Consider the following 51,382-nt stretch of genomic DNA (forward strand, 5'->3'; position numbering starts at 1 on the left):
CTCCGGGCCCGTCCGCGACCTCGCCCGAATATCTGCGGAACTACGCCGTCGGTAACATCAACGCGATCAGCGCCTGGGATACGGGCGCGACCGGCCTGGGCGTCAACGTCGCGGTCATCGACTCGGGCATCGACTTCAGCCAGGCCGACCTCACGGGACGCATCTCGAACCTGTCGACAGACATCGTCGTCGGTCGCAACACCCCCACGGGGACCGTCGGACCCAACGGAGAGCCGGCTCACGGCACGCTGGTCTCCGGCGTGGTCGCGGCGAACTTCAACGGCTTCGGCACCATCGGGGTCGCCTATGAAGCGACCGTCATCTCCATTCGGGCGGACATCAGCGACTGCACCGATCCGGACGACACCGTCTGCTTCCGGTCGTCCGATCTGGCGCGCGCCATCGACTATGCGATCGCCAACAACGTCCGCATCGTCAACATGTCGCTTGGCGGTGCGGACCCGCTCACCTCCGCATTCGAGGCGGCGCTGCAGCGGGGGGTGAACGCGGGACTGGTCTTCGCCATCGCGGCCGGCAACGAAGCCGGCGCCAGCCCCGAATGGCCGGGCCGCTACGCCACGGACCTCCGTTTCATCGGCAGCATCATCGTCGTCGGCGCGCATGACAGCGCCAACCAGATCGCCAGCTTCTCGAACCGCGCCGGCGTCTCGGCCAACGAGTTCATCAGCGCGCCGGGCGTTGACGTGGTCACCAGCTGCGACGGCACCGTCTGTTACCGGGTCAACGGCACCTCGTTTTCCGCGCCGGCGGTGGCCGGGGCCCTGGCCCTGCTGCTCGACGCCTTTCCCAATCTGACGGGCCGTGAGGCCGTCCAGATCCTGCTGACCACGGCGCGCGACACCGGCGATCCGGGCGTCGACGGCGTCTATGGACGCGGCCTGCTGGACCTGGCCCGCGCCTTCCAGCCGGTCGGAGCCGCGCGGGTGGCGATGCAGAGCGGCCAGGCGGTCGCCGTCACCGAGCAGCGCTACGCCTACACGGGCGGGGCGTTCGGTGATGCGATCCGCTCCGCTCCGGGCCTGCAGACCGTGGGTCACGACGACTTCAACCGCCTGTTCCGGGTCAATCTGGCGTCAAGCTATGGCCTCGCCCCCCGCGGGGTCGCCAACATGCTGCCCCAGGCGCCGCGCCAGCAGGCGCGCCTGACCACGGCCGGGCCCCTCGGGTCGACCCTGTCGCTGACGACCAGCGCCGCCGTCGAGGACAGCGCCTGGGACCTTGCAGCCTCGACCAGCGTCATCACGCCCTGGCTGGACGAGCGTCGGCGCGAAGACGTGATGATGGAGTTCTCGGCGGGCAGGGGCGTGGTCGCCTTCTGGCAGGGCCGCAACGGCGCGCGCTCGCCCTTCTCGCTGGGGGCCGCCGACAATTTCGCCTCCCTGGCCCAGGTCGACCGGGCCTGGCTGGGCGCGGTGCGGTTCGGCGCCCTGACCCTCACGGCCGACACAGGCGTGGGCGACCGCGCCATGCCCTTCCAGACCCGGGAGGAAGACGTCTCCAGCTATGCCCGGTTCGTCGCCGACTGGCAGACCTCGCCGACCAGCCGCCTGCGCTTCGCGGTCGGCGGGCTGGACGAGAAGATGGGCCCGCTGGGCTCGTACGCGCCGCTGGATTCCGGCTTCGCCCTGCCCAGCGCCACCACCTTCGGCTCGGTGTCGGGTCAGTTCGCCCTGCGCTCCGATCTGTTCCTCAACGCCGAGATGGGCTGGGCGCGCACCGATCTGGAGGGACGTTTCCTGAGTCTGTCCGAGACGGCGCTGAGTTCGACCTGGGCGCTGGGTCTGACCACCTTCTGTCACAGGCTCGGCTTCGCGTGCGAGACCCTGACCTGGTCCATCGCCCAGCCGTTGCGGACCGAGAGCGGCGTCTTCAGCGCCCTCCTGGCCGATGCGCCCGCGAACTATTTCGACGCCCCCGTCTTCTCGGAACGGACCTTCTCGGCCGCGCCGAGCGGGCGCCAGATCGACATGTCGCTGGGCAGCGTGCATCGGCTCGGCGACGGCTCGGCGCTGAGTTTGCGCGGGCTGGTCACCCGGGACGATCGGAACGTGCGGTCGTCGCCGACGGCCTGGACGCTGATGGGAAGCTGGGGGAAGACGTTCTAGGCCGCGTGTCAACGGGCCCGGGCGGGTTTGCCGCCGGCCCTTCCCCCGTCTATGGCTCCTGAGAACGAGGGGCGAGCGTGGCGATATTTCCGGTGATTCTGTGTGGCGGCGCGGGAACGCGGCTTTGGCCCGCCTCGCGGCCGGCCCGCCCTAAGCAGTTCATCGACTTCGTCAGCGACCTGTCGCTGTTCCAGGAGACGGCCCGCCGGGTGGCGCCGCTCGCTGCGGACGGCGGACGGTTGATGGTCGTGGCTGGGCAGGCACACCGCGCGTTCATCGTCGAACAGTTGTCAGCCCTGGATCTGGAGGCTGTGATTCTGCTCGAACCCGAGGGTCGGGATTCGGCGCCGGCCATGGCGGCCGCCGCGGCGTGGGTGGCCCGCATCGCACCGGACGGTGTGGCGTTGTTCGTCGCTTCGGATCACCATATTCCGGACGACGCCGCCTTCCGTGACGCGGTGCTCGAGGCGGCGGAGGCCGCCCGGCAGGGCCGGATCGTGACCTTCGGCGTGCGGCCGACGGATCCGTCCTCGGCCTATGGCTACATCCACCCCGAGATGGCTGGACTGTCTCCCGTCCGGGCGTTCGTGGAGAAGCCGGATCGGGCCCAGGCAGAGATCTACGTCCGTGACGGCTATTTGTGGAATAGCGGAAACTTCATGGTCCGCGCCGACCTGCTGCTGGCCCAGCTTGATGCGTTCGCGCCCGAAGTCGCGGCGACCGCGCGCGCGGCTCTGCCGACCGAATCCGCGGCCGTGATGATGCTGACCGACGCATTCCGGCACGCTCCCAAAATTTCGATCGACTATGCGGTCATGGAACGGAGCGACCGGATTTCGGTGATGCCCGTGGACTATCGCTGGTCCGATCTCGGCGCGTGGGATGCGGTTGAAGCCCTGGGGTCGGGCGATCGGGGCGATTGGTTCGCGACCGAGGGGGATACGGGTCTGGTCCGCGCCGCCAAGGGCATGATCGTCGCCACCGCGGGCGTGTCGAACATCGCGATCATCGCCGAGCGGGATGCTGTTCTGGTGTGCAGCCTGGACCGGGCCCAGGAGGTGAAGGGCCTGGTCGAGCGTATCAGGACGGCGTCGCCCGCCCACGCGCAGGGCGCCGCCGTCGGACGCGATACGCTGGCGGACAGGGCGCGAAGCTTCGACCGCTGGATGCGGCTGAACGCCTTGCCGGTCTGGGCCACGATCGGCGTGGACGACGACGGCGGATTTCGCGAGACGATAGAGCTGTCCGGCTCCGTCTCGGGCGACTTCCGCCGCGCGCGGGTGCAGGCGCGCCAAGCCTATGTCTATTGCGCCGCGGGCGCGGCGGGCTGGGCCGGGCCGTGGCGGTCGCTGGTCAGCCGGAGTCTGGAGCGGTTCGAGGCGACCAACCGGCGCGCTGACGATCTGTACCGGACCCGGGTGTCGGCGGACGGCGCTGTGCTCGACGACGCCGCCTCCCTCTATGATCAGGCCTTCGCCCTGTTCGCCTTCGCCGCCGCCGCCCGGGTCGGGATCGCACCCGGCATGATGACGGAGCGGGCCCATACCGTGCGCGACGCCCTGTCGGCCCTGCGCGCGCCGACCGGCGGATGGCGCGAGACGGGCGATCATCCGTATCAGGCCAATGCGCATATGCATCTGCTCGAGGCCTGTCTGGCTTGGGAAGCGATCGAGCCCGAGGGCGTTTGGCGCGAGATGGCGGATGAGATCGTCGCCCTGGCCCGGCGCGCCTTCATCGACCCGGAGCGCGGCTTCCTGCGTGAATTCTTCGACGCCGAATGGCGGCCGGCGACCGGAGAGGACGGCCGCCTGGTTGAGCCCGGGCACCAGTTCGAATGGGCTTGGCTGCTGACGCGCTGGGGCCGCCTGCGCAGCGAAACCTGGGCTCTGGATGCGGCGGCCCGGCTGTACGACATGGGCGCCCGGGGCGTGGATCAGGGGCGGGGCGTAGCCATGGACGCCCTGAACGACGATCTGTCGGTGCGCTCGACTCAAGCGAGGCTGTGGCCGCAGACCGAGCGTCTGAAGGCAGCGCTGATCCTGGCGGAGGGCGGCGAGGGCGGACGCCGGAGCCTGTTGCTGCACGACGGGCGCAAGGCGCTGGCGGGCCTGCAGCGCTATCTCGAGCCTTCGGGCCTGTGGCGCGACAAGATGCAGGCCGACGGAGGCTTCGCCGAGGAGCCCGCGCCGGCCAGTTCGCTGTACCACATCATGGTCGCGTACGAGCAGTTGAGAGCGACGGCGGCGGTCTTGCCGGAGCTCGGCTGGTCTCCGGGGGCCGGATCGTGATCGGGGGCCGATCGGTTCTGGCCGTCATCACCGCGCGGGGAGGGTCCAAGGGTCTGCCACGCAAGAACCTGGCGCAGTTTCGAGGCGAGCCGCTGATCGCCTGGACGATACAGGCTGCCCAGGCGGCGAATAGCATCGACCGACTGATCCTGTCTTCCGATGATCCCGAGATTATCGAGACAGCCCGGGCGCTGGGCTGCGAGGCGCCGTTCCAGCGCGCGCCCGAACTGGCCAGCGACACAGCCGCCTCGGTCGATGTGGTGCTGGACGCCGCGGACCGCGTGCCGGGCTATGACATTGTGGTGCTGCTTCAGCCCACTTCGCCCCTCAGGACCGCGGGGGACATCGAGGCGACGCTGACGCTGATGGCTGAAAAAGGGGCTCCCGGCGCCGTGTCCGTCAGCGAGGCGCCCTGTCATCCTTATCTGATCTTCCGGCGTGACGCGGCGGGGCGGTTGTCGCCCTTCGTCGAGAAGCCGGCGGATATCGGCTGGCGGCGTCAGGATCTGCCGCCGGCGTATCGCGTCAACGGCGCCGTCTATGCGGCGGACCTGGCGTGGCTGAGAGCAGGGCGCGCGATGTGTAAAGCGGGCGAGACGGCCGCGTATGAAATGCCGGTCGAGCGGTCTGTCGACATCGACACTCTCGAGGACCTGCGGGCGGCCGAACGCTCGCCGATCTGACCTTCAGGGCAGCAGGGGGCCGCCCTGGGCCCGTTTCGCATCGATCTCGAGCTGCACCTGTTCCAGCGCCCGGGCGCGGGCTTCGGCCGAGGCGTGGCGCAGTTGCGGATACCGGACGCGCCAGTTGGCGGCCCCGAAGCGGCGCCAGAAGGCGGGCGCGATCCGGGTGTCGTATCCGGCGCGGGCGACCAGGAACAGGCCGACCCGGTCCGCCTGCTGCTCCTTGCTTCCGGACCCGCTGACGGCCGCAGCGTCATTGGCCTCGCGCCCCGCGCCGCCCACGTCGCTCCATGTGCGGTGCCGCAGCACATGGTGGGCCAGTTCATGGCCGAGGATCAGCGCCAGTTCGTCGTCCGACTGGGTGAATCCGGCCAAGGCCGTGCTGATGAACAGGCGCCGTCCGTCGGCGCGCGCATTCAGTTCATCCGAGGGGTTCAGCTGGACATCATAGCCGCACGCGCGATGAGGCTCGACCGTCACGCTCAGGGGTTCGCCGCCCCGGCGAATATCGAGGCGTGTCGCCCCGCCGGCGAGGGCGCGATCTACAACGGCCAGGTTGGCGGCCAGACCCTCGAAGGCGGGCGCGGTCCGGGCCGGGCCAAGGTTCAGCGCCGTTCCGTTGACGGCGAGGATCAGGTCGCCCTCGCGCAGGCCCGCAGCGGCGGCGGCCGAGGTCGGCGGCGCGGAGAGGACCCCCGGCAGGTCGCCCTCCAGGCCGAACCGGGCCTGCACGAGCGGCCGCAGTTCGTTGCTGTACTGGCTGGCGGAATGCAGGGCCCAGCCGGCGGATCGCCGGACCGCGGGACACAGGTCGACATTGTCCTCGGACAGTCGCTGCGCCACCCGGGCCACACGCTGGTCCAGGGCGGTCAAGGCCGTAAGCCGGTCGGCTGCACCTGCGCTGTTCGGTGAGGAGGGCGCCGAGGCGGTCGTGGGGCCGCTGCCGCAGCCGGCGATGGCCGCGCAAACTGCAAGGGTCCACAATGGGACGGCCATGGTCAGAAGCCGTGGCAAAGCCGGATCAATTTCTCAAGGGTCGAGCCAGGGGCCGACGCAGGAAGACATGGTTCAAGGCGATGGAAACGCTGAAAAGACCAGCCGGTAATCCGACTGGCCTCGACAACATACCAAAACGACAGCCAGCAATCGCCGACCGTCGCCTCAGCTCTTGTTTAGTCGCTCTCGCTGTCGTCGTCGGTCGCAACCACGACAGTGGCGACGATAACGGCGGCGCCGATCAGGAGAACGGGAAGCGGAATGCCGGCGAATTCCGAAGATTCACCGGAGGTGGCGCCGACGCGATCGCCAACGCGAGTCACGGCGGAGTTCGAGCCAGCAGCGGCCGCTTGGCCAGCAACCAGCAGCAGGCCGGCCGTAACGGCGGCGATGGTCTTACGCATGCTAATCCCCTTGATTTAATTCATCCACCGAGGCGCTCGCACCTCAGCAGCCTGTCTTCTACAATCACACTTCAGCGGCAAGCAAGAGAAAAGTGGGACCGCGGGTTGTCCAGATCCTTTGCGATCAGAGCGCAGGCGGCCCGAAAATGTCTCCGGGGCGGGCTCGATTTTCCAAAATGGAGCGAAGTCGCACAATTTCTGGAATAGTTAGGCAAGTTTTTCAGAAGTTGTTGCTCCTGCTAGGAATCCGGATTTGCAACATCGCAGGAACAATGATGCACCTGGACGGCAAGCGCATACTGGTCACCGGCGCGGACGGCTTCATCGGCTCGCACCTGACCGAGCGGCTGGTGCGGCGCGGTTGCGACGTGCGCGCCTTCGTCCAGTACAACAGTCTCGGCGGCTGGGGCTGGCTGGATGACAGCCCGGCGGACGTCCGCAAGGATCTGGACGTCTTCGCCGGCGACATCCGCGATCCGCACGGGGTGCGTACGGCCATGACCGGGTGCGACGTGGTCCTGCACCTCGCGGCCCTGATCGCCATCCCCTACAGCTACCACTCGCCCCAGACCTATGTTGAGACCAACGTCCTGGGCACGCTGAACATCGTCCAGGCGGCGCGCGACCTCGGGGTCGAGCGGGTGGTCCACACCTCGACCAGCGAGGTCTATGGCACGGCGCGGTTCGTTCCGATCACCGAGGCCCATCCGCTGCAGGGCCAGTCGCCCTATTCGGCCAGCAAGATCGGCGCGGACCAGATCGCGCTGAGCTTCCATGCGGCTTTCGGCACGCCCGTGACGGTGATCCGCCCCTTCAACACCTACGGACCCCGCCAGTCGGCGCGGGCGGTGATCCCGGCGGTCATCACCCAGATCGCGGCGGGCGCGAGCGAGATCAAGCTGGGCGCGGTGCATCCGACGCGGGACTTCACCTTCGTGGCCGACACCGCGCGCGGCTTCGAGGCGCTGGCGGAATGCGACGCCGCCGTGGGCCAGACGGTCAATGTCGGCAGCGGCTTCGAGGTCTCGATCGGCGACACGGCGCGTCAGATCATCGCCCTGATGGACCGCGACGTCGCTATCGTCACCGACGACCAGCGCCTGCGCCCGGAGGCCAGCGAGGTCGAACGCCTGTGGGCCGACAGCGCCCTGATGCAGTCCCTGACCGGCTGGTCGCCCGAATACGGGGACGGCGAGGGCTTCGCGCGCGGTCTGCGGCAGACCATCGACTGGTTCAGCGATCCCGCCAACCTGGCCCGCTACAAGGCGGATCGGTACGTGCTGTGAGCCTGCCCGGTCGGGTCCTCGCGGCGGTGCGCGCCGCCCTGCCGGCGTCCGAGGGCGGCGTCGCCCTGCACGAACCCGAGTTCCGGGGGCGGGAGTGGACCTATCTGAAGGACTGCCTCGACACCGGCTGGGTGTCGTCCGTCGGCGCCTATGTCGACCGCATCGAACGCGATCTGGAAACTATCACGGGCGCCGCCCATGCGGTGGCGACATCCAACGGCACCGCGGCGCTCGACATCTGCCTGCGTCTGGCGGGGGTGAAGGCGCGCGACGAGGTGCTGGTCCCGGCCCTGACCTTCGTCGCCACCGCCAACGCCGTGGCCTATCAGGGCGCGACGCCGCATTTCGTGGACTCCGAGGCGACGACGCTGGGCGTCGATCCCGTCCGGCTGGACGCATATCTGCACGAGACCGCGCGCCTCAACGGCGACGTCTGCGTCAACAGCCGCACCGGCGCGCCGATCCGGGCCTTGATGGTCATGCACGTCTTCGGCCATCCGTGCGATCTGGACGGTCTGGCGGAGGTCGCGGCCCGCTGGAAGCTGACGCTGGTCGAGGACGCCGCCGAGGGCCTCGGCTCGCGCTGGAACGGGCGGCATGTCGGCAATGTCGGGCTGGTCTCGGCGCTCAGTTTCAATGGCAACAAGATCGTCACCACCGGCGGAGGCGGCGCGATCCTGACCAACGATCCCGAGCTGGGTCGACGGGCCAAGCACCTGACGACCACGGCGCGGGTCCCGCACAAATGGTCGTTCGTCCACGACGAGGTCGGCTGGAACTACCGCATGCCGAACCTGAACGCGGCCTTGGGGTGCGCCCAGCTGGAACGGCTGCCCGACATGATGGCGCGCAAGGCGATGCTGACGCAGCGCTATGCGGAGGCGTTCCGCGGCGTGGAAGGGGCGCGGCTGCTGACCGCCCGGCCCGGGGCGGAGGTCAATCACTGGCTCAACGCCGTGATCCTCGACCGGCCGGACATGGCGATGCGCGACGCCCTGCTCGAGGCTCTGAACGACGCCGGCTTCATGGCCCGGCCGCTGTGGACGCTGATGCACCGTCTGCCGATGTACGCAGCCTGCCCGCGCGACGCCCTGCCGGTCGCCGAGGCGCTGGAGGCCAGCGTGATCAACCTCCCCAGCAGCGCCCGGCTGGCCGACGCCTAGCGGTCCAGCGGCCGGGCCGGATTGCCGACCACGACCGCGCCGGCCGGCACGTCCTTCGTCACCACCGCCCCCATGCCGATGACCGCGCCGCGGCCGATACGCAACGGCCTGTCCGGCGTGCCCTGTTTCAGCACGGCGCCGGTTCCGACATAGACGTCGTCCTCGATCACCGTATTGCCGTTGACGCAGACGCGGGGAGCCAGGGTGACGAAGTCGCCGACGACGCAGTCGTGCGCGACGTAGCAGAACAGATTGGCCTGGAAATGCCGGCCGATGACGACATTGGCGGTGATCACCACATGGTCGCACAGGATGGCGCCCTCGCCGATCTGCGAGGGTCCGCGGAAGATGCAGGTCGGGGCCACGATGGAGACGAAGGCCCGGCCCGCGGCCCTCATCTCGGCATCGATCCGGCGGCGCAGGGCCGCGTCGGCGACGGGGATGGACACGGCCATATCCGGGGTCGCCTCGGCTTGCAGGATGATGGGCACGCCGTTGACCGCGTCCTGTCCCGGCTCGAGCGCCAGATGGGAGACATTGTCCGCGCCCGCCTGGGCCACGGCCAAGGGAGCCACCTCCCGGGCGAAGCCGCCGGTTCCGCACAATCCGATTCGCATGCGATCCTCCCCGGACATGGTAGCAGGTTGCTAAGGCGCGCGGCCTACAGCTTCATCATGGAGGCGTGGTTGGGGAAACGGCGGATCTGCGTGGCGACCAGCGGGCGGGCCGACTACGGCCTGCTGGCCTGGCCCATGCGCGACATCGCCGCTTCGGACGACCTGTCGCTGCAGCTGCTCGTCACCGGAACCCATCTCGAAGAGCGCCACGGCATGACGATCGGACAGATCGAGGCCGACGGCTTCGCCATCGACGCGCGCGTGCCCATGGCCCTGACCTCGGACGATCCCGCTGGCCTCGCCCGGTCCATGGCGGCGGGTCTGACCGGAGCGGTTGAGGCGCTGGAGCAGTTGCGGCCGGACATGCTGATGCTGCTCGGCGACCGGTTCGAGACCCTGGCCCTGGCCCAGGCCGCCATGCTGACCCGCGTCCCCATCGCCCACATCGGCGGCGGCGACGTGACCGAGGGCGCGATCGACGAGGGTATCAGGCACGCCATCACCAAACTGTCCCACCTGCATCTGGTCACCCACCCGGACGCCGCCCGCCGCGTGATCCGCATGGGCGAGGCGCCGGACCGGGTCCATGTCGTCGGCAACCCCGGACTGGACATGCTGAGCCGCGCGCCGGCGATGGCTCGTGAGGCGCTGGAAACCCGGCTGGGGCGACCGCTCGGCGCGCGGAACCTGCTGGTCACCTTCCACCCTGTGACGACCCTGCCGGACAAGGGGCTCGCCGAACTGGACGCCTTGCTGAAAGCGCTGGAGCAGCTGACGGACGTGGCGCTGTGGATCACCCGCGCCAACGCCGATCCGGGCGGGCTGGCGTTCAACGCCGCGCTTGAGGCCTTCGCCGCGGGCCGGAGCAACGTCAGCCTGCATGACGCTCTCGGGCCCGCCTATCTGCCGCTGCTGGCCGCCTGCGACGCCGTGGTCGGCAACTCCTCCAGCGGACTGGCCGAGGCGCCCTCGGTGCGGACCCCGACGGTGAATGTCGGGCTGAGACAGGCCGGCCGTCTGGCCGGGCCGTCGATCCTGCACGCCGAGGCCGAGCCGGCCGCCATCTCCGCCGCGATCGCCCGGGCCATGGCCGGCGACATGCCGGGCTTCGACAATCCCTATGGCGACGGCCAGAGCTCGGCGCGCATTGTCGGGGCCCTGGTCGCCGCCCCGCCCCGCGACATCCTGCTGCGCAAGCGATTCTACGACGGCGAACCGCCTCATGCATGATCCCGTCCTCATCATCGCCGAAGCCGGGGTGAACCACGACGGTTCGCTGGACGACGCCTGCCGCATGATCGACGTCGCCGCCGAGGCCGGCGCCGATGTCGTCAAATTCCAGACCTTCGTCCCCGAGGCCGTCCTGACGGCGCGGGCCATGAAGGCCGCCTATCAGGAGACCAACACCGGCGAGGGCGGAACCCAACTGGACATGGTGCGCAAGCTGGCGCTGAGCCGCGCCGACCACCGCGTCCTGGCCGACCGCTGCGCCCGGCGCGGGGTGCGCTTCATGTCGACCGCCTTCGACATGGAGAGCCTGGACTTCCTGTCCGGTCTCGACATGCCGGCGATCAAGATCCCGTCCGGCGACCTGACCTGGGGCGCCATGCTGCTGGCCGCCGCCCGTGTCGGACCGCCGCTGATCGTCTCGACCGGCATGGCGACGCTGGACGAGGTGCGTCAGACCCTGACCGTCATCGCCTTCGGCCTGACGCGCCACGGCGATCCTTCAGGCCCGGACGATCTCGAGCGCGCCTTCGCCGCGGGTCAGGCGGCTTTGCGCGAGCGGGTGACCCTGCTGCACTGCACGACCGAATATCCGGCCCCGCTGGAAGCCATCAACCTGCGCGCCATGGACACGATGGCGCAAACCTTCGGTCTGAAGGTCGGCTATTCCGACCACAGCCTGGGCCTGACCGTGGCGGTCGCCGCCGTCGCGCGGGGCGCCTGCGTGATCGAGAAGCATTTCACCCTCAGCCGCACCCGCCCCGGCCCCGACCATCCGGCCTCGCTGGAGCCCGACGAACTGGCGGCCATGGTCCGCGCCATCCGCGACGTCGAGATCGCCCTGGGTCGGCCCGAGAAGGCGCCGGCGCCGGCCGAACTGGGCAATCTGGCGATCGCGCGCCGGTCGCTGGTCGCCGCCCGCCCGATCCGCCGCGGCGAGATCCTGACCCCGGACGCCATGACCGCCAAACGCCCCGCCGACGGCTTGTCGCCGATGCAGCAATGGCGCTTGATCGGCACGGCGGCGCAGCGCGACTATGCGCCGGACGACGCGCTCGAGGACGGGCAGGGGACAGCGTAATGCGGCAGTGGGAGAAAGCCCTGATCGGACCGGAGGCGACGTTCCGCGACGCCCTGATCTCGATCGACGCGACCGGCGCCGGCATCGCCCTGGTGGTCGATGCTGAACGGCGGCTTCTGGGCGCCCTGTCCGACGGCGACGTGCGCCGCGCGCTGATCAGGGGCGCGGGGATGGAGGACCGGGCCATCGGCGCCGCCAACGCCAAGCCCGTCTGCGCCGACGACCATCAGGACCCGGCCGCGATGCTGGCGACCCTGCGGGCCCACAGCCTGCGCCAGCTGCCCATTCTCGACGACAAACGCCGCGTGGTCGGCATGGTCACGGTCGAGGACTTCCTCAACATCCCGGTCCGCACCAATCCGGTGGTCATCATGGCCGGCGGCAAGGGCGAGCGGCTGGCCGAACTGACCTGCGACACGCCCAAGCCGATGCTGACCGTCGGCTCGCGGCCCATCCTGGACACCATCGTCGGCAATCTGGCGGGGCAGGGGTTCCGCAATTTCTGGCTGGCCGTGAACTACAAGGCCGAGCAGATCGAGAGTCATTTCGGCGACGGGTCGGCTCTCGGCCTGAACATCCGCTACCTGCGCGAGGCCAAGCCGCTGGGCACCTGCGGCGCGCTCAGCCTGATGCCCCGGCCCGACGAACCCTTCGTGGTCACCAACGGCGACGTGCTGGCCAAGGCCGACTACAGCCATCTGCTGGATTCGCATCTGCAGTCGGACGCCCTGGCCACCGTGGTGGTGCGCGACTACCAGATGCAGGTGCCGTTCGGCGTGGTGAACGCCAACGGGGCGCAGGTGACCCGGATCGATGAGAAGCCGACCCAGAGCTACACCATCAGCGCCGGGGTCTATGTGCTGTCGCCCGCGGTTCTCGACCTGATACCGAAAGACGCCTTCTATGACATGCCGGCCCTGATCGCCGACATGATCGCGCGCGAACTTCCGGTCCGGCTTCAACGCGCCGAGGGGTATTGGATGGACATCGGCCGCCCGCCCGACTATGCGCAGGCGAACGCGGATTTTGGTGCGGTGTTCGAGGGTTAGGGGGCGCCCTTTTGCGGACTTGGGACGTCGCTAGTCGCACTGAGGCGGGTCGGGTCCCTGATCAGCAGGATGTTCAGAATTGGCGGTGGCGAGTTCCGCCCCGGTCGACAAGAAACCATGTTTTCAAAACTGTTGAAACGTCGAGCCCCTGTTAAGGCCCCCGAGACTCCGCGCGTGCCGGATGGTCAGATCGTATGGGCGATCGGCGATATCCACGGGCGACTGGATCTGCTGAAGCCGCTGGTCGAAGCGATCCGCATCGACGCCGCGGCTTCCGATGCTCGGAAAAAGACAGTCGTCTTCCTCGGCGACTATATCGACCGCGGCCCGGATTCGCGCGGCGTGATCCAATACCTTGCCGCCCTCCCGAAGGGCGAGGGCATCGAGTGGCGGTTCCTGAAGGGCAACCACGAGGAAGCCATGCTGGACTTCCTGGACAACCCGACCACGGGGCCGACCTGGTGCGAGTACGGCGGCGACGCCACCTTGGCGTCCTATGGGCTTCGGCTGCCGCAGATCAAGCACAAGGCGGGGGGCTGGGCCCATGTGTCCGCCGATCTGGACCACAAGGTTACGCCGACGGAACGGGCGTTTCTGGAGAACCTGGAGCTCTGCGTGTCGGAGGGTGACTACTTCTTTGCCCATGCGGGCGCCAGGCCCGGGGTCGCTTTGGCTGACCAGTCCGCCCGTGACCTGATGTGGATCCGGAACAGCTTCCTTCACAGCAACGTCGAATTCGAGAAGGTGGTGGTGCACGGTCATACGCCGACCCAGCAGATCCAAGCGGATCATCGGCGCATTGGCGTGGATACGAAAGCCTATGAGTCGGGCGTGCTCACCGCTCTGAGACTGTGGGACACGCAACGCCAAGCGATGCACTCGGAACACGGCGTGGTGCGTAGTTCCACTCTGGACCCCGTCGGCCGCCGTATAGAGACCGGGTTCGCCGGGCGAGCCGCCGACCTGAATGCCGATCATCCCTCGCGCCCCCGAGGCGCGATCTAGGCCCGTGAAGCGAGGTCGGATCGCCGGGCGAGCTCGAGAAGACCGCAGCACAGGGCCAGCAAAACGGCCATCGTCGTCGTACGCAAGGGATAGTCCGCCGCCGAATGCAGGAGTAGCACGCCGATCCCAATACTCGCCGCGCGCTGAAGGTCCCGTTCGCGCGATGGAGCGGCCCTCCAGGCGCTGGCGCATCTCCGAGCGTACCAGACGAGGAAGGCCAGCAACACGCCTATCCCGAGCCATCCCGCCTCCAGCCAGATCTGCAAATACTCGTTGTGGGCCTGGTTGAAGAAGGTGCTGTCCAATTCTTCCCGCGGCTCGACCGAACGATAGACGGCGTCGAAGCTGCCGATGCCCGATCCAAGCGGCAGATAAGCTTGGGCTGTCTCCGCCACGAGAGGCCAGCGCTCGAAGCGGGTGTCGACCGCCCCATCGGTGTCGAACCGGGCTAGGATGGGTGGGAGTGCGAGCACCGCGACGGCCGTCAGTGCGACGCCGAGCGATCCCACAAGCATGAGGAGCGCTCGACCCGGCCGGCCCCGTCCCGCCGCAATCCAGGCGGCAAGCATGCTGACGAGCATCACCGGAACGAACAAGGTGATGCCGGCGCGCGACCGGATCGCGGCAAGGGCCACAACGACCAGACCGGCGAACAGCGCACCCAGCCAGAGTGTCGATGATTGTTGCTCTCGCCTTCGCAGCGTCGCCGCTCCGAATGTGAGGGCGAATGGCAGGGTGACCAGGAGGCTTGACGCAAGATGATTGCGGTTGGCGAAGAAGCCGTTGATCGATCCGGCGTCTGTCCAGCTCCAGACGTACAGGCGATCTCCGCCGCTGCCCAGTTGTGCGGCGCCCAGAAGGATCCCCACGACCGCTGCGGCGATACAGAACTGGACCATCAGCTCGCGTTGAGACGGGGAAAGCGACAGCACGCCGGCAAACAAGGCCGCCGGAGGAATGAGCGCCAGGGCTGAGCGCCACGTGGGTTCGGGGGTCAAGCTCACTGGATTCCACCCGGGCTGCAGCCCCGCGAGTTGCAGGGCCACCATCATGTTCTCCCTGCCGGGAAGTCCGCTCCAGATCGACGTGGGCAGAGGGATCAACTGGATGAGGGGCACGGCGACGACGGCCGCCAGCAGGCCGAGCGCGAAACGATGCTGACGCCAGAGTCTGGTCGAGACGAGGCGGCCCGTGGCGAGGACCAGAAGCGGAAGGGCGGCCAATTCGATGAGCGCCAGACGCAGCGCGTTACCCTGACTGGCGCCGCCAAAGACGAACGAAAACGCCAGTAGAACCACCGCCGCAATAGCGACAGCGTCCCGCCGTTCCCTGAGAATCTTCTGCACTATAGACAATGGCGTTTACATAAATACGGCCCAGATCGGGCGGGATCGTTGGCTGTCCGCGGCGCCCACAACTGTCTTGCCTGGATTACAGGCGGGATCATTCGGCGAGACGGCATCAGTTCGGCGTCGGTTTGAAGGCGTCGATCGCAACCTCGTCGAACCAGACAACCATGGGCTTGCGGTTGTCCAGAGCCCGGCCCCGGAGTTCCAGCAGTTGGCTGGGGCAACCCTCCGGAACGGAAAATTTCACGGCTGAAGAGGTCCATGCGCCGGCTCCCGTAACCGGCACGGCCGAGCTTGAGAGTATGGAACGGCCCCCGGGGTCGCAGGTGATGTTCCATCCCATACGGTCAGTCGGTTCTCCGGATTCGATTCTGAACTGGAAGCGCAAGTGGTGCGCGCCCGGTGCGAGGAATACCCTTTGATGAGCTATGACGGCGGCGGAATAGCCATCGTATTCGACCCTGAGAGCCGGGTTCGAAGGCCTGAGCTCGTCAGTCATGGCCTCGGCGACCGCGCCGGACTTCTGGACCAGAGACCATTGGAACGGCTCAGGAGCCGTCGGATCGTCGAAGCGGCCGTTTGTCACCGCCGAGCCGGAGGCGGGGCGGTTCAGGCGCGCCCGCACGGTCTTTATGATCCCGACCTGTCGCTGCGCCATCGCATTCGCATAGAACTCCTGGAGTTCTGTCGTCGTCAGGGGCGCGGGAGTGGACTGGAGCAGGACAGCGAGATTGGCGGCGACCGGCAAACTGCCATCCGCCTCATAGAGGCTCGTCAGATAACCCGGCCGCCAGGGCGGACGGATAGCGAGCAGGTCCGTGAGCACCGGCAGGACCCGTTGCGGGTCTCTCGTCGCAGCCAGGGTGAAGAGACGGAAGGTCGGGGGCTGAAGGTCTCCCCGACGTCGCGCCAGGGTGTCCGCATGTGCGAAGGCGGAGGCGTAGTCCCCTCGCCGAAGCCTGTGTTCCACGAGCCAGGCATGAGTCGGGTCGTCCCGAAGGCTCCAGTTCCCGGCCAGGGTCAGTATTTCGTTCGCCTCATCTAGACGGCCGGCCTTGGCCTCCGTCAATCCCACGACCCGCAGCGCCTTTACGTCAAAGGGCGCGCGGCTCAGGGCGTCCCGGCTGAGAGCGGCGGCGTTGTCGTTGCGTCCAGCGGCCAACTCCGACTCGGCTGCACGCCGCAGGACAAGCGGCGAGGTGGGAGCGATCCGGATAGCCGCTTCGACGGGCGCCCGCTCGATGTACGGCTGGATGACGATCTGCCAGGCAAGCACCATGCCCCCGACCGCCAGCGCATAGGGAATAACCCCGGCCGCCGCGAGGCGCCGTTGCGGGCCTGACGTTTCCGTCACGCTCCTCAAGTCCGTTTGGCCTTCCCGCCCGCCTTGGAGCTGGTGGTTGCGCCGCTGTGTTCTGCCTCGGCCCCGTATTTGTAGTCATAGGCGTAGTCGTAGCCGCCGTAGGACGTGCTCTTGGCACTGAACTTCGACAGTACCAGGCCCAGCAGATGGGCCTGGCCGACCCTGAGACGTCCCAGTGCGCCGCGCGCCTGGCCCCGACGGGTGCCTCTGGACTCGATCACGAAGACCACGCCGCCCACGGCGGCGGCCAGCAAAGGCGAGTCCGCAAATCCGAGAACAGGGGGACCGTCGATGACCACATGGTCGTAGGTGGCCCGGGCTTCGGCCAGGATCTGGCGCAACCGGTCGCCGCCCCACAGTTCGGCCGGGTTGGGCGGCAGAGGGCCGCACGGAATAAAGAACAGGTTTTCCGCGTTGGTCGGTCGCACAACCGCGGCGAGGTCTGCCGAGCCCGAGAGGAGATTGCTCATCCCCCATTCGTTTTCGACACCGACGACCCGGTGCATGGACGGGTTGCGAAGGTCGCCATCCACCAGCAGCACGCGCCGTCCGACCCGGGCGAGGTTTAGCGCGATGGCGTAGGCCGTGGTCGACTTGCCTTCAGCTGGTCGGGCGCTGGTGATCAAAAGACTGCTGGGCGCTCCATCGGGCGTCGAGAACTGAAGCGCCGTTCGCAGGGAGTAATAGGCTTCGGAGAAGCCGGACCTGAGGTCCGCCAACGCAGCGGCGGTAGTCTGCCCTTTTTCCAGCAGCGGGACCACGCCGAGTACGGGGACTCCCAACTTGCTCTCGGCGTCGTCGGGGGTCGCCAGGGTCTCGTCCAACGCCTCGAGAACAAGGGCGCCCGCCGCGCCCAGGCCGATGCCCAGCAGGGCCGCAACCAAGATGTTGAGCAGCAAATTCGGCTTGGACGGCGCCTCCGGCGGCGCGGCGCGATCAACGATCGAGATGTTGTTGGCCGCGACCCCGCCTGTGACGCTCACTTCCTTGTAGCGCTGCAGAAGCCCCTCATAGAGGGTGCGGGTCGTATCCAGTTCGCGCTGCAGAATGTTGTACTGGATGGAACGGTCACGAAGATCCAGCACATCGTCGGTCAGGGCCGCGACCTGGCCTGCAAGCGACCGCTCCTGGCGGGCCGCGATCTCATATTCGCTTTGGATCGAGCGACGGATGTTGCCGGCGATGGCCTGAATCTGACCATCGGCCTCGTCGCTCTGGGCCTTCAACTGCACCATCTCCGGGTAGTCCGGCCGATAGATGCTGAGCTTTTGTTGGTAGGCGGCGTCCAGAACCGCCTTCTGTTCCATCAGTCGCTGAATCGTCGGGTTCTGCAAAACCTCCGGCAGCGTCATCAAGGCAGAGCTTCGCGCCGAGCGCCACCGCTCTTCCGCCGCGACCCGCTCCTCGCGGGCTTTCGCCAACGCGCCGTTTATGGCGACGAGATTATTGGAGGTCAGGGATTGGGTTGCGCCGACATTGGCCTCGCCACTTCCGGGCTCGCTGATGTTGATGATCTGCTGATTGGCGGCATAGGCGACAAGCTGGCGTTCGGCCGATTCCAGCCGATCCTTGGTCTGGGCGATGCGTTCCTCGAGAAACTCGCGAGCGTACGAGGAGCTCTCGAATTTCCTGTCCAGATTGGCCTGGATGAAGTTTTCCGCGAAGCCGTTGGCGATCCGCGCCGCCACGACGGGATCGGGATTGTCATACCCGACGGACACAAGCCGCGAGCCCCGTACGGGAGCAACGCTGAGGCTCGCCTGCACTACTTTCAGGGCCGCGGCCCGGCGCTGGGACGCCTGCGAGGCGCCCGAGCCGGCGGCGGTCGGCGGTTCGGCCCCGATCGCCTCCAGCGCCGCGTTAGAGCTGGCGAGCCCAAGGTTTTCGACGACCCGTTCGGCGAGCGAGCGGCTGCGAAGCAGGCCGTACTGCGTCTGGAAGAACTCTTCTCCGGCGATCATGCTTTCGGGAGGAGAGACCTCCTCGGAGCTGAAGACCCTGGCGGCTTCGCGGTCGATCTGCAGAGTAGCCTTGGCGGTATAGATCGGCGTCATGAGCAACGTCAGCGCCGCGCCGAGGGCCAGCATTCCGAAGAAGCAGCCGAGAATCAGAATGCGATGCTTCAGCGCCAGGCGCCAATAGACAGCCAGGTCAAAAGCAGGCGTGGGCGGGCGATCCCCAACCCAGTCTGACGGCTGGGCATGGACAGCCGCAATGCGTGACCGGTCGTCGGCCCTCGGACGGGGGCCGCGCTCACCAGCAAAGGAATTGTCGCCCAACATCATGCTAAACCGTAACGCCTAGCGGCCGCAGCCGCGCTGAAACAACTCGGGCTGATATCGTAAAGCCCTCCTACACGCATCCGAATTCGAAAGGTCGCTATGGTGTCCCTAGCCCGGGACCGCCTAGCGTCTCGGCAGGAACGTTTTTGACTGTCATGCAAGATCTGGAACGCTCTGAAAACAGTTCAGGAGGGAATCACGTCGACGACCGTACGCAGCGCCGTGGAGGCGCGGGTCTCGCCGGGCAGAACGGCGCCCGGACCGGTAGAAGCGAAAAGGGCGCGCATCAGGGACGACAAATAACCTCGCAAGACTGACATGGTCCCGCACAAGCGGATGGTTGACAGGGGAGAGGTCGACGCCCGGCAGGCACCCTACCAAGTCCCCATACCCGAAGGCCTTGTCCAGCACCGGGAGCGGGCGGTCAACCTGGTGTGTTGCTGTATGCGGAAGGCTGTCGCGATAACCGGTTGATCCGATGATCGGCACAGCCTAAAGGCCCAATCGGCTCGACCGGTGATTGTCGCGTCCAGGTGGGAAAATCGCTGTCTGCGTGAACTGGCAAGTTGCGCCCCCGGCGCGACCCGTATTGGGTCATGCGCAGAGGGTGTTCCGTCGCTTCGAGATTAACGCTAAGGCGTCGCCGGAAAACGAAGGAATGACCATTATGACCCGCAAGACTGCTCTCGTGACAGGCATCACCGGCCAGGATGGCGCATATCTCGCAGAACTGCTGCTGGACAAGGGCTATATTGTCCACGGGATCAAGCGCCGGTCATCGTCATTCAACACCAGCCGCATCGAACACCTCTTCCAGGACCCTCATGAGTCCGACCCCCGGCTGATCCTTCACTACGGGGACATGACGGACGCCACCAATCTGATCCGCATCGTCCAGGAAACGCAGCCCGACGAAATCTACAATCTGGCCGCGCAATCCCACGTTCAGGTCAGCTTCGAGACGCCGGAATACACCGCCAATTCCGATGGGATGGGCGTGCTGCGGTTGCTCGAAGCCATCCGCCTGCTCGGCATGACCGAGAAGGTGCGGTTCTACCAAGCCTCTACGTCCGAGCTGTACGGCAAGGTGCAGGAAATCCCGCAGTCCGAGACCACGCCCTTCTATCCGCGCAGCCCCTACGCCGCTGCGAAGCTGTATGCCTACTGGATCGTGGTGAACTACCGTGAAGCATACGGAATGCATGCCTCCAACGGCATCCTCTTCAATCACGAAAGCCCTCTGCGCGGCGAAACCTTCGTGACGCGCAAGATCACCCGTGCGGCGGCGGCGATCAGCCTCGGCCGTCAGAAAAAGCTCTATCTCGGCAACCTCGACGCCAAGCGCGACTGGGGCCACGCCCGTGATTATGTCCGGGGCATGTGGCTCATGCTCCAGCAGGACCAACCCGACGACTATGTCCTGGCGACTGGCGAGACCACCCTTGTGCGCGACTTTGCGGCCCTGGCCTTCCGCGAGGCCGGCATCGAGATCGAATGGCGCGGCGGGGGAGTCGAGGAGACGGGCGTCAACGCCGCCACCGGCGAGATCGTGGTCGAGGTCGATCCCCGCTATTTCCGGCCGACCGAGGTCGACCTTCTGATCGGCGACCCCACCAAGGCCCAGAAGAAGCTTGGTTGGAACCACGAGACCCGTTGGGATGCGCTGTGCAGCGAGATGGTCCGCGAAGACCTCCGACTGATGGCCAAAGCTGATTGATCGTACTGACAGAACCCGGGAACATTTCATGACAACCTACCCCCTGGCCGCCTCCACCTGGGGCGACGAAGAGCGGCAGGCCGCGATCGACGTTCTGGACAGCGGCCAGACCACGATGGGTCCCAAGGTCCGCGAGTTCGAAGAACGGTTCGCGGAATATTTCGGCGCGCGATACGCAGTGATGTCGAACTCCGGCTCCTCCGCCAACCTGCTGGCGGTCGCGGCGCTGTTCTTCACGCGCGAGCCGAAGGTGAAGGCGGGGATGACGGCTATCGTTCCGGCTGTCTCATGGGCGACAACCTACTACCCCCTGACCCAGTACGGGCTGAAACTTCGGTTCGTCGATATCGACGCCGACACGCTCAATTTCGATCTCAAGGCTCTGGCCGAAGCGATCGACGATGATGTCGCGGTCATCTTCGCCGTCAATCTGCTGGGCAATCCCAACGACTACACCGCCATCAAGGCGCTGATCGGCGACCGGCCGATCACCCTGCTGGAGGACAACTGCGAATCGATGGGCGCGACCTTTGGCGGCAGGGCGACCGGCACCTTCGGCGCGATCGGCACTTACAGCACCTTCTTCAGTCACCACATGTCGACGATGGAGGGCGGCGTCAGCGTCACTGATGACGAGGAGTTGTACCAGCTCATGCTGTCGCTGCGCGCCCACGGCTGGACCCGCAACCTGTCCTGGCCCAACCACCTGGTGGAGAAGGACGAGCGCAGCGAGTTTTACGAACTCTTCCGGTTCATTCTGCCTGGATACAATCTGCGGCCGCTTGAGATGTCCGGAGCCATTGGCATCGAACAGTTGAAGCGCCTCCCGGGTTTCATCGAGCAGCGCCGGGCCAACGCCGCGCGCTTCCAGGAGCTGTTCAGCGACGTCAAAGGCCTGCGTATTCAGCAGGAAACCGGCCAGAGCAGCTGGTTCGGCTTCTCCCTTGTCCTGACACCCGACGCGGCGGTGTCCCGTGAGACGGTGTTGGCGGCGCTGAAGGGCGAAGGCGTGGAAACCCGGCCCGTCGTCGCCGGCAACTTCTATCGCAACCCGGTCATCCGGCATCTCGACTACCACCCGAACCCCAACCTGCCGAACGCCGACGAGATCCACGACCGCGGCTTCTACATCGGCAATCATCACTGGGATGTCCGGCCTGATCTGGAGCGCCTGCGCCAGATCGTTGGCCAGGCCATCAGCGGCTGATCGTATGAAGGTTCTCGTGACCGGCGCCAGCGGCATGGTCGGCCGCAACCTGTTGTCCGACCCGCGGACGGCCGACTACGAGATACTGGCCCCCCGGCGGTCGGAGCTCAGCCTGACCGACGCGGCGTCGTGCGATGCTTGGTTCGCGCAGCACCGGCCTGATGCGGTGATACACCTCGCCGCCGTCGTCGGTGGAATTCAGGCCAACATCAACGAGCCGGTTCGCTTCCTCGTCGAGAACACCCAGATCGCCCTCAACCTGTTCGGAGCGGCGCGGGCCAATGGCATCCAGACCTTTCTGAACGTCGGATCCAGCTGCATGTATCCGCGCAACATTGACGACGTGCTGTCGTTGCCGATGTTGCTGTCGGCGCCGCTGGAGCCGACCAACGAGGGTTATGCGCTCGCCAAGATCGTATCCTGGAAACTGGCCGAGTATATGCGCCGCGAGAACCCCTCCCTGCAGTACAAGACCATTGTGCCCTGCAACCTGTATGGCCTCTACGACCATTTCGATGCGGTCCGCTCCCACATGGTGCCGGCGGCCATCATGAAGGTGGTCGCAGCGGCGGAAGAGGGCCGGGACACGGTCGAAATCTGGGGCGACGGCACCGCCCGACGTGAGTTTATGTTCGCCCGTGATCTGGCGGACTTCATCTGGACGTGGCTGCCTCGCATCGAGGATTTGCCCGATCTGATGAATGTGGGAGTGGGCCGGGACCATTCGGTCACCGAATACTACGAGGCGATCACGGCGGCCGTCGGCTATTCGGGTGGTTTCGCCTATGATCCGTCAAAACCTGCGGGAATGAAGCGTAAGCTGCTGGACGTCACTCAACAGACCGAGCTTGGCTGGCAGCCGAAGACGAGGCTGGCGGACGGGATTCGCGATACGCTGAAGTACTATCAGGCCGTTCGTACCGCCTGACCAGGATGCCGGCGGCGGGCCAAGCGCCGTCCGTGCAGGCGTTTTTCAATCCGCCAGCAGCGAGCGATATTCTGCGATGATGTGCTTCCAGCGGTACCGGTCGCGAAGCGCGTTGACGGCCCTGCTTTCAACCGGCGCGAGGGGGCGCTGCAGGAGCGCGGCCAGAGACGCGGCATCGCTGAAGTAGTGCCCAGCGTCCGAAAGGGTCGCACGATTGAAGGCGCAGTCGAAGCTGATCAGAAGATCGGTGTGGAACAGCGCCTCAACCAGGGACGGATTGGTACCGCCCACGCTGTGGCCGTGGATATAGCCACGGGCTTGCCTTCTCCATGGGTCGAGTGCGATCTGCTCGTAGATCGGGTCCAGCAGCTGGAAGCCGCTCGTTTCTCCGAACCTCTGGCGAAGCGTGCGGCCGTAGTCGTTCGCACTCCAGTTGCCGACGAAGACAAGCGGCACCCCCGCTTGCCGGCACCCTTCGAGAATTTCCCGGGTGTTGTTCTCCGGTTCGATCCGGGCGATCGCCAGATAGTGTCGTTTCGGGGCCGCAGCCTCGCCGGACGACATCAGCGTATGGTCGCCGCCGTAGGCGATCGTGACGGGCTCGCGGCCATAGCGATCACGAAACAGGGTCGCCAACGCTTCATTGTCGGCGATGACGACCGAAGCACAGCGCGCGGCGCAGTATTCCAACGCCTTGAGCAAGAGCTTGGCCGATCTTGAGAACTTGTCGCGTCGCCACTCCATGCCGTCGACGTTGACGATGAACCGGCTGCGCGGAGACAACAGCCTCAATAGCGGCAACAGCCAGGCTCCAGAGTAGCCGAATACGTATATGTCACGCGCACGGACAATGAACACGGCATGCAGCAGGGCTAGCCCGTCGTAGAAGAGACTCCCCGGTCCGTTCGCGCGCAGCGGCAGGAATATGCGGGTGTGGCCGTGAAACGCCGGCTCGCGCTCCGTTGGCCCGTAGGTACGCTTTTCGCAATAGACGATGAGCTTGACGTCGTCGGCTGAAAGGTTGACGCAGAGCTGTTCCGCCAACGTCTCGAAACCGCCGTAGCGGGCGGGGACGCCCACTGTGCCAACAAGCGCCACTGGTCGGGACGTCAAGACGCCGCTCCTTGTTTCTTGAGAAGGTCGAGAAGGCGGTTCGCGAAGATCTCCGTTGAAAAATGAGGCCGGCGCTCTGCGCATGCCGCGCGGAGTACAGCGGCCCGTTCCGGCGCGCGGTGAAGGTCGGCAATCGCTTGAGCGATCAAATCGGGATCGCGCCGTGGGTCGTTGAAGGCCAGCGCCTCGCCGACCACTTCGCCAAGGACGATGATGCCTGTGCCCGCCACCGGCACGAGCCGCGTGACGGCCTCGGCGGCGACGAGCGAAAAGGTCTCGGCGCACACTCGCGCATCGGTGCAGAGCAGGACCAGAAAGCCGTCGGCGTACATGACGTCCGGAGAGCGTTCGCCGAAAACGACGTCGATCCCGACGCCGCGAGCGGCGTCCACCAGTGCTCGATCATGGCGATCTTCGTCTGACAGGTACGCCGTTTTGCGCAAGGCCACGCCAGTCAGCCGCCGGCAGACCGCGACGTACAGATCGAATCCCTTGATCGGTTGCGTGGTGCCCACGAAGAGAAGGCGATCCTTCCGGGCACTGATGTAATCGGTCGTGGGTCGGCTGACTGGATTGGGCAATATGGCCGCTGCGACACCGAGGCGCTGCGCTTGGTCCGCCGATACACAGACAAGCCTGGAGCCGCGCCATCCGGCAAATCGGATTAGGAGACGAAACGGAGCAGGGAAGGTCGCCTCGTGAAGGTGAACCACCGTCCGCCTCGGCGCGATCAGGATCGCCAACAGGGCCGGGGGGATGGCGTAGACAGTGTTGGCCCAGACGACGCGCCCCCGTATCGCTGCCCAGGCCACGGGCGCCAAGGCGAGCATGATCCAGAGGGGGTAGAGCAGCTTGCGGGTTGGAATATGGCCGCAACGCACGTCGGGCCGAACACCGGGTACCTCTGACAGAAAGCCCCGACCGCCGAAGCCGAGCTTGATCGCCACATTCACCCCGGCCGCAGCGAATGCGTTGACGATGGCTTCTGCGACGCGCTGCGATCCAGCGTACGCATCAAACGGCTGAACAAAAAGAACCCTTTGCACGGCGCTCACATTCCGGGTTCCAATGGGGCGGAGACGCGCGGTTCTCCCTGACGCCGGGCCAGCAGCCACCAGAGGCCGCAGAGCAACGCCGAGACCCCTAGGCAGATGGCGAGGCGGCCGATAATCGGGACCGCAGCATCACGTGACACCAGGTCGATATACTGGACTATCGAACCGGCGACGCCGATCACTACGACGCAGACTACGACGCGCTTTATGATCCACCAAGCCTCGGCCCGCCCAAAAGTGCTCAACATCAGCCAACCGGCGCCCGCATGGCTGAGCCCCAGCGCGATCGGAATGGCCAGCACGCCGATACGGGGAAACAGAGCGATCACCAAGAGCGTCGACGCAGCGCCTGCCAAGGTGCCCAGGAAGGCATAGGTTTTTCCCCGTCTTGCCCCCAGAAGCGCCGATCCACCGACCAAGTAAAGGATCACGGACACGAGTGCTATCGAATAACAGCGCAGTAACTCGGTCAGCAGAAGTTGGGTTTCAGTCCCGAGGTCGCCGCCGAACAGGATGACGGGCGCCAAGCTGGAGAGGCCGAACAGCGCGATCATGCCCATGGTCAGCAGCACCAGGCACTGGTGCGCCCAGTGCCGGATCTCGTGCCAGAAAGGAGCCCGATCCAGGGAACTCCAGCTTCGGGTCAGCGAAGGGACCGCCAGGGCGGAAAGGGCGGAGGAGAACACCGCCTGCACGGTATTACGGGCAAAAAGCGCGTAGCTCAGGATCGCTAGCACCCCCGTGCCGGCTTGAAGCGCGAACTGCCGCTCGATCAGGCCGCTGACCTGGCTGAGCGCATAGGGCAGCAGGAGCGGTAGAGAAAAGACCAGTGCCTCCCGCGCATGCCGCCGAAAAGCAACGGCTTTTAGGCGGAGAACGGCGCGTGTCAGCTCGGGCCAGAAGGAGGCGCCGACCAAGAGGGGTGACACCAGACCGATGTAGTAGCTGATAGGAAGCACCCAGAGCGCGGGCAGGGCGGGGAACAGGACAATGAACAGCACCCCCACCGCACCGCCAACGATACCGGCGATCTCGGGAGGAAAAAAGCTGCCCCGGCAGTTGAGGTGGGCGGTCAGCACCGCGACTGCTTGCGAGATCAGCAGCGATGGCATCAGGGCGTACAGAAAAAAGGCCGAGAGCGAGGCCTGCTCTGGCTGCTCGCTATACAAGACCCTGACAATGATGGGGAAAAGGAATACCGCAGCGGCGGCGAGCACCGCCGTGGCACCGATCATCATCAGTGCGACCGTCGCGATATATTCTTCCGCGATGGGACGCCCCTCCTTGTGATCGATGGCGGTGTAGCTCGCACGGATCGTTTCCGTGATCGGCCCGAACAGGATCATGGTGGCGGCGTTGACGATGCCAAGCGACCATACCCAAGCGTCGTACGTCGCGCTGACGCCGAACATGCGAGCGTAGACGAATATTGTCGCGAGGCCGACCGCTAGCTTGAAGCCTCGCGCCGTAAGCAGGCCGAGGAAGTCCAGTCGCATGGTCAACGGCTCGCCCCGGATTCCCGGCGCCGGTCCACCGCCTTCTGGTAGGCGTCAAGCAAGACGGCGGGGCGGTGTTCGACGCGGAAGCGGTCACAGGCCACCGCGCAGGATCGGGCCATCGCTTCGAGCCGTTCGGGCGCGGCGATCAGCTCTTCCAGCGCGTCGGTAATCGCCTGTGTCGTCTTGCCGGGGTCGATGACAGGCACGGGAATCCCATAGGGTGGCTGTACCACATCGTGCATTCCGCAGTGATCCAGGGCCATCACAGGGACGCTGCGGGCCAAGGCTTCCCAGACAGAGGTCGGATTGCCCTCGTTCAGTCCGGTCACCACGTGGAGATGGGCCTGATCGAGCAACTCCAGCACTCGCGGGCGGGAGACGCGTCCGTGCCAGACCACTCGGCCCCCGATGCCAGAGGTGGCAGCAAGCCGTTTCAGCTGCTCGCCCATTGGGCCGTCGCCCACGATGTCGACCTGCACCTGATGGACGTCGCGCAACCCGGCCAGGGCGTTCAACAACAACACCAGGCCCTTTCGGGCTTCAAGCGACCCTATCCATGCGATCCGGATTGGCCGGGCGGGGAATTTGTCGGCGTTGAGCGAGATGGTGCCCTCGATCCCGTTTTCCGCCAAATAGGTCGATTTCACGCCTTTGAGCCGCTCGATCACCGCCTGGTTTCCAGTGGTGGCGGCGAAGAGGAAGTCAGCACGCTTCAGCGCCGCATCAATCCGCCGGCTGACGCGGAGCTGCAGAAGGTTGGTAAATGCTCGAGCGAGCAGCACAAGGCGCCCCTTGAAGGGCACGACCGAATAGAAGCGCCACGGAACGCTGGTGACGCCGCCGATCGGTCCCCAGACGTAGGGAAGCGGTAGCCGCCAGAGATAGCCGGGCTCGCGATAACCGATCGGTCCGACGAAATGGATCAGATCGAAAGGCTCTTCGGCGGTAAGTCTCCTCGCTTCGGTCAACGCCGCGCGATGCCAGATATTGTAGGCGAGATAGAAAACGTGGGGCAGCACACCTCGCCTGTTAAGCGCGTTCAGCCACCGGGCGAGCGGCGATTGCGGGACGAAATGGAGGGCGACGGGGCCATCCGCGCTGCAGTCCACAAAGGTGGCGGTTTCGAAATCGCTTGTCTCGCCCATATGGGGGCCCGCGCAGCCATACAGCACCGTCAGGTCGCAGTGAGATCGCATTGCCTGGATGTAATTCCAGGCGACGGCGTACTCTGACCCGCGTTTCGGGGAGACCATATAGGCAAGGGCGAGAACCCGGGGGCGCGTCGACATGCCGGGTCACCAGAACTGATAGGGGGAGCTCCACGCAGCCCCCCGCCAAACCGCAACGGCGAGCCACATCACGAACGCGAGGGAAATCCCGACCGCCGCCGCAATATCGCGCGGCCTGCGCGACTCGACGAGGCAGTAGTGAAGGGTGAAGCCGACGCAGATCGCGCGCATCGCCACAAAATAGAACAACGCACGAGCGAAGGGAATGAAATCCCAAGTGTTGGCCACGGGTTGAAGTAGAGCCGCGATGAGGAAAGAGTTGTGATAGTACCGATATCCCATGTTCGCGTACCTTCGGCTCATCACTCCCGAGTATAGGATGATGGCGATGTCCACTGCGACCCAAAGATAAACGCCGAGATTCAGCGATGGGTTGAAATTCTGTTCGAACGCAAGATCAGCGCGAGATATATCCGTGTAGGACGAATAGCCCAGTATGTTGGCCGCGAACGTGAATGCGCCCACCACCTGTTCGAAGAATACGCCGACGGTCGCGTATGAGAAAGCCAGCGCAACGATCTGCGCGGACACCGGCGGGACGCGCAACCAGTAAAGGACCGCTCCGATTGGCAACATCATCAGCGCGCTACGGTGGAACAGGCCCCCGAAGACCACCCAAGCAAGGAAGACGATCCAACGCCTCTCGTTCAGCGCGGCGAGAGCCAGGAGGAGAGCGAAGAACGCTATCCCCTGTCGCACGATGTTGTTGAGATCCAGCAGCAGGAGCGCCACGCAGGCGAACACCACGAATGGCGATATGGTCGGCTTCTTCCGAAGCCACAGCGAGAAAAGCAAAATCTGCAGGAAGCTGCTCGCCACGATGATCGATCGATCGGGCAGTTGAAACAGCTTGAGAAGGTGGATTAGCGCCAGAAACCCCGGCTCGAAGGGGACATCGCCGGCGCGGTCGCCAAGAGAGGCGTACCGATAATAGTCAATATAGCCGAAGAAATCGCCGCCGACGTTGTAGCGGCCGCCGATGAGAACGGTGAATAATGCAACCGACAACAGAGCTGCGACCGTGCCGGTCTCCAGTCCGGGATCGCGACCCAAAGCCGCTTGGCGTGCGGGTTGCGCCCAGAACACGACAAGCGCGATCATCAGGCCAAAATAGACGGAATAAGCGAGTATCATCTCAGCGGCCCTTGGCCGTCGCGCAACGCCACCATGCCGAGCAGTCGTGAGTAATTGACGAGTGCGCGCAAGGGGAAGTGCCGCCACCAGGGCCTGCCCAACGCCGCGAGCCGGGAAAGTGGTGCTATTCGGCGACGATCCTCGGGCTCTGTCCGGATCGCGTAGTACCAGGCGGCGGCCAAGGCGAAGCCGATTTCGCGGGCCAGGGCGCCGCGGCCGGCACGCGTGATCGAGTCCGTCGCCGCGTGCGCGCCGAGCTTTTCCGCGATGATCAGCATGTCATCCAAATGCTTTTTGGGACGGGCCAGCGACATGATCGAACCGGGACGCAGGCGATAGCGATAACAGGTGTCTCTCAGACGAACGAGAGAGACTGCCCTTACCATGGCGATCGCGGAGAACAGAGCGTCCTCGTGATAGATACCCCTCTCAAAGCGAAGCTTTTCCTGTTCGATCAGATCGCGGGAGAAGGCATAGAACTGGACGGGACTCGGCGGGCGGCCCGATGTCATGAACCTGACCGGGTCTACATTCTGATCGTAGACAGCAAGATAGTCCGGACGGCCCAGGGTGTCGCCGATCGTGGCGAACTCGAAGGCGATGATGTCCGGGCGCAGCCGTTGTACGCATTGGGCCAGAACAGAGATCGCATCGGCGCAGATTTCGTCATCGCTGTCTATGAACCAGACATAGTCGCCGGTCGCCCGGTCCAGTCCGACGTTACGAGCCGCGCCGAGTCCCGCGTTGGTCTGACGAATGATCGTCACATTCGTCAATCCGGCGCAGCGCTCATCGACGATTGCCATGCTGTCGTCGGGTGACCCGTCGTCGATCACGATAAGCTCGCAGTACTCCACGAAACCCTCGGCCCCGATAATGCTGTCGAGGCAGTCGGCGATATAGGCCTCGACTCCGTAGACGGGGACGATCAACGAGAATTTCGGGTTATGGAGGTCAGCCACGCCAGGCAACCTTTCTGCGCCAGGCGAACGTCGTAACTTTCCGTTGGGCTCGCGCCGCCAGATCGCGCAAGCGCGCGAAAGGCAGGTCTGCCTCTGGTACGAGGGGAGCAGGATGCATCTCCCGCGCGTGCACGAGGCCCAACTGCTCCCCGATCAGGGTGGAGATGTCGAAATCCCGGATCAGCCTCTGCCGGGCCGTCACCAACGCGTCAAACCGGCGTTGATACAGCGCCTCGCCGTCCGCCAGGATGGCGTCGATGGTCCGCCGGACGCTGGCATAGTCGTCGATGTCGATCGCGATCGTCGCACCGGGAAAATAGCGCTCGATGTTCGGGCACCCCGCATAGATGGGGATCGCATACCCAAGGAGCGCATCCGCGATCTTCTCGGTCCAGAGATCGGGCACTGAGCAGTTCTCGATGCAAAGCTGAAAGCGGTACGGGAGGATGGCATCCTCCTTGTACTCCACAAAGTTGTGGGGGCGGCCGAAGAAGTCGATCCGGTCTGCATAATCACCGGCCAACCGATCGACGAGGGCGCGCCGTTTGATGTGCATCGGCAGATAGTTCAGGTTCGAGGTCACCGTCGACAGCATCAGCGACTTGGCCGGCGGGGCCAGGTCCGCCACTGCGCGGTGGTCATACCGGTAGGCGGTTCGGCTGGCGCTGTACCCGAAATGCCAGTTGTTGAAATGCTGCTGGTGAAACACAGCAGGCACCACGTCTGCCGGCGCTCCGGCGGAGAAGATCGTGTCAAATTGGCGCAGGAAGGCCGGCGAGTGGTTGCCAACTTCGGGGGGCTCGCCGGATATGAACACCAGCCCGCCCTCACGCACCTTGTAGGTCGCTTGCGACCGGAGCGTTTCGAACACAACCACCAGATCCCATTCCCGGTCCGAATCGCCGTTCTCGATGACGACGTAGCCATCGCGCGCAGGATCGAAATGCTGCGGGAACAGTGCGGCGCCGTGACAATGCAGGATGTTTACAGCGGGCAGGCCGGGGGTCATCGGGACTCTTTTCGAAGTGCAAGCGCGACCAGAAAGCGCGAGCGCAAAGCGCGAAGTTCCGGGCTGCGAAACTCGCACTCCATCCCCGAGAAAACCGATGCCCAGAAGAGCAGGGTGCTGTCGTTCCCCTCCACACGCCCGAAACTCGCCAAGGTCCGTAGCACCTGCTCAGGCGTCATGTCGCCGGTCGGAACGATGTACGCGCCCGCGTCCGCCAAGACCGTCGCTACAGCGGGAGACAACAGACGATGTTCCTCATTTGTCACTATGCCCACGCCGGCGCTGAGGCCCTTCAGCCTTGCATCCAGGTGGGCGAGGACAGCTTCCTCGGAGGCGAAGAAGTCTCCGAGACGGAGATGCATCCCGGTTTCGCCAGACGGGGAAGGCGCGACGCCCAGTTCCTCACGTAACCGAAGCAGTTCGTGCTGCAACGCTTGGTCGTCAAATTCGGCGTAGTCGGCCACGCGTTGGAAATAGCCATCGAGATAGGTCGTACCGAACAGCGCCACCATCTCGCGACGGAGCGTCAGCCGGGTCGCGATCTTTGGCAGGCGCAGCGAAGATATCAGTTGTGCCGGCCAGCTCGGCGGTGCGGCGCGCGCCAGTTCGTTGCTGCGCGCGAAGGCGTGTTTGTAACGAAGGTCGTGGGCTTCGTGCAGGGTCGCTCCCCGCGAGCGGGCGTACAGGCGCGAATAGAGCAGTTGGAAGAGCTGGTTCCCCAAGCCGCCATGGGTACGGACTATGACCTTCATCAGGCGCGGGCTTTCGCCGTGCACGTGGCTATTTCGACGCCGGTCGAAGCGGCCAGGCCGCCGGCCCTCATTTCCCTTGTCATGCGGATCATCGGGTCTTCGCTACGAGGTTGGTCATGGGCGGTGGGCCGGGATCCGGTCAAACTCGGGAGAGGCGGGAGGATTTCTGCTGTCCATCGACGACTATCGCCGCATTGTCCAGCCAGTGGGCCGATGCAGGTAGAAGTCACGCCGGCAAAGGAATGGCCGGGCCTCGTCGAGGGTCATTCCTCGCCGTTCGCAGCTGTCCGACCGGCGGGCGAGGTCTCCCTTCAGGCGCGCGTATGCCAGCGCCAGGCCGTGTCGACGATCGCTTCGAGACCATAGGCCGGACGCCAGTCCAGAAGCGTGGACGCTTTTCGATTGTCGGCCACCAGCGTTGGAGCGTCGCCGTCCCGGCGAGGGGCTTCGACGACATCGAACGGCCTGCCCGAGACGGTGCGGACAGCGTCGATCAATTCCCGGACCGTGGTGCCCCGGCCCGTGCCGAGATTGAAGGTGTCGGACCCGCCCCCGCCGAGCAGCCGGCCCACCGCCGCGACATGGGCGTCGGCGAGATCGAGGACGTGAACGAAATCGCGCACTGCGGTCCCGTCCCGTGTGTCGTAGTCCGTTCCGAAGAGGGTGAACAGCTGCCTCCCAAGCGCCGCGAAAATAGCGTTCGGGATGGCGTGCGTTTCGGGCTCGTGCTTCTCGCCGATCCGACCCTCCGGGTCAGCGCCGGCCGCGTTGAAATACCGCAGTCTGACGGAGGGAAAGCCGTTCCAGCGATCGAGATCGGCGAGCGCCTCCTCCACCATCAACTTGCTGCGCCCATAGGGACTCAGGGGGTTACAGGGATGGGATTCGACGAGGGGCAGCGATTGCGGCGTGCCGTAGACCGCACAGGTCGAGGAGAAGACGACCCCCCCGCAGCCGGCTCGCCGGGCGACGTCGAGCAGCGCCAGGCTGCCGCCTACGTTATTGTCATAGAAGCCCGCGGGGTCCTTGGTGGATTCCCCGACCTCGATCAGAGCGGCGAAATGCACGACCGCGGCCGGGCGATGCTGCGCGAAGACCGTCTCAAGCCGGGCCCGGTCGCGGATGTCGCCGACCTCCAGCGGTCCCCACTGGACGAAGTCGGCCCAGCCCCGGGCCAAGCTATCATAGACGACGGGTCGATATCCCGCCTCAGCCAGTCGAAGGCAGGTGTGAGAGCCGACGTACCCGGCACCGCCAGTGACCAGGATAACATCTCCGGACATAGTACAAACCCTTGTAAGTACGTAGAAATTTCGCCGCGCTCAAAGTTTGTGGAACGCGCGTCGCGATAAAATTGGCCGCCGAACTGCCGTGACGTCGTCACCTTGGGAGTGAGACTACGCGACGCTCAACGCTTGAATCGACCAGACCGACAGCCTGCGCCCCGGCATAAGGCCATCGTCCTCAATGCTCATGACTGGTTCCGGGAACCGGAACGGCGCACGACGCAGGTTCAATAGCCGGAAGTCGCCCGTCGCGATGTCGGCATTGAAGCCCGTCGCGACATCGGTCGTGGCGATCAGCCACCGGCGTTCTTTTCGGTTCAGGTTGGCGATCAATGCCTTGATATCGGCAAAGCTGAGGTGGAACAGGATTTCCCGACACAGCACCGTATCGGCATCCGGAAGGTCATCGACGACCGCGTCGAGACAACGAAACTCGTGGGTGGGAAGGAGATTGCGGTTGGCCTCGATCACCGATGGCACAATGTCGACGCCGATATAGTGGTCCAGCTCAAGCGTCTTGATCCATGTCAGGTCGCCGCAGCCGATATCCAGCAGCGTCCCGGCGTTCAGGGCCTTCAGCAAGTCGGGGAGTTTGCTGCGAATGGACTCCGTAACGGCCAGCGACGATCCGGGTCCGGAAAGAGGCTGCTCGCCTTCCCCCGCCTTCCACAGACCACGATCGTAAATGTCGGCGAACCGGTCCTCCCTGGCGGCGAGTTGCAGGTGCCCTCCAGGACGGCGCAACCCGATCCGGTAAAGGGCGTGACGTGCGATCTCTCTGACTGTGTTGATCACGTGGGCCATGCCCCCCTCTCCTGTAGCCGAACTCCGGCCGCAGCGCTAAACGGATCAGTCCCGGGCGGCAAGGCCAGTGGTTGTCTTCGGTCTTCAAGGGGGCCACACTGGCCCCGGCAAGTGCGTTGTAGTGCAGCCCTGCCGGGTCGCGAATCCTTGGGCCGGGGTTCGCTTCACTAAAACCTGGTCCCAAGCGCATGAGGACCGATGGACCTGTCGCCTTCCCGAGTGATCCGCGGATTGAAGAACCTCTATCGCCGCGAGGTGTTGAGGGACGGCCCGTTGTTGGAAGCCCGCCGCTTCTTTCGGGAGAATGGCGAGGCGAGGCGCCTGGATTATCCGCTCGGCCCTGAAAGCGTTGTTGTCGATCTGGGGGGGTATCGCGGCGACTTTGCCTGGGCCATCAACAGCCGTTATGGGTCAGTAGTCCACGCATTTGAGCCGATGCCCAAATTTGCGGCCGAGGCTCAGGCGAGGTTCGCGGGCAACGACAAGGTCCACATCCACTGCTTCGGGCTGGGAGCGGAGAATGGCGCGTTTGCTCTTAGTGATGATGGTCCAGCCTCAAGCTTTGTGGATCTTGGGAAAGCAAGCCGGCATCAGGTTTGTGAAATGCGCGCTGTAAATCAGACGCTCGATGCTCTCGGTATCGACCATATAGACTTGCTAAAAGTCAACATAGAGGGCGGCGAATACGATGTCATGCCTGCGCTCATAGCTGGCGGTCTGTTCCCAAGGATCAAGCATCTGCAAATCCAATTTCATACCGTCGGCGATTTTGAGCATGATCGGGACGCGATCCGAATTGAGCTTGAAAAAACGCACAGTGAACGTTGGTGCTATCGCTTTGTCTGGGAGAGTTGGTCTCTTAAGGACTGATTCAAAGCAATCCTGCGGGTTCGAGGGCGTTGCGCCTGGAAGCGAACGCCGCACGGTCCAAGTCTATGCGATCACGGGCTGCCCGGGTAATCAATGCCAGTAAAGTCGGCCCGCGGTGGGCTGATCATGGGTGCGTATGATGTCCTCACAGTCGGGACCGCTTCTACTAAGACCGCGACGCTTCGAGGATGAGCGAGGCTGGTTCATGGAGACCTATTCGGAAGCCGCGCTTTCGCGTGCGGGGGTGCACCACGCCTTCGTGCAGGACAACCACTCGTACTCCGCGATCGAGGGAACGATCAGAGGCATTCATTTCCAGCGTCCGCCGCATGCCCAGGCCAAGCTTGTAAGATGCGTGCGCGGATCGATCATGGATTATGCGGTTGACCTGAGACGGGGCTCGCCGACGTACGGGCGGCGCCTGTCTGCCCGGCTCACAGCTGACGGAGGCGAGCAGTTGTATGTGCCCATCGGCTTCGGCCACGCCTTCGTCACCCTCGAGCCGGACGTGGAAGTAGCCTACAAGGTCTCGGATGTGTATGCGCCGGCCTGTGAAGGCGGGATCATCTGGAACGATTCGGCGCTTGCCATTGACTGGCCTGTCCCGGCCCGCGGGCCCGTGCTCTCGAGCAAGGACGCGGTGCTCCCGACCCTCGCCGAGTTTGACAGTCCTTTTGAATACGATGGGGCGCCGCTTCCCCAGACTTGGGGTTAAGAACCTGCCATGCGCATCTTGATCACCGGCGGGGCCGGCTTCATCGGCTCGGCCCTGACGCGGCAGCTGATTTCACACACCGACCATGAGGTGTTGGTGTTCGACAAGCTGACCTATGCGGGGCTTTTGAGTTCCCTGGAAGTTGTAGCGTCCAGCAGCCGCTACAATTTCGTCCAGGCTGATATCTGCGACGCCGAGGCTGTCGCCGAGGTGTTGGCCGGCTTCCGACCTGAGGTGGTTGCTCATCTGGCCGCCGAGAGTCACGTTGACCGCTCGATCGACGGCCCGGCCGACTTTGTGCAGACGAATCTGGTTGGCACCTTCGTGATGCTGAACCAGACGTTGGGCTACTGGCGCACCCTGTCGGATGCCGACAGGGCGGCCTTCCGCTTTCATCACATTTCGACAGATGAAGTGTTCGGGTCGCTTGGCGACGACGGCTTCTTCACCGAAACCAGCCCGTACGATCCGCGCTCGCCGTATTCAGCCTCGAAGGCGGGATCCGACCATCTGGCGCGCGCCTGGCTCCACACCTATGGGCTGCCCGTGCTGGTGACCAACTGCTCGAACAACTACGGTCCCTATCACTTCCCGGAAAAGTTGATACCTCTGATCATTGTGCGGGCCCTGAACGGCGAGCAGTTGCCGGTCTATGGCGACGGTTCCAACGTGCGCGACTGGCTGTTTGTCGATGATCACGCCCGTGCTCTCCAGGCCGTGTTCGAACGGGGGGAACCGGGCCAGACCTACAACGTCGGCGGCAACGCCGAGCGCAAAAATATCGAAGTGGTGAAGACGGTCTGTTCGATCCTGGATCGTCTGCAACCTCGAGCGGACGGCAAGCCGTATGCAAATCAGATCGTTTTCGTGACTGATCGCCCCGGCCATGATCACCGCTACGCCATCGACGCCTCGAAGATCCGCGCCGATCTGGGGTGGAGCCCTTCGGTTACGTTTGAAGAAGGCGTCGCGCGCACCGTAGCCTGGTACTTGGAAAACCGGACCTGGTGGCAAGATATTCTCGACGCGCGCTATGCTACACAGCGCCTGGGCGTGGCGCATGGGTGATGCCATCCACATTCTGATCACCGGCGGCGCCGGCCAGCTCGGGCAGGAACTGGCGCGCCTCGACTGGCCGGCGGATACGGTTCTCCACGCTCCGGCCCGTGCCGAGCTGGACCTTGGCGATGTCGCGTCGGTAAGGGCGGCATTTGAGACAAGATCGTTTGCGGCGGTGATCAACTGCGGTGCGTACACGGCGGTCGATAGGGCAGAGACGGAAGTCGCCGCCGCATTCGCCGCCAACGCGCTTGGCCCCGCGATCCTTGCGGAGCTCACGCGGGAAACGGGCGCGCCCCTGATCCAACTTTCGACGGACTACGTGTTCGACGGCTCGGCGAACAAACCCTATGTCGAGGACGACGAACTGGGGCCCTTGAATGTCTATGGCGCCTCCAAACTCGCAGGAGAACTGGCCGTGCGCGCCGGCAACCCACGCTCGGTTGTGCTTCGAACCGCTTGGGTCTTGAGCGCGCATGGAGCGAATTTTCTCAAGACCATGTTGCGTCTGGCCGCCGACCGGCCCGTCTTGTCTGTGGTCGATGATCAGCACGGATGTCCGACTTCGGCTCGGGACATCGCTTCCGTCCTGAAGGCTGTCACGCTCCGCATGATCGCTGAGGACGACGCCCCCGCCGGGACCTACCATTTTGTGAACACCGGTGAGACCACATGGGCAGGTCTGGCGCGCGAAATCTTCGCCAATAGCACCGCGCACGGAGGCGTATCCGCCCAGGTTGATGGGATTGCTACGGTCGACTATTCGACGCCGGCCCGACGTCCGGCCAATTCGCGTCTCTCTACGGAAAAGTTGACACGTGACTATGGGATAACGCCGCGCGATTGGCGGTTGGCCGTCGCTGATATTGTCGCCGAGTATTGTGCTGGAAGGACTGTTGCATGAAGGGCATTATTCTCGCCGGGGGATCAGGCACCCGTTTGCATCCCATGACGCTGGTTACATCAAAGCAATTGATGCCCGTGTACGACAAGCCGATGATCTATTATCCACTGACGACTCTGATGCTGGCTGGCATCCGGGAAGTATTGGTAATTTCTACACCGCGCGACACTCCCAGCTTCCAGGAACTGCTGGGTGACGGTTCCCAATGGGGCATTGAAATCCAGTATGTTGTCCAGCCCAGTCCGGATGGGCTGGCGCAGGCCTTTGTTCTCGGCGCCGATTTTGTCGGAAACAACCAGTCGGCGTTGATACTCGGCGACAATATCTTTTACGGGCACGGTATTACGGGTCTGCTAGCCAAGGCGGCGACGCGTCGTGAAGGAGCGTCGGTTTTCGCCTACCAGGTCGCCGATCCAGAGCGTTACGGCGTTGTAGAATTTGACGAGGAGATGCGCGCCATCTCCATTGAGGAGAAGCCGGTTCTTCCCAAGTCCAACTGGGCGGTAACCGGTCTCTACTTCTATGACGCCGAGGTGATCGATATCGCGCGTGAACTCAAGCCGTCTTCTCGCGGAGAGCTTGAGATCACCGACGTCAATCGCGTCTACCTGGAGCGTGAAAAGCTTTCAGTGGAGATTCTGGGACGGGGTTTTGCCTGGTTGGATACGGGCACGCCTGACACCCTTCTGGAGGCGGCCGAGTTCGTCCGCACGCTTGAGAAGCGGCAAGGCTTCAGGATCGCATGTCCCGAGGAAGTCGCATTCGTGAACGGATTTATCGACGCCGCCCAACTCGCCCGGTTGGCGGATGCTCTCGGCAAGAGTTCCTATGGACAGTACCTTCGGTCCACAGTACTCGGCGGCTAAACACCGTTTTCTTCGGGGCTGAGGAAAAGATGAAAGAAGCGCACCTCAGCTCAAGCCAGCAAAACATGCCTGCGATCTGCGTCTCACAATGCGATCAAAGGATCGACCTCATTCAGGAATAGCTTTGTGCAACAAGCTGCGGACCGACTAGCCTTGGCTGAAACTCGGGGACGGACGCACCCCGGGGCATCCCCCCGTCGGAGGAGTGTGACAATATTTCTGGCGATGGGGGCGCTGGTTGTCAGTTTCGCGTTGATGCCCTTGGCCTATGGCTTGCTGACGTTCGGGCTCGCTTTCCCGAAATATCTGCAAGGTCCTCTGCTCGCGCATGTCTGGCTGAACTGCGGCGCGAACGCCCTGATCATGCTGGGCGCCCTGTTGCTGACCGGACGGCTCGACCGCAAGGTTGCGGCGGTATTGACCCTCATGCTCGTCGTGCACGGCGCTCTGGCGTTCCTGATCCTGATCACGCGGGGGCTCTATTCGAACCAGATCATGATGACCGCAGTGCCCGTCTCCGCGGTCCTGGGCATGGCGGTGATGTATGTGAAGCACAGGTCCACCAAGGTCCGGATCGCCTTGGTCGGGCCGGACGACGCGCCTGCCAGCCATGTCCGCGTGGGCTATGATCGCATCCGGGACCCCGGTGCTGACCTGCGGGACTATGACATCCTGTTGACGACCAGCGTCATTGACCTGTCCCCCGAATGGGCCCGGGTTTTGTCCCGGGCCATGATCGCGGGGAAGCCGGTGCGCCATGTGGCCGAATATGTCGAGGAAGAGCAGGGTCTCGTCTCCATCGATCATTTCGACCTGGATCATCTGCCGGCGACGGGGCTGACCTCATACCGGACCCGCAAGCGTCTGATAGATATCGCAATCGCGGTCGGCCTTCTGCCGATCGCGCTGCCCATCCTGGGGCTCGGCGCCTTGCTGGTCCTGGTTTCCATGGGGCGGCCCGTCCTGTTCGTGCAGCCCCGGGCGGGGTTGGGCGGCAAGGTGTTCAATATCTACAAGCTGCGGACGATGAAGCTTTCGGACGTGGCTCACGGCACCACGACGGTGAAGGGCGATCTGCGCATCACACCTGTCGGCGGGTTCCTCCGTCGGTTCCGCATCGATGAACTACCCCAGCTTCTGAACGTGCTGAAAGGCGACATGAGCATCATCGGCCCACGTCCGGAATGGACGCTGCTCAGCGAGAAATATTCCCGTGATCTGCCGACCTATGTCTATCGGCATTTGGTCCGGCCCGGAATCACGGGCTGGGCCCAGGTGAGGGGCGGATACGCCTCGGATCTCGCCGAAACGCGGACCAAGGTCGGGTACGACTTGTTCTACATCAAGAACCTGTCCTTCTCGCTCGACATGCAGATTCTGATACGGACGGTCTGGACACTGCTGACCGGCGGCGGCGTGCGCTGACTGAAGGCCCTCGGCGAGCGGGGGTGTCACCCGTCGCGCAGCCGGTTCAGCCGTCGCTCCGTGCCCTGATCAATTCAGCCAATCCGCCCGGGTCCGCCAGCGTCGACGTATCCCCCAGGCTCCCCACGTCCCCCTCGGCGATCTTCCTCAGGATCCGCCGCATGATCTTTCCCGACCGCGTCTTGGGCAGGCCCGGAGCCCAGTGGATCACGTCCGGGGCGGCGATCGGCCCGATCTCCTTCCTCACATGCGCGACCAGCGCCTTCTTCAGGTCCTCCGTCGGCTCGACGCCGGCGTTCAGCGTGACATAGGCGTAGATGCCCTGGCCCTTGATGTCGTGGGGGAAGCCGACCACCGCGGCCTCGGCCACGTCATCGTGGAGGACGAGGGCTGACTCGACCTCGGCGGTGCCCATCCGATGGCCCGAGACGTTGATGACGTCGTCGACCCGGCCGGTGATCCAGTAATAGCCGTCCTCGTCGCGCCGGCAGCCGTCGCCGGTGAAATACTTGCCGGGGTAGGCGCTGAAATAGGTATCGAAGAACCGCTGGTGGTCGCCCCAGACCGTGCGCATCTGGCCCGGCCAACTATCGGTGATGCACAGATTGCCCGAGGTCACGCCTTCGAGCACCCGGCCCTCCGCATCCACGAGTTCGAGCTCGACCCCGGGCAAGGGTTTCGTCGCCGAGCCAGGCTTCAGATCGGTCGCGCCGGGCAGGGGCGAAACCAGAATGCCGCCCGTCTCGGTCTGCCACCAGGTGTCGACGATCGGGCAGCGTCCCTCGCCAACGACCTCGTGATACCAGCGCCAGGCCTCCGGGTTGATCGGCTCGCCGACGCTGCCCAGCAGGCGCAGCGACTTGCGGCTGGTCGCCTTCACCGGATCGTCCCCCTCGCGCATCAGGGCCCGGAGCGCGGTCGGGGCGGTGTAGAAGATCTCGACCTGGTGCTTGTCCACCACCTGCCAGAAACGGCCGTGATCCGGATAGTTGGGCACGCCCTCGAACATCAGGGTCGTCGCGCCGTTGGCCAGCGGGCCGTAGACGCAATAGCTGTGGCCGGTGACCCAGCCCACATCGGCGGTGCACCAGAAGACCTCGCCGGGGCGGTAGTCGAACACCAGCTCATGCGTCCACGCCGCCCAGAACAGATAGCCGCCGGTGGTGTGCAGCACGCCCTTGGGTTTGCCCGTAGAACCCGAGGTGTAGAGGATGAACAGCGGGTCCTCCGCATTCATCGGCTCACACGGGCAGTCGTCGCTGACGCCGCGTTTGGCCTCGCCGTAGCGAACGTCGCGGCCCTCGACGATCGGAATGACGGCGTTGGTGTGGGAGACGATCAGGACGTGATCGACCGCCACCTTCTCGCAAGCGGCGTCGACATTGGCCTTCAGCGGCACCCGCTTGCCGCCGCGCAGGCCTTCGTCGGCGGTGATGACGACCCTGGACCCGCAGTCCTCGATCCGGCCGGCCAGGCTGTCGGGCGAGAAGCCGCCGAACACCACCGAATGCACCGCGCCGATGCGGGCGCAGGCCAGCATGGCCACCGCCGCCGCCGGGATCATCGGCAGGTACAGGGTGACGCGGTCGCCCTTTGCGACGCCGAGGCCCTTCAGCACATTGGCCATGCGGCAGACTTCGGCGTGCAATTCGCGATAGGTCAGGCCGCCCGACTGGGTCGGTTCGTCGCCTTCCCAGAGGATCGCGGTCTGGTCGCCCCGTTCCGCCAGATGGCGGTCGAGGCAGTTCCAGGCGACGTTCAGGACGCCGTCCTCGAACCAGCGAATGCGGAAATCGGCCTTGTCGAACGACACGTCCTTGATCCGGGTCGGCGGGATCGTCCAGTCGAGGCGACGGGCCTGCTCCCCCCAGAACGCGTCGGGCGTTTCCCGGGCGGTCGCGCGGGCGGCGTCATAGGCGGCGCGGTTCATGCGCGCGCGTTGCGACCATTCGGAGGAAACAGGGAAAAGATCGCGTTCAGCCACTGGAAGCTCCTCATCTGGCAGGTCGACAGCATTTGACGGCGGTGGGCGAAAATGAAAGACGCCAAATCCTGGGATCCCGGAACCAGCGTGTTGTCAGCCCGCGGTGCCGTGGGCATTACGTTTGGATTTCGTCAGGCGACGATCTGACATGGGAATATTGCGCCTGCTCCTGGCGATCTCCATTCTCTTCGCTCACACGGGCTGTCTTCGGCTACCGGATCACCGGCGGCTCGGTCCCCGTGCAGGCGTTCTTCATCATCTCCGGCTACCTTCCTTGCCTATCGGCGCCGGGACGGACCCGTGTCGGGGCCAATGTCGAGGTTTTGGATGGTCGTGCTGGCAGCCACCATGGTGATCCGGCCCGCTCGGTTTATCGCAAAACATATCGGTGTTCCGCCTGAAGTAACAACTACTCCTACCTCGCATTGATCGCGCTCTCGATACCGTCGCTTGTCGCTTGGTGTCGGGACAAGGCTGGGGGATGCAGGCTTGGGGCGAGTTGAGCTATCCACTGTACCCGTTCCACTGGCCCATCGTGGAATTGTATCGGGCATATCTTTGTCGAAGGTGCTCTTGCCGTGACGGTGAGGTCGTCACTTGTCTGCCCGTCACTCTGTTCGTCGCGTGGGCTGCGGTGATACTTCTCGAACGGCCGCTCCGAAGACTGCGGGATTGTGTTCGTTCGAGCAACTTCGTCCGGAAGGTCGCGACCACCGGCAGCCTGTGAGTCATCAAACAAAATAGGTGGCCGATATCTGCCAATCATCGCCCGTCAGGGTATTGGCGGGCATGTTCACGATGGCCGTGCCGCCAGGGGCGATTGAACCGGAGATCCTTTTGGACGTGTCGTTTGACGCCCCGAAAGCCGCAAAGCTCACCATGCTGTTGGCGGCGACGGGAAGCCCGGTTATGGCGGCGCCGTTGTTCGCCACGCCGCCCCTGAAAGATGCTGAAATGGTCACCTGCTGGCCCGTGCGAACATACTGCGCAGAGATGACCGAAGGGGCTCTTGTCCATCCCCTGAACCGCGGGGTCCACGGGCCGCCCGTAGTCGAGAAGCTGAAATCGGTAACGCTTTCGCAGCCAACGGCCAGCACCCCAGCCAAGTCAGCCCGGGAAAGCTTGCTGACGCAATTCACCATCTGGACCGCGGTCACGATGCCCGTGGCGCCGCCGTCGAAAGCCAACGGACGGTGGGGCTGGTTGCCGGCGCCCCGATCCGGGAAGCGAACACCGAATATGCTCACATTGTCGTTTGCCAGAATGCCGGTGCTGCATTTCGAGTTGGGTACGTTGATGAGGGCGACGTTGCTGATTTCCTTGATCTGGTTGATTTCGACACAGCTTCTGGAGGCAGGGGTCGCCGCGGATATGCCCTCAACGGAAAGGCCGTTGATTGTGGTGTATGCACCAGCGAAATAGCAGCAGCCGTCAGCGGTGACCGTTTCCCACTGGGAGGCGGCGGCATTGGAATGATAGGCCCATGCCCGGTTCCCGACGCCGGTTACCTCAAGGTTTGTGAAACGGTTGTAGATGATCTCCCGGGAACCCGTGATAAACCATCCGTAATCTTTCACGCTGCCGCTGATCGTGATGTTTCGAAACTTGTTCATATAGATCACGCCCTCCAACCACATTCCGCGCCTGCAGTTGAGGATGCGGAAATTATGGAAGTCGGAAACGCTGATTGCCGAATTGGTCCCTGTCGTCGTGATTTTGACGCCGTCGCAGATCGCCGCACCGCCGTTGCACGTGATGCTGAAGTCGCCGAGCGTCATTCCGATGATGCTGGCGTTGTCGCCGCAAGCTATCAGCATCGCAGGGACGACTGCTGCGGAGACGACGTAAAACCGGGTGCGCGCAGGTCCGTCGCCGTGGAAAATGACGTCGTCGGTGAACCTCAGGGTGTCGCTGATCTTGTAGTTCCCGGAGGGTGCATAAATTGCGGCCCCCGAGGAGAGGCCATAATCGATCGCGGCCTGGATGGCGGAGGTGTCATCGGCAACCCCGTCGCCGAGCGCGCCGAAGTCCTTGACCGAGACGGTTTCACGCGTCTTTTCCTGGAGTGACCGGGTGACCGCGTCCGGTCCGGCAGCCGTGAAATTCACATTGGCGGCGAGGTCCGCGCCGATAGCGGTGCGGAGTTCCGCGGCGTTTCCGCCGATGTTTCCACCGTCAACGTTCAGCTTGTGGGCGATGGATGGGGCTGCGGGAGCATTCGATGCGATGTCCTCGATCTCGGCAAGCGCGGCGCGGGCGCTATCGCGTGCATTCTGGGCCAAGGTCCGGTCGGCCGCCGTCTGCGCCTGGGCCCGGGTGCTAGCCAGAGGCGCAACGAGCGCAAGCCCGCTGACGGCCACCAGGGACCGGCGGGTCACATCGTCAACCTTGCTGTCAGCCATCCTGGTTGTTCCTGCGTGTTGATGGAGGCTCACCTGAAAGGGGGGGGCTGTCCGCCGAAGATGCGCAGACGTTAGATCGGAATAGCAGATTTGGCGGTCGCGGCGGGAGGCCCCTCAACGGTCTTTTTCCTGATTCAGGTCCGACCGTCGAAAGTGGTTCACCGTCACTTCCCTACGCATGCAAATCCACATCCTTCCGGTCCCGGACGAACAGGAAGCCGACCACAACAGTGACCAGCGCCACCACGACCGGATACCACAGGCCGTAGTAGATATTGCCCGTGGCCGCGACCATGGCGAAGGCCGTGGTCGGCAGGAAGCCGCCGAACCAGCCGTTGCCGATGTGATAGGGCAGGGACATGGAGGTGTAGCGGATGTTGGTCGGGAACATCTCCACCAGCGCCGCCGCGATCGGCCCGTAGACCATGGTCACATAGAGGACGAGCAGGAACAGGATGGCGACGACGACGGGCTTGTCGACCAGGGCGCTGTCCGCCCTGGCCGGATAGCCGGCGGTCGCGAGGGCGGCGCCGAGGCCGGCCTCGAACGCTGTCTTGCGGGCTGTGAACTCGTCGCGGCTGATGGCGTCGCCGGGGATTGAGGCGAACCGGACATCCTCGGCGATGACGCTGTGGAAGCTGGTCACGACGGCGTCGCCGATCCGGACCTCCGCCACGGCCCCTGCCGGGGCGGCCACGTTGGCGTAGGTGACGCCGGCCCTGGCCAGGTACGACTTGGCGAGATCGCAGGAACTGTCGAACACCGTCTTGCCCACGGGATCGAACTGCAGGGCGCAGTCGGCGGGATCCGCATGGACGCTGACCGGCGCGCTCGCCGTGGCGGCGGCCAGCTGCGGATTGGCGGCCTGGGTCAGGGCGTGGAACAGCGGGAAATAGGTCAGGGCGGCCAGCAGGCAGCCGGCCAGGATGATCGGCTTGCGCCCCACCTTGTCCGACAACCAGCCCCAGAAGACGAAGAAGGGCGTGGCCAGAAGCAGGGCCGTGGCGATCAGGATGTTGGCCAGCGGCCCATCGACCTTCAGCGTCTTCTCAAGGAAGAACAGGGCGTAGAACTGGCCGGTGTACCAGACCACCGCCTGACCCGCCGTCAGCCCGACCAGCGCCAGCAGCACCAGTTTCAGGTTCGGCCACTTCGCGAAACTGTCCTTCAGCGGCGTGCGCGATCCTCGCCCCTCGGCCTTCATGCGGGCGAAGGCCGGGCTCTCGGCCAGCTTCAGCCGGATCCACAGCGACACGCCCAGCAGCAGGATCGAGACGAGGAAGGGAATCCGCCAGCCCCAGTCCTTGAACGCCTCCTCGCCGACGGCGGTGCGCACGCCCAGGATGACCAGCAGGCTCAGCATCAGGCCCGCGGTGGCGGTGATCTGGATGAAGGAGGTGTAGAAGCCGCGCTTTCCGGGCGGCGCATGTTCGGCGACATAGGTGGCCGCCCCGCCGTATTCTCCGCCCAGGGCCAGACCCTGCACCAGCCGCATGACGATCAGGATCGCCGGGGCCGCCACGCCGATGGCGGCGTAGGACGGCAGCAAGCCGACGACAAAGGTCGACAGACCCATCAGCAGCATGGTCACAAGAAAGGTGTTCTTGCGTCCCCACAGATCGCCCAGCCGGCCGAAGAAGATGGCCCCGAACGGCCGCACCGCGAACCCGGCGGCGAAGGCCATCAGGGCGAAGATGAAGCCGGTGGTCTCGTTCACCCCCGAAAAGAACTGGGCCGTGATGATCGCCGCCAGAGAGCCGTACAGATAGAAGTCGTACCACTCGATCACGGTCCCGACCGACGAGGCCAGTATGACCAGTCGGTCGCTGCGGTCGACGGTGTGTTCGGCGGCCTCGGTCATGCGTCCTCCCCAAGGGTGCGGGAGGAACCTGAACGGCGAAACCGGCGGTGTCGAGAGCCCGCCATTCCCGTGCGTCCCCGCGAAGGCGGGGATGACCGGACTGATCTGTCAGCGCGTCTCGATCAGATCCTCCATATCGGCCTGGACGCTTTCGGCGGTGGGCCGACGGCCGGCGCCGCGACCGGTCGCGGTGAAGATGCGGCCGTCGGCCAAGGTGACCCGCAGGGCGTTGGCCTCGTCGGGCAGGGCCGCGAACAGGGCGTCGCCGTCCACGGTCTCGAAGGCCACGCCTGTCTGACCCGAAGCCACGTCCAGCCGCGCCATCTGGCGCACGCGGCCGACGGGCAGGACGGCGTCGGCGGACAGGGTCTGGCGCGCGACAGCCTCGATCCGCAGTGAGCGACCCAGCCCCTCATGGGCGAGGATGGCCAGTTTGGCGGCGGCGTCCAGCCCCGTCAGGTCGGCGGTCGGGTCTTCCTCCGCGAAGCCGGCGTCGCGGGCGGCCGTCAGGGCGTCGTCGAAGGCGCCGCCCTCGGCCAGCCGGTTGAGGATGAAGTTGCAGGTGCCGTTCAGCACCGCCTCGATGCGGACGATGTCGCCCTGCAAGGCCGCACGGCGCACGGTCTCGATCAGGGGCGCCCCGCCGCCGACGCTGGCGGAATACAGCAGGCGCGCGCCGGCGCTTCCGGCCAGCGCCGTCAGGCCGGGCAGATCGCCCCCGATCGCCTGCTTGTTGGCGCTGACCACGTCCACGCCCCGCGACAGGGCCGCGCGGATCAGGGCCAGGCCGGTCGAGGCGTCCGAGATGGCCTCGACCACCACATCGGGCTCGCGCGCCAGCAGGGCGGCGGGGTCCGACAACGCCAGACCCTGCGGTATGGCCACGTCGCGCGCCTTGCCGGGATCGCGGACCAGGACGCCGACGACCTCAAAGCGAGGATCGGCCAGCAGGCGCGGCAGCACGCCGCCGCCGACGACGCCGCAGCCGGCCAGCGCAACGCGGAGGCGCCGGGAGCGAGCCGGGCGCGGACGTACGACGGCGATCCCGGGGCCGGGGACGATGGTGACGCCCTCGTGCAGCAGGGCGTCGCCGGGCGCCGCCCTGACGGCGGTCACGCCGATCGCGTCCAGCGCTTCGGCCAGAATGGCCGAGGCGTCCGCCCTGCCGCAGGCGACGGCGACCACCCGGCGGCCGCGCCGGACCTGACGGTACACGGCGGAGGCCGCTTCGACGGGGTCGGCGAGGTCGAGCTGCAGCAGGGCCACCGGCTCGTCGGCGACGGGGGCGGAGACGTCGTCGGCGGCCGGGATTCGGGCGAGGGGAAGGGCGGTCATGTCAGATCCCTCAGGCGGCTTCGGCGGCGAACGGGGCCGTGGCGGGAACGAGGGCGAGGGCGGCGGACAGGTCGGCCAGCAGGTCCTCGGGATGCTCCAGTCCGATGGACAAACGCAGCAGGCCGTCGGTGATGCCGGCGGTCTCCCGCGCCTCCGGCGTCATGGCCGCATGGGTCATCAGGGCCGGGTGGGCGATCAGGCTTTCGACGCCGCCGAGGGACTCGGCGAGAGTGAAGACTTCCAGCCCGTCGACGAAGGTGCGGACGGCCTGGATATCGTGCAGTTCGAAGCTCAGCATGGCGCCGAAACCCGCCTGTTGCCGCGCCGCGACGGCGTGGCCCGGATGGGTCTTCAGGCCGGGATAGTGGACGGCCTTGACCGCCGGCTGCGCATCCAGCCAATCGGCGACGCGGCCGGCGGTGGCCTGCTGCCGCTCGACGCGGGCGAACAGGGTGCGCACGCCGCGCAGGGTCAGGTACGCGTCAAAGGGCGAGCCCGTGACGCCCAGACAGTTGGCCCACCAGGTCAGCCGCTCCAGATCGGCCGGATCCTTCGCCACCACGCAGCCGCCGACCACGTCTGAATGGCCGTTGATGTATTTGGTCGTCGAATGGATCACCAGATCGGCGCCGAGGGCGATGGGCTGCTGCAGGGCGGGCGACAGGAAGGTGTTGTCCACCGCCGCCTTGCAGCCGACGGCATGGGCGCGCGCGCAGATATCGGCCACGTCCACCACCCTCATCAGCGGATTGGACGGGGTCTCGATCAGGATCAGTTTCGGCTTCAGGGCGAGGGCGGCGTCCAGCGCCGCGCGGTCGTTCTGATCGACGAACTGCACGTCGAAATGGCCGCGCCTGGCGCGGGCGCAGAGCAGCCGGTGGGTGCCGCCGTACAGGTCGTGAGGGGCGATCAGCAGGTCGCCGGGCTCCAGCGAGAACAGCGCCAGATCGACCGCCGCCATGCCGGTGGCGGTGATCACCGCGCCACAGCCGCCTTCCAGTTTCGCCAGGGTCTCGCCCAGCACGTCGCGGGTCGGATTGCCCGAGCGCGTGTAGTCGTAGCGGCGTTTTCCGTCGAGGCCGTCGAAGCTGTAGTTCGACGACAGATAGATGGGCGGCATCACCGCGCCGTGCGCCGGGTCGCTGTTCACGCCGTGACGCGCGGCGGTCGTACAGGGGCGGGCTTGAGCAGGGGCGGTCATGCGGCGATCTCGCTGGGCTGGGAGGCGGTGAGGGAGGAGAGGACGTCGTGCAGGGCGCGGCCGATCAGCTCGCGCTCCTTCAGGAAGGCGTCGTGGCCGAAGATCGAGGGGGCCTCGATCAGGCGGCGCAGGTTCGGGGCGCGGGCGGCCAGTTCGCGGCTGTCCGCGATCGGCACCAGCGCATCCGAGGTGAAGCCGACGACGGTCAGGGGGCAGCGCACGGCCGCGGGATCGACGCGGTGGCGATCAAGGGAGTCCGACAGGCTGATCCAGCGCCCGGCGCTGGTCGCGTCGGCGTAACCGGCGCCGCGGGCGATCAGATAGTCGCAGACCGGATAGGCCGCGCCGGCCTCGGCCGGCGGCGTCGGACTGAAGCGCAGGGCGAATTCGTCGGCGGTCCGATAGGTGGTCATGGCCAGCTGGCGGGCCAGGGCGATCCCCTCCGCCTCGCGGCCGCAGTCGCGGGCGAAGGCCAGAAGGCGGCGCTGCACCCCCCGCCAGGCGGTCGCCGCCGGATGGGCGCGGTGGGCGGCCGAGATCACGGCCAGCTCGCCGAGGCGCTCAGGGAAGGCGGCGGCGAAGGCCAGGCCGACACAGCCTCCGTACGAGGCGCCGATGAAGGCGTCGATACGCGGCTCGTCCAGCGCATCCAGCAGCAGGCCGAGCAGCCGCGCCTGATCGGCGGTGGTGATGGTGACGCCCGGCTCGTCCCGGCCGGGCAGGAGGTCGAAGGCCAGAACGCGGACGCGATCCGGATCGATCGGTCCGCCCGTCCTGACCGCCCATGGCCACCAGCGCGTCGGGAACCGGCCGCTGGATATCCCGCCGGCGACCACGACCAGCGGGCCGTCGGGGGCCCCGTGAACCCGCCCCACGACTTGCGTGGCCGTCAGCGCCTCGCCCGACTCCAGACGGAAGTCGCCCGGGATGGGGGCATGGACATCCCGCCCCGGCGCGTCTTCGATGGTTGCAGTGGTGGACGCCACGGTCCGCTCCGGTCTCGCTCAGCGAAACCGATGGGGCGAACCAATTCCTTGCGTGACAGACCCGTGAAGTCAGCCGGCTCCCGGACGTGAGGGCGCCGTCGCTTCACTCATCTCTCGCGGCTTCCGAAGAGGCCTCGCAGGAGTTGGCACCATCTCCAGGATCGGGTGGATCCTGGTAGGTTGCCCCGGCGTCAAAGGGCCTATCCCTCAGCCGGTCTTGATGAGCGCCCTTACGTTGGCGGACACTTCATCAGGCGTCAATCCCCTTGTTGCGGGTGCGAAGAACGCGCCTCCCAAGATTTCATTCGAGTTGAATTCCATATTGGCATGGCGCGACCGTTTCCGCTCCACTCTGGACAACAGAGGGTGCTCCAGCCTACCTAGGCACGGCTCGCTAACCCGTCCAGGAATGGGGTGAGGTGAGCAGCATCCCAGGATCATAGTTTTACCCATGCGACTTTTCCTCTTGTTCCTTGCTGCTGCAGGTCTGGCCGGATGCGGGACGCAGGGTCCGGCCAGTTTTAGTTCGGCTGGAACCATCGATCCGCAGCAGTTCATGGCCGCTTCATCGGGGGCGGAGGCAAGCGCTTATCGCATCGGTCCTTCCGACAAGCTTGCCTTGACTGTATTCCAGGTCGAAGAACTCTCGTTTGCGGAGATTTTTGTCGATGCTTCCGGGAAGCTGCAGCTGCCGTTGCTGGGGTCGGTCCAGGCAGCCGGACTGACACCGGCCGAGCTATCCGCGGATCTTGAGAGAAGGCTGGGGGAGAGATATCTTCGAAATCCCCAGGTGTCCGTCTCGGTTTCCGAAGCGGCCAGCCAAAAAATCACTGTTGATGGCGCGGTGGTGAAACCCGGCGTCTATGAGATGCGGGGGCGCACGACCCTGTTGCAGGCAGTCGCCATGGCGGAGGGCGGCACCCGGGTCGCCGACCTGAAAAAGGTCGCCGTTTTCAGATCGGTCGGGGGACGGCCAATGATCGCGGTGTTCGATCTGGCCGCCATCCGCCGCGGTCAGGCTCCGGATCCAGTCGTCCTCGGCGACGATATCGTTGTCGTTGATACGTCTCGCCTCAACGCAAGGTACCGGGACATCATTGAGCTTCTGCCGGGAATGGCCATCTTCGCCTATCTGTGAGGACGACCACCGGGATTCTGGTGGACGAGGCGTCCTCCTCGGAGGACGCCATCCCTTCTAACACCACGACGACCCTGCGCCGCCGGAGCATCGTCGGGCGCCATCATCGACATCCGGGGTCAGACGGGCTGGCGCGCGACGTTCGGCGACCCGGCCGCCTTGAGATGGCCGATACGAGATCGGCCCGGCCGAAAAGCACCTCTCGAGCGGCCCGCTGTGCCTCGAAAATCGACCTGATCCGTGCAATTGCCCGTGCATGAGCGGCGTTCCTCGGGGCCAGGTGACGGTTAGCAGCCCGCCGGCCCGCGCGTCCGGCGGCCGGGCCGGATCCGTCGCTTCAACATGACATGAACTGCTGACTGGTCATAACCGTCAAACCTCGCTCCAGCCTCCCGCCAGCGCCTTGAACAGGGCGATCTGGTAGGTGGTGACGAGGGCGTCCGAGGCCGCGAGCTGGGCGTCCGCCGAGGCCAGGGTCCGCTCGGCGTCGAGCACCGTCAGGAAGCTGTCGGCGCCGGCGTCGAAACGCAGGCGCGACAGGCGGGCGGCGTTGGCGGCCTGATCCCGCGCCGCCTGCAGGGCCGAGCGCCGGTCCAGCTCATTGGCGTAGTTGGCCAGGGCCGTCTCGGTTTCCTGCAACGCCACGAGCACCGCCTGGTCGAAGGTGGCGAGCGCGGCGTCCGAGCCGGCCGAAGCCTGTTCGATCCGCGCACGGGCGGCGAAGATGTTGGGGAAGGACCAGCTGATCAGCGGCCCGACGCTGAATCGGAAGCTTGAATCATTGGACAGATCGCCCGCGTCCAGCGCCGTCGATCCCACCGATCCGCCCAGGGTGATCCGCGGATAGAGATCCGCCGTGGCCACGTTCACCCGCGCCGCGGCGGCCGCCAGATCGCGCTCGGCCCGGCGAACGTCGGGTCGCCGCGCCAGCAGCTGGGCGCCGTCGCCGATCGGGATGGGCC

42 protein-coding genes and 1 riboswitch are annotated in these 51,382 nt (G+C 65.4%); of the genes, 19 read left to right on the forward strand and 23 right to left on the reverse strand.

What is annotated here, in order from left to right; all coding sequences use genetic code 11:
* From VN378_RS16415 to VN378_RS16425, 3 genes are all read left to right on the forward strand, one after another.
* Positions 1-2,126, forward strand: a 2,126-nt coding sequence (locus VN378_RS16415) for a S8 family peptidase (protein ID WP_325744631.1), incomplete at its 5' end; no start/stop codon positions are given.
* A gap of 77 nt (positions 2,127-2,203) precedes the next feature.
* Positions 2,204-4,414: an AGE family epimerase/isomerase gene (locus tag VN378_RS16420; protein WP_325744632.1), complete on the forward strand. Its 2,211-nt coding sequence runs from the start codon at positions 2,204-2,206 to the stop codon at positions 4,412-4,414.
* On the forward strand, positions 4,411-5,097 hold the full coding sequence (locus VN378_RS16425) for an acylneuraminate cytidylyltransferase family protein (RefSeq protein ID WP_325744633.1): 687 nt from the start codon (positions 4,411-4,413) through the stop codon (positions 5,095-5,097). Before VN378_RS16420 ends, VN378_RS16425 begins: the two co-directional genes overlap by 4 nt.
* Positions 5,098-5,100: 3 nt before the next feature.
* Here VN378_RS16425 and VN378_RS16430 read toward each other — a convergent pair whose 3' ends face one another.
* Positions 5,101-5,970 carry a M48 family metalloprotease gene (locus VN378_RS16430; protein WP_325744634.1) on the reverse strand — a complete coding sequence of 290 codons (870 nt, stop codon included), beginning with the start codon at positions 5,968-5,970 and terminating at the stop codon, positions 5,101-5,103.
* A gap of 299 nt (positions 5,971-6,269) precedes the next feature.
* On the reverse strand, positions 6,270-6,497 hold the full coding sequence (locus tag VN378_RS16435) for a hypothetical protein (protein WP_325744635.1): 228 nt from the start codon (positions 6,495-6,497) through the stop codon (positions 6,270-6,272).
* A 275-nt stretch (positions 6,498-6,772) separates the two neighbouring features.
* Between VN378_RS16435 and VN378_RS16440 the strand changes: the two genes are divergently transcribed.
* Both VN378_RS16440 and VN378_RS16445 read left to right on the forward strand, forming a co-directional pair.
* Positions 6,773-7,783: an NAD-dependent 4,6-dehydratase LegB gene (locus VN378_RS16440; RefSeq protein WP_325744636.1), complete on the forward strand. Its 1,011-nt coding sequence runs from the start codon at positions 6,773-6,775 to the stop codon at positions 7,781-7,783.
* Positions 7,780-8,946: a LegC family aminotransferase gene (locus tag VN378_RS16445; RefSeq protein WP_325744637.1), complete on the forward strand. Its 1,167-nt coding sequence runs from the start codon at positions 7,780-7,782 to the stop codon at positions 8,944-8,946. Before VN378_RS16440 ends, VN378_RS16445 begins: the two co-directional genes overlap by 4 nt.
* Here VN378_RS16445 and VN378_RS16450 read toward each other — a convergent pair.
* Positions 8,943-9,563, reverse strand: a complete 621-nt coding sequence (locus VN378_RS16450; RefSeq protein ID WP_325744638.1) for an acetyltransferase — start codon at positions 9,561-9,563, stop codon at positions 8,943-8,945. The two genes, VN378_RS16445 and VN378_RS16450, sit on opposite strands and share 4 nt — an antisense overlap.
* Before the next feature lie 69 nt (positions 9,564-9,632).
* Between VN378_RS16450 and neuC the strand changes: the two genes are divergently transcribed.
* The 4 genes from neuC (at position 9,633) to VN378_RS16470 (ending at position 13,925) form a co-directional block, all read left to right on the forward strand.
* The gene (gene neuC, locus VN378_RS16455) at positions 9,633-10,793 is read left to right on the forward strand and encodes a UDP-N-acetylglucosamine 2-epimerase (protein WP_325744639.1); all 1,161 of its coding nucleotides are present in this window, start codon (positions 9,633-9,635) and stop codon (positions 10,791-10,793) included.
* Entirely contained in the window at positions 10,786-11,871 is a 1,086-nt protein-coding gene (gene neuB / locus VN378_RS16460) for an N-acetylneuraminate synthase (protein ID WP_325744640.1), read from the forward strand. Before neuC ends, neuB begins: the two co-directional genes overlap by 8 nt.
* Entirely contained in the window at positions 11,871-12,920 is a 1,050-nt protein-coding gene (locus tag VN378_RS16465) for a nucleotidyltransferase family protein (protein WP_325744641.1), read from the forward strand. Before neuB ends, VN378_RS16465 begins: the two co-directional genes overlap by 1 nt.
* Positions 12,921-12,989: 69 nt before the next feature.
* Positions 12,990-13,925, forward strand: coding sequence for a metallophosphoesterase family protein (locus tag VN378_RS16470; RefSeq protein ID WP_325744642.1), 936 nt, complete (start codon positions 12,990-12,992; stop codon positions 13,923-13,925).
* On the opposite strand, the gene VN378_RS16475 is transcribed toward VN378_RS16470, so the two are convergent.
* The 3 genes from VN378_RS16475 to VN378_RS16485 form a co-directional block, all read right to left on the reverse strand.
* Complete coding sequence (locus VN378_RS16475) at positions 13,922-15,271, reverse strand: O-antigen ligase family protein (protein ID WP_325744643.1); 1,350 nt, start codon at positions 15,269-15,271, stop codon at positions 13,922-13,924. The two genes, VN378_RS16470 and VN378_RS16475, sit on opposite strands and share 4 nt — an antisense overlap.
* Positions 15,272-15,386: 115 nt before the next feature.
* The gene (locus VN378_RS16480) at positions 15,387-16,628 is read right to left on the reverse strand and encodes a hypothetical protein (protein ID WP_325744644.1); all 1,242 of its coding nucleotides are present in this window, start codon (positions 16,626-16,628) and stop codon (positions 15,387-15,389) included.
* Between the two features lie 5 nt (positions 16,629-16,633).
* A complete protein-coding gene (locus VN378_RS16485) occupies positions 16,634-18,922 on the reverse strand; it encodes a polysaccharide biosynthesis tyrosine autokinase (protein ID WP_325744645.1) in 2,289 nt (762 codons plus the stop codon).
* 664 nt (positions 18,923-19,586) lie between these two features.
* Here VN378_RS16485 and gmd point away from each other — a divergent pair.
* Genes gmd through VN378_RS16500 form a run of 3 tightly spaced genes read left to right on the forward strand, consistent with a single transcriptional unit; the run spans position 19,587 to position 22,771 of the window.
* Complete coding sequence (gmd, locus tag VN378_RS16490) at positions 19,587-20,636, forward strand: GDP-mannose 4,6-dehydratase (protein WP_414642271.1); 1,050 nt, start codon at positions 19,587-19,589, stop codon at positions 20,634-20,636.
* A 28-nt stretch (positions 20,637-20,664) separates the two neighbouring features.
* Positions 20,665-21,843 carry a DegT/DnrJ/EryC1/StrS family aminotransferase gene (locus tag VN378_RS16495; protein ID WP_325744646.1) on the forward strand — a complete coding sequence of 393 codons (1,179 nt, stop codon included), beginning with the start codon at positions 20,665-20,667 and terminating at the stop codon, positions 21,841-21,843.
* Positions 21,785-22,771, forward strand: coding sequence for an NAD-dependent epimerase/dehydratase family protein (locus VN378_RS16500; RefSeq protein WP_325744647.1), 987 nt, complete (start codon positions 21,785-21,787; stop codon positions 22,769-22,771). Before VN378_RS16495 ends, VN378_RS16500 begins: the two co-directional genes overlap by 59 nt.
* A 45-nt stretch (positions 22,772-22,816) precedes the next feature.
* Here VN378_RS16500 and VN378_RS16505 read toward each other — a convergent pair whose 3' ends face one another.
* The 10 genes from VN378_RS16505 to VN378_RS16550 all read right to left on the reverse strand — a co-directional run bounded on the left by VN378_RS16505 (position 22,817) and on the right by VN378_RS16550 (position 33,674).
* A complete protein-coding gene (locus VN378_RS16505; RefSeq protein WP_325744648.1) occupies positions 22,817-23,884 on the reverse strand; it encodes a DUF1972 domain-containing protein in 1,068 nt (355 codons plus the stop codon).
* Positions 23,881-24,939 carry a hypothetical protein gene (locus tag VN378_RS16510; protein ID WP_325744649.1) on the reverse strand — a complete coding sequence of 353 codons (1,059 nt, stop codon included), beginning with the start codon at positions 24,937-24,939 and terminating at the stop codon, positions 23,881-23,883. The genes VN378_RS16505 and VN378_RS16510 overlap by 4 nt, the downstream gene beginning before the upstream one ends.
* Positions 24,936-26,435, reverse strand: coding sequence for a lipid II flippase MurJ (locus VN378_RS16515; RefSeq protein ID WP_325744671.1), 1,500 nt, complete (start codon positions 26,433-26,435; stop codon positions 24,936-24,938). The genes VN378_RS16510 and VN378_RS16515 overlap by 4 nt, the downstream gene beginning before the upstream one ends.
* Positions 26,436-26,437: 2 nt before the next feature.
* Positions 26,438-27,727, reverse strand: a complete 1,290-nt coding sequence (locus VN378_RS16520) for a glycosyltransferase family 4 protein (RefSeq protein WP_325744650.1) — start codon at positions 27,725-27,727, stop codon at positions 26,438-26,440.
* 6 nt (positions 27,728-27,733) lie between these two features.
* Positions 27,734-28,861, reverse strand: a complete 1,128-nt coding sequence (locus VN378_RS16525; RefSeq protein ID WP_325744651.1) for an EpsG family protein — start codon at positions 28,859-28,861, stop codon at positions 27,734-27,736.
* The gene (locus tag VN378_RS16530; protein WP_325744652.1) at positions 28,858-29,823 is read right to left on the reverse strand and encodes a glycosyltransferase family 2 protein; all 966 of its coding nucleotides are present in this window, start codon (positions 29,821-29,823) and stop codon (positions 28,858-28,860) included. The genes VN378_RS16525 and VN378_RS16530 overlap by 4 nt, the downstream gene beginning before the upstream one ends.
* A complete protein-coding gene (locus tag VN378_RS16535; protein WP_325744653.1) occupies positions 29,816-30,832 on the reverse strand; it encodes a glycosyltransferase family 10 domain-containing protein in 1,017 nt (338 codons plus the stop codon). Before VN378_RS16535 ends, VN378_RS16530 begins: the two co-directional genes overlap by 8 nt.
* Positions 30,829-31,608, reverse strand: coding sequence for a hypothetical protein (locus VN378_RS16540; RefSeq protein WP_325744654.1), 780 nt, complete (start codon positions 31,606-31,608; stop codon positions 30,829-30,831). Before VN378_RS16540 ends, VN378_RS16535 begins: the two co-directional genes overlap by 4 nt.
* 287 nt (positions 31,609-31,895) lie before the next feature.
* The gene (galE, locus tag VN378_RS16545) at positions 31,896-32,867 is read right to left on the reverse strand and encodes a UDP-glucose 4-epimerase GalE (RefSeq protein WP_325744655.1); all 972 of its coding nucleotides are present in this window, start codon (positions 32,865-32,867) and stop codon (positions 31,896-31,898) included.
* Between the two features lie 114 nt (positions 32,868-32,981).
* Positions 32,982-33,674, reverse strand: coding sequence for a class I SAM-dependent methyltransferase (locus VN378_RS16550; RefSeq protein ID WP_325744656.1), 693 nt, complete (start codon positions 33,672-33,674; stop codon positions 32,982-32,984).
* A gap of 198 nt (positions 33,675-33,872) precedes the next feature.
* Here VN378_RS16550 and VN378_RS16555 point away from each other — a divergent pair, with 198 nt between their 5' ends.
* The 6 genes from VN378_RS16555 to VN378_RS16580 all read left to right on the forward strand — a co-directional run bounded on the left by VN378_RS16555 (position 33,873) and on the right by VN378_RS16580 (position 39,513).
* Complete coding sequence (locus tag VN378_RS16555) at positions 33,873-34,544, forward strand: FkbM family methyltransferase (RefSeq protein ID WP_325744657.1); 672 nt, start codon at positions 33,873-33,875, stop codon at positions 34,542-34,544.
* 139 nt (positions 34,545-34,683) lie between these two features.
* Positions 34,684-35,259 (forward strand): dTDP-4-dehydrorhamnose 3,5-epimerase, encoded by a 576-nt coding sequence (rfbC, locus tag VN378_RS16560; RefSeq protein ID WP_325744672.1) that lies wholly within the window; start codon positions 34,684-34,686, stop codon positions 35,257-35,259.
* A gap of 9 nt (positions 35,260-35,268) precedes the next feature.
* On the forward strand, positions 35,269-36,327 hold the full coding sequence (gene rfbB, locus VN378_RS16565; RefSeq protein ID WP_325744658.1) for a dTDP-glucose 4,6-dehydratase: 1,059 nt from the start codon (positions 35,269-35,271) through the stop codon (positions 36,325-36,327).
* Positions 36,320-37,222: a dTDP-4-dehydrorhamnose reductase gene (gene rfbD / locus VN378_RS16570; RefSeq protein WP_325744659.1), complete on the forward strand. Its 903-nt coding sequence runs from the start codon at positions 36,320-36,322 to the stop codon at positions 37,220-37,222. Before rfbB ends, rfbD begins: the two co-directional genes overlap by 8 nt.
* Positions 37,219-38,088, forward strand: a complete 870-nt coding sequence (gene rfbA, locus VN378_RS16575; protein ID WP_325744660.1) for a glucose-1-phosphate thymidylyltransferase RfbA — start codon at positions 37,219-37,221, stop codon at positions 38,086-38,088. Before rfbD ends, rfbA begins: the two co-directional genes overlap by 4 nt.
* 126 nt (positions 38,089-38,214) lie before the next feature.
* Positions 38,215-39,513 (forward strand): sugar transferase, encoded by a 1,299-nt coding sequence (locus tag VN378_RS16580; protein ID WP_325744661.1) that lies wholly within the window; start codon positions 38,215-38,217, stop codon positions 39,511-39,513.
* A 46-nt stretch (positions 39,514-39,559) separates the two neighbouring features.
* On the opposite strand, the gene acs is transcribed toward VN378_RS16580, so the two are convergent.
* From acs to metX, 6 genes are all read right to left on the reverse strand, one after another.
* On the reverse strand, positions 39,560-41,443 hold the full coding sequence (gene acs, locus VN378_RS16585; RefSeq protein WP_414642272.1) for an acetate--CoA ligase: 1,884 nt from the start codon (positions 41,441-41,443) through the stop codon (positions 39,560-39,562).
* A gap of 785 nt (positions 41,444-42,228) precedes the next feature.
* Positions 42,229-43,899 (reverse strand): glycosyl hydrolase family 28-related protein, encoded by a 1,671-nt coding sequence (locus tag VN378_RS16590; protein WP_325744663.1) that lies wholly within the window; start codon positions 43,897-43,899, stop codon positions 42,229-42,231.
* A 172-nt stretch (positions 43,900-44,071) separates the two neighbouring features.
* On the reverse strand, positions 44,072-45,760 hold the full coding sequence (locus VN378_RS16595) for an MFS transporter (RefSeq protein WP_325744664.1): 1,689 nt from the start codon (positions 45,758-45,760) through the stop codon (positions 44,072-44,074).
* 108 nt (positions 45,761-45,868) lie between these two features.
* Entirely contained in the window at positions 45,869-47,095 is a 1,227-nt protein-coding gene (locus VN378_RS16600) for a homoserine dehydrogenase (RefSeq protein WP_325744665.1), read from the reverse strand.
* A gap of 10 nt (positions 47,096-47,105) precedes the next feature.
* Entirely contained in the window at positions 47,106-48,296 is a 1,191-nt protein-coding gene (gene metB / locus VN378_RS16605) for a cystathionine gamma-synthase (RefSeq protein WP_325744666.1), read from the reverse strand.
* Positions 48,293-49,282: a homoserine O-succinyltransferase MetX gene (gene metX / locus VN378_RS16610; protein ID WP_325744667.1), complete on the reverse strand. Its 990-nt coding sequence runs from the start codon at positions 49,280-49,282 to the stop codon at positions 48,293-48,295. The genes metB and metX overlap by 4 nt, the downstream gene beginning before the upstream one ends.
* A gap of 104 nt (positions 49,283-49,386) precedes the next feature.
* Positions 49,387-49,509: riboswitch (SAM riboswitch) on the reverse strand.
* Positions 49,510-49,733: 224 nt separating this feature from the next.
* Between metX and VN378_RS16615 the strand changes: the two genes are divergently transcribed.
* Positions 49,734-50,420 (forward strand): polysaccharide biosynthesis/export family protein, encoded by a 687-nt coding sequence (locus VN378_RS16615; protein ID WP_325744668.1) that lies wholly within the window; start codon positions 49,734-49,736, stop codon positions 50,418-50,420.
* A 372-nt stretch (positions 50,421-50,792) separates the two neighbouring features.
* Here the strand turns inward: VN378_RS16615 and VN378_RS16620 are convergent.
* The coding region (locus VN378_RS16620; protein WP_325744669.1) for a TolC family protein at positions 50,793-51,382 on the reverse strand (590 nt) is incomplete at its 5' end.

This window comes from Brevundimonas sp., from assembly GCF_035561115.1.
GTDB lineage: Bacteria > Pseudomonadota > Alphaproteobacteria > Caulobacterales > Caulobacteraceae > Brevundimonas.

Excerpts from the sequence above, each read along its gene's own strand:
- VN378_RS16470 (WP_325744642.1), top strand. The coding sequence starts at position 12,990 with ATGTTCAGAATTGGCGGTGGCGAGTTCCGCCCCGGTCGACAAGAAACC.
- VN378_RS16495 (WP_325744646.1), top strand. The coding sequence starts at position 20,665 with ATGACAACCTACCCCCTGGCCGCCTCCACCTGGGGCGACGAAGAGCGG.
- VN378_RS16535 (WP_325744653.1), bottom strand. The coding sequence starts at position 30,832 with ATGACCCCCGGCCTGCCCGCTGTAAACATCCTGCATTGTCACGGCGCC.
- acs (WP_414642272.1), bottom strand. The coding sequence starts at position 41,443 with ATGAACCGCGCCGCCTATGACGCCGCCCGCGCGACCGCCCGGGAAACG.
- VN378_RS16485 (WP_325744645.1), bottom strand. The coding sequence starts at position 18,922 with ATGATGTTGGGCGACAATTCCTTTGCTGGTGAGCGCGGCCCCCGTCCG.
- VN378_RS16435 (WP_325744635.1), bottom strand. The coding sequence starts at position 6,497 with ATGCGTAAGACCATCGCCGCCGTTACGGCCGGCCTGCTGCTGGTTGCT.
- neuB (WP_325744640.1), top strand. The coding sequence starts at position 10,786 with ATGCATGATCCCGTCCTCATCATCGCCGAAGCCGGGGTGAACCACGAC.
- rfbD (WP_325744659.1), top strand. The coding sequence starts at position 36,320 with ATGGGTGATGCCATCCACATTCTGATCACCGGCGGCGCCGGCCAGCTC.
- VN378_RS16600 (WP_325744665.1), bottom strand. The coding sequence starts at position 47,095 with ATGACCGCCCTTCCCCTCGCCCGAATCCCGGCCGCCGACGACGTCTCC.
- rfbA (WP_325744660.1), top strand. The coding sequence starts at position 37,219 with ATGAAGGGCATTATTCTCGCCGGGGGATCAGGCACCCGTTTGCATCCC.
- galE (WP_325744655.1), bottom strand. The coding sequence starts at position 32,867 with ATGTCCGGAGATGTTATCCTGGTCACTGGCGGTGCCGGGTACGTCGGC.
- VN378_RS16595 (WP_325744664.1), bottom strand. The coding sequence starts at position 45,760 with ATGACCGAGGCCGCCGAACACACCGTCGACCGCAGCGACCGACTGGTC.
- VN378_RS16465 (WP_325744641.1), top strand. The coding sequence starts at position 11,871 with ATGCGGCAGTGGGAGAAAGCCCTGATCGGACCGGAGGCGACGTTCCGC.
- rfbB (WP_325744658.1), top strand. The coding sequence starts at position 35,269 with ATGCGCATCTTGATCACCGGCGGGGCCGGCTTCATCGGCTCGGCCCTG.
- VN378_RS16525 (WP_325744651.1), bottom strand. The coding sequence starts at position 28,861 with ATGATACTCGCTTATTCCGTCTATTTTGGCCTGATGATCGCGCTTGTC.
- VN378_RS16550 (WP_325744656.1), bottom strand. The coding sequence starts at position 33,674 with ATGGCCCACGTGATCAACACAGTCAGAGAGATCGCACGTCACGCCCTT.
- metB (WP_325744666.1), bottom strand. The coding sequence starts at position 48,296 with ATGACCGCCCCTGCTCAAGCCCGCCCCTGTACGACCGCCGCGCGTCAC.
- VN378_RS16500 (WP_325744647.1), top strand. The coding sequence starts at position 21,785 with ATGTCCGGCCTGATCTGGAGCGCCTGCGCCAGATCGTTGGCCAGGCCA.
- VN378_RS16555 (WP_325744657.1), top strand. The coding sequence starts at position 33,873 with ATGGACCTGTCGCCTTCCCGAGTGATCCGCGGATTGAAGAACCTCTAT.
- VN378_RS16440 (WP_325744636.1), top strand. The coding sequence starts at position 6,773 with ATGCACCTGGACGGCAAGCGCATACTGGTCACCGGCGCGGACGGCTTC.
- rfbC (WP_325744672.1), top strand. The coding sequence starts at position 34,684 with ATGTCCTCACAGTCGGGACCGCTTCTACTAAGACCGCGACGCTTCGAG.
- VN378_RS16615 (WP_325744668.1), top strand. The coding sequence starts at position 49,734 with ATGCGACTTTTCCTCTTGTTCCTTGCTGCTGCAGGTCTGGCCGGATGC.
- VN378_RS16450 (WP_325744638.1), bottom strand. The coding sequence starts at position 9,563 with ATGCGAATCGGATTGTGCGGAACCGGCGGCTTCGCCCGGGAGGTGGCT.
- gmd (WP_414642271.1), top strand. The coding sequence starts at position 19,587 with ATGACCCGCAAGACTGCTCTCGTGACAGGCATCACCGGCCAGGATGGC.
- VN378_RS16590 (WP_325744663.1), bottom strand. The coding sequence starts at position 43,899 with ATGGCTGACAGCAAGGTTGACGATGTGACCCGCCGGTCCCTGGTGGCC.
- VN378_RS16515 (WP_325744671.1), bottom strand. The coding sequence starts at position 26,435 with ATGCGACTGGACTTCCTCGGCCTGCTTACGGCGCGAGGCTTCAAGCTA.
- VN378_RS16520 (WP_325744650.1), bottom strand. The coding sequence starts at position 27,727 with ATGTCGACGCGCCCCCGGGTTCTCGCCCTTGCCTATATGGTCTCCCCG.